This is a genomic window from Nocardia altamirensis NBRC 108246 (genome assembly GCF_001612685.1).
Taxonomy (GTDB): domain Bacteria; phylum Actinomycetota; class Actinomycetes; order Mycobacteriales; family Mycobacteriaceae; genus Nocardia; species Nocardia altamirensis.
Genome location: NZ_BDAY01000097.1, coordinates 1 through 43,153, shown reverse-complemented (window position 1 = coordinate 43,153; position 43,153 = coordinate 1). Strand labels below are relative to the sequence as shown.

Annotated in this window: 43 protein-coding genes; 27 read left to right on the top strand and 16 right to left on the bottom strand. The window is 66.7% G+C overall.

The genetic code is table 11. From position 1 onward, the window contains the following. Positions 1-158: 158 nt before the first annotated feature. Positions 159-815, bottom strand: coding sequence for a TetR/AcrR family transcriptional regulator (locus NA11_RS37710; protein ID WP_245746507.1), 657 nt, complete (start codon positions 813-815; stop codon positions 159-161). Between the two features lie 94 nt (positions 816-909). On the opposite strand from NA11_RS37710, the gene NA11_RS46010 reads away from it, so the two are divergent. Next, a complete protein-coding gene (locus NA11_RS46010; protein ID WP_167837818.1) occupies positions 910-1,065 on the top strand; it encodes a hypothetical protein in 156 nt (51 codons plus the stop codon). 500 nt (positions 1,066-1,565) lie between these two features. Continuing rightward, positions 1,566-2,126 (top strand): hypothetical protein, encoded by a 561-nt coding sequence (locus NA11_RS37705; RefSeq protein ID WP_141718071.1) that lies wholly within the window; start codon positions 1,566-1,568, stop codon positions 2,124-2,126. A 15-nt stretch (positions 2,127-2,141) separates the two neighbouring features. Here the strand turns inward: NA11_RS37705 and NA11_RS37700 are convergent, their stop codons facing one another. Continuing rightward, on the bottom strand, positions 2,142-3,005 hold the full coding sequence (locus NA11_RS37700) for a C1 family peptidase (RefSeq protein ID WP_218023460.1): 864 nt from the start codon (positions 3,003-3,005) through the stop codon (positions 2,142-2,144). A 283-nt stretch (positions 3,006-3,288) separates the two neighbouring features. Between NA11_RS37700 and NA11_RS37695 the strand changes: the two genes are divergently transcribed. Continuing rightward, entirely contained in the window at positions 3,289-3,930 is a 642-nt protein-coding gene (locus NA11_RS37695; RefSeq protein ID WP_084655411.1) for a papain-like cysteine protease family protein, read from the top strand. Continuing rightward, the gene (locus NA11_RS37690) at positions 3,927-4,514 is read left to right on the top strand and encodes a hypothetical protein (RefSeq protein WP_069166872.1); all 588 of its coding nucleotides are present in this window, start codon (positions 3,927-3,929) and stop codon (positions 4,512-4,514) included. The genes NA11_RS37695 and NA11_RS37690 overlap by 4 nt, the downstream gene beginning before the upstream one ends. Before the next feature lie 9 nt (positions 4,515-4,523). Here the strand turns inward: NA11_RS37690 and NA11_RS37685 are convergent, their stop codons facing one another. Then, the gene (locus tag NA11_RS37685; RefSeq protein WP_069166871.1) at positions 4,524-4,904 is read right to left on the bottom strand and encodes a nuclear transport factor 2 family protein; all 381 of its coding nucleotides are present in this window, start codon (positions 4,902-4,904) and stop codon (positions 4,524-4,526) included. Positions 4,905-5,050: 146 nt separating this feature from the next. Here NA11_RS37685 and NA11_RS37680 point away from each other — a divergent pair, with 146 nt between their 5' ends. The 6 genes from NA11_RS37680 to NA11_RS37655 all read left to right on the top strand — a co-directional run bounded on the left by NA11_RS37680 (position 5,051) and on the right by NA11_RS37655 (position 11,339). Beyond that, a complete protein-coding gene (locus tag NA11_RS37680) occupies positions 5,051-6,157 on the top strand; it encodes a DUF6670 family protein (RefSeq protein ID WP_069166870.1) in 1,107 nt (368 codons plus the stop codon). Positions 6,158-6,328: 171 nt separating this feature from the next. Then, complete coding sequence (locus NA11_RS37675) at positions 6,329-6,919, top strand: ArsR/SmtB family transcription factor (protein WP_069166869.1); 591 nt, start codon at positions 6,329-6,331, stop codon at positions 6,917-6,919. A 10-nt stretch (positions 6,920-6,929) separates the two neighbouring features. Then, positions 6,930-8,168 carry an MFS transporter gene (locus NA11_RS37670; RefSeq protein ID WP_069166868.1) on the top strand — a complete coding sequence of 413 codons (1,239 nt, stop codon included), beginning with the start codon at positions 6,930-6,932 and terminating at the stop codon, positions 8,166-8,168. Positions 8,169-8,273: 105 nt separating this feature from the next. Continuing rightward, positions 8,274-9,284 carry a serine hydrolase gene (locus NA11_RS37665; RefSeq protein WP_245746506.1) on the top strand — a complete coding sequence of 337 codons (1,011 nt, stop codon included), beginning with the start codon at positions 8,274-8,276 and terminating at the stop codon, positions 9,282-9,284. Continuing rightward, positions 9,281-9,733, top strand: coding sequence for an ArsR/SmtB family transcription factor (locus NA11_RS37660; RefSeq protein ID WP_069166867.1), 453 nt, complete (start codon positions 9,281-9,283; stop codon positions 9,731-9,733). Before NA11_RS37665 ends, NA11_RS37660 begins: the two co-directional genes overlap by 4 nt. Positions 9,734-9,845: 112 nt before the next feature. Then, positions 9,846-11,339 (top strand): endoglycoceramidase I, encoded by a 1,494-nt coding sequence (locus tag NA11_RS37655; protein WP_069166866.1) that lies wholly within the window; start codon positions 9,846-9,848, stop codon positions 11,337-11,339. 1 nt (position 11,340) lies between these two features. On the opposite strand, the gene NA11_RS37650 is transcribed toward NA11_RS37655, so the two are convergent. From NA11_RS37650 to NA11_RS37630, 5 genes are all read right to left on the bottom strand, one after another. Next, positions 11,341-12,129, bottom strand: a complete 789-nt coding sequence (locus tag NA11_RS37650; RefSeq protein ID WP_069166865.1) for a DUF4344 domain-containing metallopeptidase — start codon at positions 12,127-12,129, stop codon at positions 11,341-11,343. 243 nt (positions 12,130-12,372) lie between these two features. After that, positions 12,373-12,906: a hypothetical protein gene (locus NA11_RS37645; RefSeq protein WP_084655415.1), complete on the bottom strand. Its 534-nt coding sequence runs from the start codon at positions 12,904-12,906 to the stop codon at positions 12,373-12,375. Positions 12,907-12,935: 29 nt separating this feature from the next. Further along, positions 12,936-13,211 carry a hypothetical protein gene (locus tag NA11_RS37640; protein ID WP_069166863.1) on the bottom strand — a complete coding sequence of 92 codons (276 nt, stop codon included), beginning with the start codon at positions 13,209-13,211 and terminating at the stop codon, positions 12,936-12,938. Further along, complete coding sequence (locus tag NA11_RS37635; protein ID WP_141718070.1) at positions 13,205-15,466, bottom strand: hypothetical protein; 2,262 nt, start codon at positions 15,464-15,466, stop codon at positions 13,205-13,207. Before NA11_RS37635 ends, NA11_RS37640 begins: the two co-directional genes overlap by 7 nt. Before the next feature lie 55 nt (positions 15,467-15,521). Further along, on the bottom strand, positions 15,522-15,824 hold the full coding sequence (locus tag NA11_RS37630; RefSeq protein WP_069166861.1) for a hypothetical protein: 303 nt from the start codon (positions 15,822-15,824) through the stop codon (positions 15,522-15,524). Between the two features lie 488 nt (positions 15,825-16,312). On the opposite strand from NA11_RS37630, the gene NA11_RS37625 reads away from it, so the two are divergent. The 5 genes from NA11_RS37625 to hrpB all read left to right on the top strand — a co-directional run bounded on the left by NA11_RS37625 (position 16,313) and on the right by hrpB (position 22,303). Further along, a complete protein-coding gene (locus NA11_RS37625; RefSeq protein ID WP_069166860.1) occupies positions 16,313-17,044 on the top strand; it encodes a TetR/AcrR family transcriptional regulator in 732 nt (243 codons plus the stop codon). A gap of 270 nt (positions 17,045-17,314) precedes the next feature. After that, the gene (locus NA11_RS37620; RefSeq protein ID WP_218023459.1) at positions 17,315-18,139 is read left to right on the top strand and encodes an esterase/lipase family protein; all 825 of its coding nucleotides are present in this window, start codon (positions 17,315-17,317) and stop codon (positions 18,137-18,139) included. Between the two features lie 4 nt (positions 18,140-18,143). Then, entirely contained in the window at positions 18,144-19,334 is a 1,191-nt protein-coding gene (locus NA11_RS37615) for an FG-GAP repeat domain-containing protein (protein ID WP_167837816.1), read from the top strand. Between the two features lie 41 nt (positions 19,335-19,375). Continuing rightward, complete coding sequence (locus tag NA11_RS37610) at positions 19,376-19,810, top strand: VOC family protein (protein ID WP_069166857.1); 435 nt, start codon at positions 19,376-19,378, stop codon at positions 19,808-19,810. A 51-nt stretch (positions 19,811-19,861) separates the two neighbouring features. Then, positions 19,862-22,303 carry an ATP-dependent helicase HrpB gene (gene hrpB, locus NA11_RS37605; protein WP_069166856.1) on the top strand — a complete coding sequence of 814 codons (2,442 nt, stop codon included), beginning with the start codon at positions 19,862-19,864 and terminating at the stop codon, positions 22,301-22,303. A 7-nt stretch (positions 22,304-22,310) separates the two neighbouring features. Here the strand turns inward: hrpB and NA11_RS37600 are convergent, their stop codons facing one another. The 6 genes from NA11_RS37600 to NA11_RS37575 all read right to left on the bottom strand — a co-directional run bounded on the left by NA11_RS37600 (position 22,311) and on the right by NA11_RS37575 (position 28,461). Beyond that, positions 22,311-23,531 carry a cytochrome P450 gene (locus tag NA11_RS37600; RefSeq protein ID WP_084655408.1) on the bottom strand — a complete coding sequence of 407 codons (1,221 nt, stop codon included), beginning with the start codon at positions 23,529-23,531 and terminating at the stop codon, positions 22,311-22,313. A 74-nt stretch (positions 23,532-23,605) separates the two neighbouring features. Continuing rightward, entirely contained in the window at positions 23,606-24,655 is a 1,050-nt protein-coding gene (locus NA11_RS37595; RefSeq protein WP_084655407.1) for a helix-turn-helix transcriptional regulator, read from the bottom strand. A 70-nt stretch (positions 24,656-24,725) separates the two neighbouring features. Then, positions 24,726-24,980 carry a hypothetical protein gene (locus NA11_RS37590; RefSeq protein ID WP_069166854.1) on the bottom strand — a complete coding sequence of 85 codons (255 nt, stop codon included), beginning with the start codon at positions 24,978-24,980 and terminating at the stop codon, positions 24,726-24,728. A 100-nt stretch (positions 24,981-25,080) separates the two neighbouring features. Continuing rightward, positions 25,081-26,103: an ABC transporter substrate-binding protein gene (locus tag NA11_RS37585; protein ID WP_141718068.1), complete on the bottom strand. Its 1,023-nt coding sequence runs from the start codon at positions 26,101-26,103 to the stop codon at positions 25,081-25,083. 59 nt (positions 26,104-26,162) lie between these two features. Next, positions 26,163-27,509 (bottom strand): hypothetical protein, encoded by a 1,347-nt coding sequence (locus NA11_RS37580; protein WP_069166853.1) that lies wholly within the window; start codon positions 27,507-27,509, stop codon positions 26,163-26,165. Positions 27,510-27,543: 34 nt separating this feature from the next. Then, positions 27,544-28,461 (bottom strand): LysR family transcriptional regulator, encoded by a 918-nt coding sequence (locus tag NA11_RS37575; protein ID WP_167837815.1) that lies wholly within the window; start codon positions 28,459-28,461, stop codon positions 27,544-27,546. Positions 28,462-28,558: 97 nt separating this feature from the next. On the opposite strand from NA11_RS37575, the gene NA11_RS37570 reads away from it, so the two are divergent. The 3 genes from NA11_RS37570 to NA11_RS37560 all read left to right on the top strand — a co-directional run bounded on the left by NA11_RS37570 (position 28,559) and on the right by NA11_RS37560 (position 30,991). After that, the gene (locus NA11_RS37570) at positions 28,559-29,059 is read left to right on the top strand and encodes a cupin domain-containing protein (protein ID WP_069166851.1); all 501 of its coding nucleotides are present in this window, start codon (positions 28,559-28,561) and stop codon (positions 29,057-29,059) included. Further along, complete coding sequence (locus NA11_RS37565; protein ID WP_069166850.1) at positions 29,056-29,955, top strand: AfsR/SARP family transcriptional regulator; 900 nt, start codon at positions 29,056-29,058, stop codon at positions 29,953-29,955. Before NA11_RS37570 ends, NA11_RS37565 begins: the two co-directional genes overlap by 4 nt. 139 nt (positions 29,956-30,094) lie before the next feature. Next, a complete protein-coding gene (locus tag NA11_RS37560) occupies positions 30,095-30,991 on the top strand; it encodes a bile acid:sodium symporter family protein (protein ID WP_069166849.1) in 897 nt (298 codons plus the stop codon). A 7-nt stretch (positions 30,992-30,998) separates the two neighbouring features. Here the strand turns inward: NA11_RS37560 and NA11_RS46005 are convergent, their stop codons facing one another. Both NA11_RS46005 and NA11_RS37550 read right to left on the bottom strand, forming a co-directional pair. Continuing rightward, positions 30,999-31,550 carry a helix-turn-helix domain-containing protein gene (locus tag NA11_RS46005; protein ID WP_069166848.1) on the bottom strand — a complete coding sequence of 184 codons (552 nt, stop codon included), beginning with the start codon at positions 31,548-31,550 and terminating at the stop codon, positions 30,999-31,001. Further along, positions 31,547-32,104 carry a helix-turn-helix domain-containing protein gene (locus tag NA11_RS37550; RefSeq protein WP_167837814.1) on the bottom strand — a complete coding sequence of 186 codons (558 nt, stop codon included), beginning with the start codon at positions 32,102-32,104 and terminating at the stop codon, positions 31,547-31,549. Before NA11_RS37550 ends, NA11_RS46005 begins: the two co-directional genes overlap by 4 nt. 511 nt (positions 32,105-32,615) lie before the next feature. On the opposite strand from NA11_RS37550, the gene NA11_RS37545 reads away from it, so the two are divergent. From NA11_RS37545 to NA11_RS37505, 9 genes are all read left to right on the top strand, one after another. After that, positions 32,616-33,128 (top strand): MaoC family dehydratase, encoded by a 513-nt coding sequence (locus NA11_RS37545; protein ID WP_141718067.1) that lies wholly within the window; start codon positions 32,616-32,618, stop codon positions 33,126-33,128. A 123-nt stretch (positions 33,129-33,251) separates the two neighbouring features. Further along, positions 33,252-34,100, top strand: coding sequence for an HpcH/HpaI aldolase/citrate lyase family protein (locus NA11_RS37540; RefSeq protein WP_069166846.1), 849 nt, complete (start codon positions 33,252-33,254; stop codon positions 34,098-34,100). A gap of 44 nt (positions 34,101-34,144) precedes the next feature. Continuing rightward, positions 34,145-35,053, top strand: coding sequence for a hypothetical protein (locus NA11_RS37535; RefSeq protein ID WP_069166876.1), 909 nt, complete (start codon positions 34,145-34,147; stop codon positions 35,051-35,053). 97 nt (positions 35,054-35,150) lie between these two features. Beyond that, positions 35,151-36,407, top strand: coding sequence for an aminotransferase class I/II-fold pyridoxal phosphate-dependent enzyme (locus NA11_RS37530; protein WP_069166845.1), 1,257 nt, complete (start codon positions 35,151-35,153; stop codon positions 36,405-36,407). Then, complete coding sequence (locus tag NA11_RS37525; protein ID WP_069166844.1) at positions 36,404-37,291, top strand: ornithine cyclodeaminase family protein; 888 nt, start codon at positions 36,404-36,406, stop codon at positions 37,289-37,291. The genes NA11_RS37530 and NA11_RS37525 overlap by 4 nt, the downstream gene beginning before the upstream one ends. A 47-nt stretch (positions 37,292-37,338) precedes the next feature. Next, positions 37,339-39,039 carry an amidase gene (locus NA11_RS37520; protein WP_218023458.1) on the top strand — a complete coding sequence of 567 codons (1,701 nt, stop codon included), beginning with the start codon at positions 37,339-37,341 and terminating at the stop codon, positions 39,037-39,039. Then, positions 39,036-40,004: a TIGR03621 family F420-dependent LLM class oxidoreductase gene (locus NA11_RS37515; RefSeq protein ID WP_069166843.1), complete on the top strand. Its 969-nt coding sequence runs from the start codon at positions 39,036-39,038 to the stop codon at positions 40,002-40,004. Before NA11_RS37520 ends, NA11_RS37515 begins: the two co-directional genes overlap by 4 nt. Continuing rightward, positions 40,001-41,278 (top strand): MFS transporter, encoded by a 1,278-nt coding sequence (locus tag NA11_RS37510; RefSeq protein ID WP_069166842.1) that lies wholly within the window; start codon positions 40,001-40,003, stop codon positions 41,276-41,278. Before NA11_RS37515 ends, NA11_RS37510 begins: the two co-directional genes overlap by 4 nt. Positions 41,279-41,551: 273 nt before the next feature. Continuing rightward, on the top strand, positions 41,552-42,868 hold the full coding sequence (locus NA11_RS37505; protein WP_069166841.1) for a dicarboxylate/amino acid:cation symporter: 1,317 nt from the start codon (positions 41,552-41,554) through the stop codon (positions 42,866-42,868). Positions 42,869-43,153: the final 285 nt, after the last annotated feature.

Sequence of the window (43,153 nt, the reverse complement as noted above, 5' to 3'; positions counted from 1 at the left end):
GCGTGTCGCGCGGTGTGTTGCAACCATTTGACTCCCGTCGATGAAGTTGATCAACCATTTCACTCCCGTCGATGGGGCAACAACCATTTCTCTCCCCGTCAACGACGCTCGGTGGCCTGCCGTCGATGGATGTGATCGGTCAGGGGTAGTCGGCGCGGTTATGCGTTTGCCGGGCGGGGTGGTAGCAATCCGTCGACGATGGCTGCGAGTCCTGCTCGGTGGAGGTCGCGGGCGTTGAGTTCGGACCAGCGATCGCCGACCGTTGCGAGGTGGGGGTGGGTGGTGGTGGTGAGGGTGCCGATTACCTGCTCGTGGTAGGCCGGGTTGTCGCTGCGGGCTCGGCGGCGGCCGCTGTTCACTCGGACGATCAGGTTGCCGACGATGTAGAACCACAGTGTCCGGTAGACGAAGACGGCTTCGTCGGGGGCGCAACCGTAGTCGATGGCGGCGCCGATCATCAGGTCGACGATCCAGAGCGCGGACGGTCCGATGAGGTCGTCGCCGGTGAGCACCTCGACGATCCACGGGCGTTCGGCGAGCAGTTCGTACAGCGTGACGGCGGCCGCGACGAGCCGCTCCCGCGGGTCCTCAGGGAAGTCTGGGCGCGGCATGCGTTGGGCGTGCGCCTCGAGTAGGAGCAGCAACAGCTGATCCTTGTCGCGCACATGGTAGTAGAGCGCCATCGGCGCGCTGCCGAGTTCACCGGCCAGCCGTCGCATCGACAGTGTGTCGGGCCCTTCCGCCTCGAGGATGCGGTCGGCGGCGGCGAGGATCGCCTCCAGGGACAAGCGCGGTGGTCGTCCAGCGCTCGGCACGCTACGCACCTCCGGTTCTGCGACCCCTCTCGCGGGCACTGCCAGTAGTTCGCAATCCTAGCGGTCGACGTCCGATCGACTCCGCAGGTGGTGCATGCTGGAAGCCATGATCTCAGAACCGGCTTCGAACCAGCCCGAGGACACCGAGGCCGAGCGTGTGGACGCCGCGCCGGATCCGAAGGAGCAGCCAGCCACCGGCACCGAGGACCAAGCCGAGAACATGGACTTCGAGGGCGACACGCCGAACTAGCTGCCCGTCCCCTGGTTTTAGGGGCGCGGTGGTGAGCGGCCTGGATATACCATCGATTTCTGCTGCACGAACACATGGCCTGTGGACCAACGGCACGCGGTGTGCGGGGAGGTCCACTGTGGGGGTTTGTCGAGTGGGCTGTCGGCGACACGACGAGATGACTTTGGCGAGAACATGGTTGGGGCGGTCATTCCAGCGGCATCGAGGCAGATGCGTGGTGGGCTCGCGGTCACGGAGCCGAGCGCTTGCGAGGCGGAGTCGTGAACGAGTGTCAGCGAGTGAACCGATGTCACAGCGTGCGGCCGCGCGCGACGGAGCCGAGCGCTTGCGAGGCGGAGTCGTGAACGAGTGTCAGCGAGTGAACCGATGTCACAGCGTGCGGCCACGCACGACGGAGCCGAGCGTCAGCGAGGCGCAGTCGTGAACGAGTGTCAGCGAGTGAACCGATGTCACAGCGTGCGGCCACGCACGACGGAGCCGAGCGTCAGCGAGGCGCAGTCGTGAGTGGCACGTCGGAGTTGGATCTCGCTGAATTCGAGGACAGGTCAGCGACCCTCACTAAACTGCTGCTCCTACTCGAGCGCGACCAGCTCGCGCAAACCCAACCGTTCCACTTCCGCCAGAAGAACATCGACATCGAGGCCAGGGACGCCTACGACGCCGGCGATTTCCCCGGCTGGCGACGCGCAAACGGCAAGCTCGACGCGTTGATCCGCGAGGTCGCAGGCATCCCGGTGGTCCGCGACATCCTGTCGGTCGGCAGCTCTCCGGAGGAGTTTCTCGCGTGGATCTCCGAGGAGATCGACACCACCGATCAGCTGATCCACCGCAAATACGAGGACCTGCGGTGTAGTCCGCGCCTCGTCCCCGAGGAGCGGGCACGACTGCCGCAGCAGCGCGACCAGTTCCTCAGCGAACTGCAGATGATCGTGTTGGCGGTGGAAGAGATCGACCTGCGTCACCAGATCGCCCGCGAACTACTGCACGGCATCTACGTGTCCCACATCCAGCCCCTGGAGGCTCGAATCAACCTCTGGGGGCCGGATGTCGGGCTGCACTAGCCGGCCGGCACCCGATCAGGCGGGGACCAGTCGGCCCATCGAATGGATTTCGTTCACATCGTTTCCGCTGATGAAAGACCAGGGGGCGGTGAAGAATCCGTTCTTGCCCCAGTGCGGTCCCCAGGAGTTCTCGATGGTGACACCTTTGGCGTCGTAGGCGACGATGGTTACTTCGTGGCCGCCGAGGATTTTCTCGCCCGGTGCCGGGTTGTAGTTGTCGTTGGTGCTGTCGAGGTTTTCGAAGCTTTCGCGCACCTCGAATCCGATCGGCACGGGTAGGCCGGAGGCGATGGCCTTCTTGATGTTCGCGACGACGTCACCCTTGGTGAGATCTGCGGCGCCGGAGAGCCGGTAGTGCACGGCATTCGCGCGTTCCGCGGCGTCGGGTTGGGTCGTGTAGTCGAAATCGCCTTGCCAATAGTCGGCTTTGGTGTCGATGCCCTGCGACTGTTCCAGCGGCAACGCGACTCCGGCGTAGGTGCCTTGATCATTGCCCTGGGCGATCTGCGAGTAGATGAACATCGGGGCCATCGGTGCGCCGCTGATCTGCTGCTCGTTCATCAGGATTCCGTACCCGGTGTATCCGGTTGCCCAGGTGACGCAGGAGCCGACCTGGCCCTGGTCGCCTGCGGGTAATGCGTACTGCCGCAACGAGTATGCGGCAGGCGCGGCGCCGACCGCACCGACCTGCACCGGGAGCGCGAGCCCAACGGTGGTGTCCCGGCTGAGGCTGTCTTTGGCGGCCGCGCGGTCGAGCCCGAATGCGTGATGCTTGAGGCCGGGGACGGCTGGGTCCGGATCGGCGTTCGCGATGCCTGGCGCGGCGAGGCTGACCCCGACCGCGCATACCAACAAAGCGGACAAACGCGAAAACTGCACGGTTCCTCCTGATCTGGACATGGGGCATCGGCCGCATGCGGGGAGTGAATCTCTATCGATTCCAGACGGAACGATCTGTGAACTGAGGAAGGAGTGTTCCAGAGGTCGGAGAAGGCGACAATGAATAAGTCACCCTGATTTGTTTAAGTGCTCGTTACCCGCGGTGTCCCGCAGGTAAATTCACGCAAGTCGCCCACGCGGTGTTTATTTCTTCTTGACGGTATTGCGGCATAGCGCGGGGATGGGTACCGTCCCAAGGCATTTCCGCCCGGAAGGATGAAACGTGCGGCTGAGATGGAAATTGTTGTGCTGCCCTGCCGCGCTGTGCATTGCGCTCGCATTGCATGGATCCGCCGTCGCCGATCCGGCCGAGGGGACTGCCGGGCATTCCAACGGCTTAGCGGTAACGCCGAATCTGCCACAGGTGCCCGACTTTCGCTCCGGCGTCTTCGGCGCGCAGACCCTCCCTTACCTCCAGCAGGCCCAGGCCGCAGATCAGTGGTGCTGGGCCGCCGACGGTTCGTCCATCGCGACCTATCTGCACAAGCCGATCAGCCAGAACCGATACTGCGCGCTGGTGCACGGTGCAGGCGCCGACGGTGCCTGCCCTGATCAGCAGGCCTCCCTCGAGGAGATCGCGTCGGCGTTCCGGAAGATCGGCCTCGACGCGTCCGTCGGCGCGCCGCTGTCCATGAGCAGGGTCGCCGACGAGATCTCGGCCGGTCGGCCGATCCTCACCGGCATCGCATGGACAGCGGGTGGCGGGCATGCGCAGGTGATCTACGGGTTCGACGCGGACGCAGGCACCATCACCTATGGCGATCCCTGGCCGACGTCGCGGCGCAGCGTCACCCAGTCGATCGACTCCTATACCCGAAACCCGAACTGGATCTGGTTCGGCGAGGACTACGGCATCGGATCATGATGAAGCGACCGGTATTACGACTTCTGATCGGCCTGGTGCTACTCGGCTCGACCGTCGCGGGCTGTGCGAATGACGGTGTGCCAACGGCGAAGTGGGACAGCGAGCCGGATGTCGACGTCGTCGACGAGGCGATCGGCACCCAGGCGGTGCAGCGGCTCGCCCAGCCTTTCCTCCGCTCGCAGCAGGGGGCGAATGCTGGTGGGGCGGAGTCGCTCCGGCGCGTCGGCGCGCCAGTCATGGTGTACGCCACCAATCCGCGGTTTCGCGACGACGTCGCGCCCACCCTCGACTCCGCGGGAACCGCGTCCTATATCGCTGTGCCCGTTCGCATAGCAGGCCGCGCAGGCACCGACACGGTGCAGCTCGCCTCGGCACCGCCCTATCGGCCACAGGCCATGGCGACCGGGGACGAGGAGACGGGCGGTCCACGCGGCGACGCGCGCCTGCTGCTCGACTATCCGACGCACACCTGGTTCGCGTGGACGCGCACGAGCGTCACCGTGCTGTCTTCCGGTGCGAATCCGGGATTGGCAGGCACGGAATTCGACGCCGCGGGGTTCCGCGTCTGGCTGGGCGCCCGCTGAGCGTCCGACCTACACCGTCGGCACGACGGGTCCCATGAACCCGACGATCCGGCGAATGCGCTCGACTCCGTCGAATTCGACGAAGTCGATGCCGTCCGGCAACGCCGTCCCGTCCGCCAGCACCACATGCCAGGCGAAGCGGGCGACGTCGTGGTGGGCGTCGACCTTGCTCGTCCGAATGACGGTGGTGCCTGGCCGCCGCGCGAACACGGTCGCGATATGGGCGAGCAGCTCGTCGGCTCCTGTCGCATGCACCGTCGGATCGGTGTAGGTCGCCCCGTCCGCCCACACTTGGCTCAGCAATGCGCGCCTGCGCTGTGGATCGGCGTCGCTCCATGCCGCGCAGTACGTATCGATCAGCTGCTCGAGGGTCGCATCAACATCGGCCATGTCATGTCCTAGAGGTCATACGGTCTGATCGGACCGCAAGTGCCATCACATCATGGATGGGGGAGCCGATGTTCTCGGACGACGTGCGGAAATTGATGCGACATTCGGTTACGTATACTTCCTTCGGCGGCGTATGATCTGCGCATATGCGACCAAACCTGTTGTGGCGTATGGCGAAACCAGTCGCCTTCCGTGCTGTTCCGTTGGCCTCCGGTGCCGCGATCCGCGCGACAGGCAGGCCGTTCACCCAGCCCGCCATGCTGCGGCCGCATGTGGGCGGGCATCGATACGGGTGGACGCACTACGGCGTGATGATCCCCGATCTGCCGGAACCGCACCGCTATTTCAGCACCATGGTGATCGCCGGATTGCCCGGCGCCACCGCCCTCGACAATGACGCCGGGGTCACCACCAGCCCGCGCGACACCGTCACCGTCTCGGTCTCCACGGCCGCGCCGGAGGCGGCGTTCTATCGGAGCTACTCGATGGCGAACGAGTGTCAGCTGCGGCCGGATGGTTCGCTGCTCGATTTCGGCGGCGACGTCGTCATCGAAGGCGCCTATCCGAACCTTCAGGTGTCGGTTCGGGCCGGTGATTTCACCGCCGAGCTGCGGCTGCGCTGCACCGATCAGGTTGTATGGTTCGCGCGCACACCGGTTTACGACCACATCAGCCTGGCTGTCGAATACGAAGGTTGGGTCGGTGTCGGCAGCGAACGCACCGAGGTGTCCGGCGTCGGCACGTTCGAGTACGCCGCATGTCTCGGTCTGCACGGTGTGCTCGACCGAGGGTTGAGTGACGGCGCCAAGGTGCCCCTCGATTTCTTCACGTACCAGGTGATCGGCATCGACGACCGGACGCACCTGCTGCTCGCCGATGTCCATGTGGTGGGTGAGCCTTTGGTAACCATGGCCTATCACCGATCCCTCGGCGGGCCCACCTGGGCCACCCACCAGAACGTGCGCTTCGAGGTCACCGAGTATGCCGCGGAGACGACCGTCGATCCGTACGGCAACGAGATGCGCTTGCCGGTTCGGTTCACCTGGGCCGCAGGCGAGGACCTCGTCGTGCACGGCGTCGTCGACTCGCCGCCGCGGTTCGGTGTCGGCCGCGGGTACATCGTCGGCTACCGCTGTCAGGGGAGTTTTCAGGGGCAGGCGTTCGATTCCCGCGGGTACATGGAGTACATCGACTGCGAGGCGGCGAACCGGGCGGCACCCGACTTTCGCGTGACGCCTGCCCGAACCGGCTGATCGGGCCTGGTTCACCGCCAACTGGGTGCCGCTTGGGCTTGAAAAGTGGTGCAGTGCAGCATCGTTGATGCCACGCAGGCCAGGGCTGAGTAGATCTCGTCCTTGGCCCGCCGGTTACGCAATTGCGCAACATTTATTGCGCAATTTTTCTTTCGTATCTAATCTCGGAGCATGGCAAGGGAATTCACACCGACCATCACCGATCTCGAGGCGCTGAAGGTCTTTACGCATCCCCTCCGTATCGCGCTGTACCGGGCGCTGTCCACGGCTCGCGCCGCGACTGCCTCGCAGCTCGCCGACCAGGTGGACGAGGCGGTGTCCCTGGTGAGCTATCACCTGCGGAAGCTGGCGGCACACGGCTTCATTGTCGAGGCGCCGGAGCTCGGCACGGATGGGCGCGAGCGGTGGTGGAAGCCGGTGTCGGACAAGGGATGGAGCTTTCGCGGCTCGGACTTCGTCGGCGATCCGGAGGGTGCGGCGGTGGTCGGTCAGGTGACGCGGCAGCTGCTCGCGACGCGCACGCAGCGGTACGGCGCCTTCCTCGATCAGCAGTCGGCGTGGTCGACGGAGTGGACGGACGCCGCGTTCAGCGCCGAGTACGTGCCGCGGCTGACGGCGGCCGAGCTGGCCGAACTGGCCGAGGAGATGGCGGCTGTGGCTCGCCGCTGGCAGCAGCGCGGCCGAGCGGCGGAGGACGCCGGCGACACCGAGGGCCGCGAGCACGTTGCGTTGCACCTCTACGGATTCCCGTACCGACCCTGAGGAGTGTCGCATGACGGCGACAGCCATCCAAACGGCAAGGCCCGCTTACCGAGACGCGAACGTCCTGCGCTGGCTCGGCGCATTCGTTTGCTCACTGCTCGGCGACAACGTGTACTTTCTCGCGCTCTCCTGGGCGGCGATCCAGACTGCCGGCCCGGTGCAAGCAGGGCTGGTGCTGGCCGCGGCTTCGGTGCCGAGGGCGGTGCTGATGCTCGGCGGGGGTGTGCTGGCCGATAGGTTCGGCCCGCGAAAAGTGTTGATCGGCAGCGACTTGGCGCGCTGCGTGGTGATGCTGGTCGCGGCGAGTGTCGTTGCGGTGACGACACCCGGCGTGTGGTTGCTGGTGGTGGTCGGACTGGTCTTCGGCACGGTGGAAGCTCTCTTCTTGCCTGCGGTCGGTGCGCTCCCGCCGCGCATCACCGGGCCGGATCAGCTTGCGCGAGTGCAAGGTTTGCGTGGGCTGGCCACTCGGGCGGCGCTCGTCGGTGGGTCGCCGCTCGGCGGGTTGGCGATGGCATTGGGTGGTCCGGCCGTGGCTTTCGCTGTCGCCGGGGCATTGTTCACGATGTCGCTGCCGCTGCTGATCACGGTGCGGATGACACCGGTCCCGGATCATGGCGACGCCATGAAGCCGGAGGGAAACGCTTGGCAGGACTTGATCGACGGCCTGCGCTACAGCTGCCGCGATCGGATACTCGGGCCGCTGGTCGTTGTCCTGGCGATCTGCGAACTCGGCTTCACCGGACCGTTGAATATCGGGGCACCGCTGCTGGCCAGTGAACGTGGCTGGGGTGCAACGGGTTACGCCTGGCTGCTCGGCGCCTTCGGCGTCGGCGCTGCCGTCTCTTCGCTGCTGCTCACGGTGCGCGGTTGGCTCCCGCGCGCCGGCCTGGTGCAGCAGGCGTGCCTGGTCCTCGCCGCCGCGGCGATCGGTGCGATCGCCTTCATGCCGACGTTGTCCGCGGCTGTCGGCGCCGCCGTCATCTTCGGGATCACCGCAGGCCTCAGTAGCGCGCTGGGTGCGGCGCTGCTGCAGACGTCCGCCGACCCGGCTTACCTCGGCCGCGTCACCGCCGTGCTCAGCCTCTTGCAAGTCGGCCTGGCCCCGCTGACCTACCCGGTGACCGGCGCGGCCATCGCCGCATGGGGAACGCGCCCGGTGTTCATGGCGAGCGCTGCCCTGATAGCGCTCGGCCCCGTCGTCGGACTATGCGCTCGCGCGCTACGCAGCGCCGAACTGCCCCGCTGAACGGAGCATCCGGCCCGCACTCGACGTCCGCTTCGGGTGGAGGTACGGTGGCGATTGTTCGTTATTACGGAATTGCGGAATTACGGAGGGGCAATGCTTCATCGGATGGCAGCAGTGGTGGCGCTGGCCGTGGCGCTGGTCGTGGGTTGGTCGGGCAAAGGGCACGCCGAAGTGTGCGGGCAGGCACCCAAGGCGGGGGTCGGGTCGGCGAACGAGTGGCTGGGGCGGATTCACGAAGAGCCGGACAATATTTCGGTTCTCGTCGACAACGGGCTCGGGGGAGTCGCGGAGCGACGAGGGGACGAGCAGCAGCCGATCGCATCGGCGGTAAAGGTGGTGCACCTGGCGGCTTATGCGCGGGCGGTTGCGGCGGGCACGCTGGATCCGCAGGAGCGGGTGCCGGTCGCCGAGTGGGAGCGGTGGTACCTACCCGGTACCGATGGTGGGGCGCATGAGCAGGCACGGAGTCGGCTGCCCGGAGACAGTGTGACCGTTGCGGAGATGGTCAGCGCGATGATCAGGGAGAGCGACAACGCTACGCCGGACTACCTGCGGAACCGGCTCGGTGATCAGGCGCTGATCGATGCGGCTGCTGCGGGCGGATGGCATGGGTTTGTGCCGCCTTCGCTGCTCGGCATGATGATTCGGTTGTCGGAGCCGGGAGTGGATGCGTGGGCGGCGGCGCAGCGGTATGCGAATGATCCGCTGTATCGGATTGCGGTGCAGTCGAGACCGATTCCCTCGTTCGACGCCCAGTTGGCCTGGGTGGAGACCACGCATACGGCGTCGGCCCGTCAGCTGACGGCGCTGCACCGGTCGCTCGCGACGGGCGCCTTCGGCGCGGGCGCGGATATCGCTCGCGCGCAATTGGAGTGGCAGCAACCGCCTGCGGGTTTTGCGGCGATCGGGTTCAAAGGCGGTTCATTAGCGGGTGTTTTGACGGATGCGATCTACCTGCGGCGCACCGACGGGACTGTGGCGACCGCGGTACTGCTCAACCGGCGGATGCCAGGGGAGCTGTGGGTCGCGGCGATGAAAGAGCTGCGCCAGCAGGAGCTGTTGTTCAAGGCCATGGTGGAGCCTCCCGCACTGGCACAGTTAACCTGCGCACTATGACCGATGTCGACGCCAAGCTCGCCGAACTGGAAGCGCGGATCGCTGCGCTGGAATCGCAGCGTCCCGCCGAGGACGACGCTCGCGGGTTCATCCGGTACGGCGGCAGCGTCGACCTCGGCGGCCAGATCGACTGGACGATCCAGTACAGCGCAGGTGCGGTGCGCCAGCTGCCCGCGCATGCGCGGGTCGAAGTGCTTGCCGCGCTGGGGCACTCGGTGCGGCAAGCGCTGGTGGAGGTGTTGCTCGACGGTCCGCGGACCGGCGTCGAACTCGCCGAGGCCGTCGGGCTGAGCTCGGCGGGCCAGCTGCATCACCATCTGCGTGCGCTCACCTCGGCGCGCATCGTCGAACAGCAAGGCCGCGGTGTGTATCACATTCCGCCGGCGAAAGTGGTGCCCGTGCTGGTGCTGATGACCGCTGCCGCCGATATCGCCGAGGTCCTGCGTTAGCGGTTCTGCTGCTGTCGAAAAGTCGGGAAAACCGAACGCGGTGGGACGCTGTCGCACAAACTGGACGTGTGACCATTAAGTCTTGTGACTCGCGATCGGACACGAAATGGCAATGCGCACAAAGTATTTGAAACAATGTTTCGCCGGGCGGCGGTGGCTGGCCGGTGTCGCTGTACTCGCCTTCGGGTGGTCGCTGGTGGTTGCGTCTCCGGCGCAATCCGCACCTGCCGAACCGGCGATCAGCCGGATTCAGGCCGCGGGCAGGCATCTCGTCGACGCCAGCGGGCGCACCGTCCTGCTGCATGGTGTGAACAACGTCGACAAGGACGCGCCCTACCTCGAACCCGGCGACGGCTTCACGGTCACCGAGAAGGACGCGGCACTCCTTGCAGGGCACGGGTTCAACACGGTGCGGCTCGGTGTGAACTTCGCCGGGCTGATGCCGACCCGCGGCGTCCTCGATACCGCCTACCTGGACCGGATAGTGCGAACTGTCGACACGCTTGCGGCGCAAGGCATCTACACGTTGCTCGACCATCACCAGGACGGACTGTCGAAGATCTGGGGCGGCAACGGCTTTCCGGAATGGTCGCTGCGATCACGGCCCGGCGCCCTCGAACCGAATCCGGGCTTCCCGCTGTACTACCTGATGCCGAGCATGAACCGAGGCTGGGACGAGGTGTGGGACAACAGCAACGGGGTGCTGAACTATCTTGGCGATGCGCTGGCCGCCTTGGCCGCGAAGGTGAAGGGTCGTGCGGGCGTGCTCGGCATCGAGCTGATGAACGAACCATGGCCCGGTTCCCCATTTTTGAGCTGTTTCCCCAACGGCTGCCCACGGTTCGACGCCAAATATCAAGCGGCGATGCAGAAACTGACCGATGCCGTGCGCGCCCGCAACGCCGACATCCCGGTCTTCTGGGAGCCGAATGTGACCTGGAACGAGACCATGCCGACGAACCTGGGCAAGAACCCGCCGATCACCTCACCCGACATCGTCTTCGCCCCGCACGACTATTGCATCCCCAGCCAGCTGGCGATCTACCTCGGCCTGCCCGAGGAACTGCGCGGCGTGTGCCCGGTGCAGCAGGACAAGACCTGGGGCAACATCGACGCGTTCACCCGCAGAACCGGAATCCCCACGCTCGTCACCGAATTCGGCGATGGTGACGCAACGGTGCTGCGCAACACGTTGGCGCGCGCCGACGAACGCTTCATCGGCTGGCAATACTGGCACTACGCCTCGAGTTTCGGCCCGAACGGCCCCAAACCGGACCCGTTCCTCGGCGCCATCGGCCGCGACCTGGTGCGCACCTATCCGCGAGCCACCGCGGGCACCCCCGACCGGATGTTCTTCGATCCTGCCAACGGCGACTTCGCCTACCGATACGTCCCTCGCGCCTCGTCCGCGCCGACCGAGATCTACGTCTCCGACCTGCACTACCCGAACGGTTACCAGGTCCGAGTCGAGGGCGGCACCGTGACCTCGCCACCGGGCGCCCGCGTGGTCACCGTGGCCGGAAACGGCACCGGCACCGTCACGGTGTACATCAACCGCCCAGGTTCCGCAGGAGCCACGGTGCCGACGGATCCGCCTCGTGCCTGACCTATTTGAGGTGGTCGGAGAGGAGGACTGACCACGCGTTCTGCATATCGTCGAATTCCTTGGGGCACCGCTCGGCGCGCGCCTCGGGCAGTTGACCATTGCTGATCATGGATGCGTACTTGTCCGGGTTGGAGCCGTACGCCCAGCACATGAAGTTGTATTCGCGCTGCGCGTTGAGCGAGTGCTCGTCGGCGAAGGTGTCCGCGTCCAGCTCCTTGTCGTCGGCTGCCATACGACGCCATGCGTCGGCGATGGTGAGGATCATCTGCTGCATTTCCTCGGGTCCACTCGACAGGATGACCACGGAGAGTTGATCGACGGCATCCTCTTCCCGGCCGGTGACGGGCAGTTGGTAGGTCGAGATGACCGCATGGCCGAGCTCGTGGTAGTAAACGGCGGTCATCGCGCCGATGACTTCCTTGTCGACGGGCTGTGCCTGGTCCCTGTCCTTGGCGAACGCACGCTGCAGCATGTCGGCGTACTCGTAGCACATCGTGATGGTCTGGTCGTCCGGCGTCCAGAAGGCGTTCGGCACACCACACGATTTGCCGACTACGGAAATGTCCGACGGTAGTTTGAGCAGGCCGTTCGAGTCCTCGGCGACGGTTTCGAGCAGTTTTGCGTTCTGCAGCATCTGCTGAATCGGCCGCAAATCGCCTTCGGCAGCCTCGTACCGTGCGACGAACTGTCCTTTGTCCGCGTCACCGCTCGCTGCCGCTGCATCGGACGACGCAGTCGAACTATCTTTTCCGCAGGCAGTGAGCGTGACCGCCGCGATGGCAACGAGCACGGCGATAATTCTGGCAATTCTCAACTGTTCCTCCGTAGTGTGAAAGTGGATCACAGGAGCGGGAGCGGGAAGAATGCTGGTTACAGCGGCACCACGAACAGAAAAGACGCGAGCGGATCGACTATATCGCACGCCAGGACGTTCTGCCGTCAGCGTGAATACCGCGCTGTTCGCCTCGGATTTTCGACCGTATTAATCGGCAGCAATGGGTTGCGGCAATTCCGCAACCCATTGCTGCCGTTATTAATTCACCCCTCCGATCGCGGCGCGCCACGGTGCCATCAGCTCGTCGTGGACCGCCCTGACGAAGCGGCCACGGCCGACGAGGTCCTGCAGAATCGTCGCGGTGGCTGCCTGCCGCACCACGGCGAGACGGCCGACGGAACCGAACGACTGCAGCAGCGTGGTCAGGTCGGTCGTGTCCGTTTCCGGCGAAACAACTTGGCCGACAACAAGTCCGGCGGTCTGTACGTTGCGCAGACGGCCGTAGTCCTTGGCGGTCTGCACCGCGATCTCCAGGGCGGTGCCGCCCTGGCGGCCCGCATTCGACAGCAGCCGAGTCAGGCCACCGCTGCCGAAGCCGGTCAATGCGGCGATCTCGGCATTCATTTCACGCGCGGCCGCGTCGATGCGGTCGCGCTCCTCGGCCATCAGCTGTGCGGCGCGTTCGATCAGCACCACGACGGCAGGCCACTGCGGTCCATACAGGTATTCCACGTGGAAGTCGGCATGGGGCGATTCCGAAGCGGCGCCGAAGCCGTTCGAAGAGCTGTTCACGGCGAACCTTTCGAGATGGTCATCGTTGTTCATGTCAGGTGGGGCACCATCGACAGCAAGGCGTCCTGCGCGGCAGGCAGCAGCCCGATGTTGACCGTCATGGCGAGTCCGACGCCGAGGCGTAGCCCGCGGTGCCGGTTCCACCAGCCGGTCGGCCCGGAGCGGGCGCGCCGGCGATCTCGGGTGAATGCGTCTACGGCGCTGACGTTTTCGGTGTAGTACCCGTACCCGATCGATGCGGTGCGCAGGTCGAGCAGTCCTGCGTCGACGTCGAGGACGCTCGACGGCGACGCGGTGTTCAGCACGGCATGCCTTCCCCGTCCGCGAGCGCGAACGCGAGCACGCGGCGGGTGTCGGTGCCGTAGATCCTGGCATCGGCGGCGGCGGGCGCGACGAACGGGACGCGGGCGTGGGTGGCACCCGATCGCGGTGGCTTTGCCTGATTCGGCGCCGAGGCCGGTGACTTCGTCAGCGACGCGATGACCTTGTCCAGATCGGCGTCGTCGGGGATGAGGTCGTCGAGGAACTGTGTCCGGTTCGGTGCGACCCCGCTGGTCTCGCCGGATCGGGGGCTGAGGGCGTCGAGCGCGGATCGCACGATGGAGATGAGATAGGACCGGAACTGCCTGCTCAACAGCAGTGCCGCCACGAACGCGACCGCTGCGGCCACGGCGACGGCCAGCGCCACTGCTCCGGCGCCGGTGGCCGCGCCGAGCGCGAAGCCGAGGAGGAAGCCGAGCGTCCCAACGATTTTCGCCGTTTCCAGGGCAACCAGGAAGGCGAGGATCGGTCCGCCGATCAACGCCGTGGCCAATGCTCCGAGCCCGAACGCCAGCGGCGTGACGATGGCCGCGGTGATCAGCGCGATCACGCTCGCGCCGATACCGAGCGCGAGCAGCGTGCCGAGGACGGCGAGTCCGCCGACCAGCAGCAGGGGCAGGAACCCGGCGGCGAGCAAGGCACCACCGACCGCCATGAGGGTCAACGCCGTGCCGATCTCGAACAGCTTGAAGAGCACGAGACCACCGAAGGCCAGCAGCGGCAGGCCGAAGACCAGCGCACCGATCGCCAGCAGCGGCCAAGTGAGCGGGCACAGCGCAAGGAACACCACCAGTGCGACGCCTCCGAGCACCGGCCAGGTCAGCGGGCAAAGCAGCAAGCCGACCAGCAGGAGTCCACCAATCGCGAGCACCGGCAGGCCGAGTGCAAGGCCGAGCAACACTGGCCAAGTCAGCGGACACAGCAGCAGGCCGACCAGCAACAGTGCGCCAACTGCAAGCACCGGCACACCAAGTGCAAGGCCAAGCAGCACTGGCCAGGTCAGCGGGCACAGCAACAGGCCGACCAGCAGCAGTGCGCCAATCGCGAGCACGGGCAAGCCGATTGCGAGGCCGAGCAGCACTGGCCAGGTCAGCGGGCACAGCAGCAGACCGATCAGCAGTAGCCCGCCAACCGCCAGAACAAGACCACCGATAAGCAGAATCGGGAGCGCGAACACGGCGAGCAGCACGCCACCGATGATCAGCACCGGCAGGGCCAGGAGTAGACCGCCGATCACCAAGGCGCCGAGGACGAACGGTGCGGCGATCAGCAGCGCGGGCAGCAGGGCGACCGCACCGGCGAGCAGCAGCGGCAGCACCGGGCCGCCGACGAACAAGAAGCCGCCCGCGAACAGGAAGGCCTGGTGGATGCCGAGCGGCCCGTCGCCCGCGATCAAGCCACGCACGACATGCAACAGCGAATCCGGAGCACGGCCATCGAGCAGATCGACCACAGGGGAGAGATAGTCGAGCAGTTCGGCCGGACCGCTTGTCGGCGCGGTCAATCCGTGCACCAGATTCCGCAGCGCTGCGCTGACGTCGACGTCACCCTTCGGGAAGTCGAACACGACGCGCGCCTGCTCGATCACATCGTCGATGCGCACGGCCGAGTCGCGCCGCCGGGATCCGGCCGCCTCGGTGGCCGCGGCGGCGAAGTTCAGCAGATCCTGGACGGGTCCGCGCAGCGGCCCGGTGGGGAAGGTGCGGTTGGCCCAGTCCGCGAGGCGACCGACATCGGTGCGCGATCTGCCGATCTGAGCGGCGAGGGCGGCCACATTGGCGAGCGGGTCGCCGGCGGGCGCCGCAGTGTCCCGGATCGGAAGGCTGTCGCCGCGCCACCCGCCAGGATTGGGTGCCGAGCGCAGGCTGTCGGTGAACGACTGCAAGGTGTCGCGCACCGGATTGCCGACATTGGCCTGCGGGGGCAGCGCCGTGTCGAGCGCGCCCTGGGCGATGCCCGCCACGTCGACACCGGGTGCCACCGCGCCGATCGCCGCGCCGACGGCAGGGAGTTGGTCCTGGGCGCCGCCGACGACGGCACCGACCGGGTCGGTGGGGATGGGGAGGCCGAAGATATCGGCGTTGGCGTTACCGGCCGCGGACATCACGACCGTGCTCAGCGACGCGAATGCCGCTGCGGCACAGAGCCCGCGCCAGGCGGGCGTGCGTTCCACCCGGTCACGGCCCGCACGGCTCGAGGCGAATTCAGCGGTGGTGGAACGCTTCCAGACAGTAGACATCGAAATCCTTCCAATCATGCTTCGGGCGCGAGCGCAGGTGAGGGCTGAAAAGGGTTCAGGCAGGGCCGGTTTCGTCGGTCGCGCACACCGCGCGCGACGCTCCGCCGTCCGGGCCGATGGGAATGCCGATGCGGGTGTGCGCCACGCCGCCGAGGTCCCGGCACCGGATGAACGCGTGGGTGCCGCTCCCGGCGCCAGGCCCGCAATTCACCGTCACTTCATTTGCGACTGAATAATCCGCCGTGCAGCCGTTCGGAATGGGTTCCGACGACGCATTCGGGGCGAACAGAAGGGATGTAGCTGCGAATCCGATCGCGAATGCGATAGCAACCGCAAGGTTGCGCGGTTTTCTGGTCATAGAGAAATAGTCGGAGCGAATTTATAGAGCGTCAATTGGATATAGATCACATATAGCAAACATGTGGCGATCATCTCAAGAAGGCTGAATCATGCTTGTGTGAAGGATGTTTCGTGCGACATGGTGTCAGAGATATCCATCCTTGAAAAGGCATGGCAATCAGATAGCAAATACACAGCACAACATGGCGCTCGCGCTCGAGTTCATGCCTTCTAAGCGAAGCGCCAACCCTTCGGGGAGCTGGCTACCGAGCCGTTGTAATTCGGTCGGAGATGCCATTGTTCCCGCATCGATCGCTGCCCATGTTTCGCATGACATCCCTTCGATGGCTCCGATTGTCCGTGCCCGCTACCAGGGCCGCGCTGTGCACGGGGCCGCCGAGCCGGTTCAGTGGCTCCTCATCACCCTAAGTAGAACGCTATTCTAAGAATAGACTTCCATGATGATCATCACATGGGTCTATGATGTCGAAACGCTATGATGGCCAAATGTCCGAATCCGTCGCGAGACGCCCGAATCGTCACGATCGTCGTCGCGCCGAGACCCGTCGTCGCATCCTCGCGGCGGCCGACGAGGTGTTGGTCACGCACGGAGACTCGGCAACCATCGACCGGATCGCCGACGTCGCCGATGTCGCGGTCGCCACGATCTACCAGCACTTCTCCGGCAAGGACGAGCTCTACCTAGCTCTGGTCGACGAAGCCCTCGAACGGAACGAGCAGCACATGGTGACGGTCTACAGCGCGCCGAACGGGCCGGTCGAACGGTTGATCGACGCGGCGGCGGCCTACCTGCACTTCTATCTGGAGTCACCGCGGCAGTACGCCATGATCGAATCCGCGGGCGCGTATCAGACGGGTCCTGGTACCGAAGCGGCGCGGGCGCTGATCGGCGAACGCGTCGCACGGATGAACGGCGCGCTGGAGTCGATCGTCGCCGCGGCCGTCGAGTCCGGCGAACTGCGGCCACTGCCGCCGGGGCCGATGACCAACTTCCTGCGCGGCACCCTCAACGGGGTCTTTGCCTTGTCGTCTCGGCCGGATGCCTTGCGCATCGGACACGACCAGATGCGGGAGGCCTTGCGGGTCGGCGTGGAGCTGCTCCTCGAAGCCTCGGTCGCCGACACCCTGCGGGGCGCCGACGGCCGTCTCGATCCGGCGCTGTGCCGCCGGCTACACGAGGCGCTCGCCGACGACCCGGCCCCCGTCTCGGACGCATAACCGCTGCCTGAAACAAATTGGCTGTGCAATGTGACAATTCGGATAATGCGCAATCATGGAATGGCGTTCTTAATAATTCCTGAACTGTGATTGGCACCATACGGGCAGCGATGCATGTCGTTGTTGACTAGGCTCATGCCTCAGAAACCTTCGGCATCCAGGTGATGAGGTATCGGGATGCAACGTGATCGGAGACCGCGAATGCCTAGTCCTAGGCGTAAGATTTTCACGAGTAAGTCCCTGCTCGTTATTTTGTTTCTGATTTTCGCCATGGCCGTCCCGCCCGTCGCATTTGCCGATTCCGGGCCTGGAGATCTGGACCTCATCCCGCCGCCGCCAGGCGCGAACAACTGGTCCTGCCGGCCCAGCGCCGCACATCCGCGCCCAGTTGTCTTGGCGCACGGCACTTTCGAGAACCGCTTGGACAACTGGCTGCTGATGTCGCCCGCGCTGGCCAAGGCAGGCTATTGCGTCTTTGCGCTCGATTACGGCAAAGTCGCGGGCGGCACGCTGTCCGGCATCGGCCCGATGGCCAAGTCCGCGCGGGAGATCTCCGATTTCATCGATCGGGTGCTGTCCGCGACCGGCGCAAAGAAAGTGGACATCGTCGGCCATTCCCAGGGCGGCATGCTGCCGCGGTATTACCTGAAGAACCTCGGCGGCACCACCAAGGTCAACACACTTGTCGGTCTGGCCCCGGACAATCACGGAACCGAGTGGGGCGTGATCAATCTCCCGATCACCATCGTGCCGCCGGTGACCGCCGCAGTGTGCCCGTCCTGCATCGAACAGCTGCCGACATCCGACTTCATCCGGGACCTCAACAGCGGTGGTGAAACGCTTCCCGGGATCAAGTACACCGTTGTCGCCTCGCGCACCGATGAATTCGCCACGCCGTACACGACGGGATTCCTGACCCCCGGGCCCAACGTCACCAACATTCTGCTGCAGGACGTCTGCCCCGGCGACCTCAGCGAGCACATGCTGCTGACATCCGATCCGGTCGCAATTCGCTTGGTGCAGAACGCACTCGACCCCGAACATGCGGTGCCGCCGACCTGTGCCGCAGTGCAAGTCGGACCGGCGGGGATCTGAAAACGTGCGCATCACACGCTGGTTCGCCGCCGCCGTGCTCGTCGCGGGGTCAGCAGGCTCCGTGGCGAGTGCGGCGCCACCGACCGGTTCGTGGTCCGATCCGGGCCAGGCGCCGATCTTCCGTGAGTCCGTGCAGTACCCGGTCGGGAGCGCGGGCCAAGGCCTCGGGTCCCAGACCATCGCCGCGGGCGACTTCGATCACGATGGCAACGCCGACGTCGCCGCCGTCGACACCGCAGGTGGCGTTGCCATCTCGCGCGGGGACGGCGACGGGCAACTGCGCCGCACCCAGTATGTCGCCACCGACATCGGCGCCAACGCGGTGCAGGCCGCCGACCTGCGCGGCACCGGAAACCTGGATCTGGTCGTCACCAATCTGGCCAGCATCAGCGTCTTGTTCAACGACGGCAACGGCAACTTCGCCGTCGACCACACCTATGCCACCGACCCCAACGCCACCGTGACCACCCGCCCCGGCGGGCTGCCCTTCGGGGTGGCGATCGCGGACTTCAACCACACCGGGCATCCCGGCTTGGCCATCAACAACGTGCTTCCGGTCCCCGGCGGCGTCGGCATCATGGACAACGACGGCAACGGTCACTTCGCGCCGCCGCGCTGGTTCGGCGCCGGCTTGCTGAAACTCGGCATCCAGGCAGGCGACCTCACCGGTGACGGGTGGCCGTCGCTGGTCGTCGAGGATCGCGCCACCTCAGGGGCCTGGGTCATGCTCAACGACCATCACGGCGGCTTCCTGCCGCCGCGCTGGCACCTGCTGTTGCTGCCCGACGAGGACATCAAGCTCTCCGACGTCGACGGCAACGGCACCCTCGATCTCGTCACCGCCAACATCGCGGCCTTCAGCTTCTCCGTGCACTACGGCAACGGCGACGGCACCTTCGGCCCACCGACACCCACCTTCGGCCCCGTCGGTCCCTGCGCCGTCGAGCCCGGCGACTACACCGGCCACCACAACGGCCTCCAGGACATCGCCGTCGTCCAATTCGTGCCCTCGGTCGTCCAAATCTGGCGCAACAACGGCGATCACACCTTCAGCTACGTAGAACAACACACCATTGGCCTCGGCGGCCAGGCCGCACACGCCGTCCCCTTGAACCGCAATCGCCTACCCGACCTGGTCACCGCAAGCACCTTCTCCGCCGACGTCGCCGTGCTGGTCAACAACACCCCGGCGTAATCCTGTGGAGCCGACGAAGATCGCGGCTCTATGGTTGACCAATGGCATCGGTCAGGCAGGTTCAGGTCACCTTCGATTGCGCGGATCCCGAGCGGGTTGCGCGGTTTTGGTGCGAGGTGTTGGGGTACGTCGTGCCGCCACCACCGAAGGGGTTCGCGTCGTGGGAAGAGTTCGATCGCGCGTTGCCGCCGGAGCAGCAGGGGTCGGCGTTTGCCTGTGTTGATCCGACCGGTGTTGGACCGCGGCTGTTCTTTCAGCGCGTGCCCGAAGGGAAGGTTGTCAAGAATCGGGTGCATCTCGATGTCCGGGTCGGCACCGGACTCGTGGGAGACGAGCGCCTGGCGACACTCGAGGCCGAATGCGCACGGCTGGTCGAGCTCGGCGCGGTGCGCTTCCAGCTGCTGGCCGCCGACGGTATCAACGAGTCGTGCATCGTGATGCAGGACGTCGAGGGCAACGAGTTCTGTCTCGACTGAGGGCGGACACCGGCGAGGTCGATACCGCCGCGGCGGGCAGACTGTTCGGTGATGAAGCTCCCTGAACTCCCTGATCTGCCGGTTCGCGGCGTGCTCGACCATATCGTCGGCACGCTGGCCGAGCGCGGCACCGCCGTGCTCGTCGCACCGCCTGGCACCGGAAAGACGACGTTGGTGCCGTTGGCGTTGGCGGCGGCGACTACGGGTCGCGTGCTGGTGGCCGAGCCGCGCCGGTTGGCGGCGCGGGCGGCCGCGGCTCGGATGGCGGCGTTGCTGGGTGAGCAGGTGGGGGAGCAGGTCGGGTATTCGGTCCGTGGGGATCGCCGGGTCGGCGCACGGACCCGCGTCGAGGTGGTGACGTCCGGCCTGCTCGTGCGGCGATTGCAAGGCGATCCCGAACTCGACGGCACGGATGTGGTCGTGCTCGACGAATGCCACGAACGGCATTTGGACGCGGATCTGCTGTTGGCGTTGCTGCTCGACGCCCGGGCCGGTCTTCGCCCGGATATCAAGGTGCTCGCCACGTCGGCAACGGTTGCCGCAGGCCGACTTTCGGCACTCCTCGGCGGGGACCAGGATGCCCCTGTCGTCGAAGTGCATGGGCGCGCCTACCCGGTGGACATGACGTATGTCCCGCCGCTGCCACGGGAGCAGGTGGCAGCGCACGTAGCGCGCGCCACCCGTTCCGCGCTCGCGAGCACTGCGGGTGATGTGCTGGTCTTCCTGCCTGGCGCGGCTGAAATCCGTTGGACTGCAGAGCTGTTGGCGAACGAGCCGGACGTGGATCTGGTCCCGTTGCACGGGCGGCTTTCCGCGGCGAGCCAGGACACGGCGTTGCGCCGAGGGGCGCGGCGGCGCGTTGTGCTGTCGACGGCGGTCGCCGAATCCAGCTTGACGGTGCCTGGGGTGCGGGCCGTGGTGGATTCGGGGCTGGCACGGGTGCCGCGTATCGATCGGGGCCGCGGATTGTCCGGCCTTGCGACAGTACGTGTTTCGGCGGCGGTGGCAGAACAGCGCGCCGGGCGCGCAGGCCGCGAGGCGCCGGGGCACACTTGGCGATGCTGGCCGGAGTATGAACACAGCACGTTGCCCGCCTATCCCGAGCCGGAGATCCGAACCGCCGATCTGACGCGACTGGCATTGGAACTCGCGTGCTGGGGCACCCCCGACGGCACCGGCCTCGCCTGGTGGGATGCCCCGCCGCACGGCGGATTGTCCGCGGGCCGTGCGGTTTTGCGCGCCCTGGGCGCAGTGGCCGCAGACGGCGCGGTGACCGAGCGCGGCCGGCGCATCGCCCAGCTCGGACTCCACCCTCGACTGGCGCGGGCCTTGCTCGACGGCGCCGCCGACGTCGGCGCCCGCGCGGCGGCGGAAGTGGTCACGGTCCTCGACGACGACACCCACACGCCAGCAGTCGATCTCGTGGCGGGCCTGCGGACACTGCGGCGGGACCGCCCACCCCGCTGGCTGCGTGAGGTCGACCGCCTGTCCCGTCTGGTGGCCGCATCGGACGGCGTCGACGATCCGGCTTTGGTTGTCGCCCTTGCACATCCGGAGCGACTGGCGCGACGTCGTGGCCCGGGATCAACGAGCTACCTGATGGTCGGCGGCACCGCAGCCACCCTGCCGCCTGGCTCCGGATTGGCCGACGCGGAGTGGCTGGCGGTCGCGTCGGCCACCCGCGATCCCGGTCGGTCCGACGCTCGGATTCGATTGGCCGCCGTCGCCGATGAGCAGCTGGCCCGCCGGGCGGCGGCGAATCTGCTGGTGACCGAGGAACAGGTGGCGTGGCTCGACGGCGACGTCGTTGCCCGCCGCGTGGAGCGACTCGGCGCGATCGTGCTGTCGGAGCAGGCTCTTCGTGACCCCGATCGCCAATTGCTCAGCGCGGCACTACTGCACGGCCTGACCTCGACCGGCCTCGGCCTGCTCCGGTGGGACGAGGATGCCGTCTCCCTCAGGCAGCGCCTCGGCTTCCTGCACCGTACGCTCGGCGCACCATGGCCACCGGTCGATGACGAGTCACTGCTCGCCGCCGCCGACACCTGGCTCGGACCGGAACTCGCCACCGCCCGCCGCCGCGCCGACCTGGGCCGCATCGACGCAGGCCAAGCCCTGCGCCGCCTACTGCCGTGGCCTGAGGCAACCCGTTTGGACGAGCTTGCCCCCGAACGGTTGCCGGTCCCTTCCGGAAGCCGCCCGCGGCTCGACTATTCGACCGACCCACCGGTGCTCGCGGTGAAGGTCCAGGAAGTCTTCGGCTGGACCGACGCACCTCGTCTCGCCGATGGTCGAGTATCGATCCTGCTGCACCTGCTCTCGCCCGCCCAACGCCCCGTGGCCGTCACCGCCGACCTGGCTTCCTTCTGGCGCACCGGCTGGCCACAGGTCCGCGCCGACCTTCGCGGCCGCTATCCCAAACACGCCTGGCCAGAGGATCCCACCACCGTCGCCGCCCATCGAGGCACCGCCCGCAACGCTCCTCGCACCTAGCATCTCGTCACACAATCGACGACGCTCCGTATCGGATCGGAAGCGTGCGCGGTCCGACGGGGCCGAGGGTGAGGCCTGGCTCGGCCGGTCCTGCCGCAGCGAGGTGCGGAAAGCTGCGCGCGAGAATGGGCAGCGCCTCGGCGATCTCGGCGCGGGCGAGTGGCGCGCCGAGGCAGTAGTGGATGCCGCCGCCGAAGGTGAGTTGCGCCGCGGATCGCGGTGCAGTGATGTCGAATTCGGCGGCGCCGAAGGCGGCGGGATCGGTGTGCGCGGCGTCGAGCAGGATATTGAGGAAGCTGCCTGCCGGAATAGTGAGACCTTCGAAATCGATCGTCTGGTCGACGACTCGCCAGATGGTGTTGACCCCCGGCGCAACCCGCATGACCTCTTCGACCGCGCGTGGCGCAAGGGTCGGATCTTCGGCGAGCATCCGCCACTCCCGCGGGTGCTCGAGGAAGACCTGCACCGCGCGGCCGAGCTGCTGGCGCGTCGTGTCTTGCCCGGCGAACAGCAGAGCGCTGACCATCGTGCGTAATTCAGTGGGGGAGAGCCGATCTCCGGCCTCCTCGGCGGCGATCAAGTCGGTGATCAGATCGGGACCCGGCGTGGTTCTGCGCTGCTCGATCAGCTCGTCGATGGCGTCGTGCAGTGCGGCGAGTGCCGCCTCGATGCGGGGCAGGTGCTCGGTCGCCGCAACGCTGAAGATGAGGCCGATCTCGTTCGGCAGCCGATGAAAATCCGCGCGCCGTTCGGGCGGTACGCCCAACAGTTCACTGAGGATCCTGGCGGGATACCGGTCCGCGAAGTCGGCCATGAACTCGCATTCCCCGGCCGCGACGAGCGGTGCAACCAGTTCTTCGGTGACTGAGCGCATGACCGGCCGCAGCCGGTCCACCGCGGCACGGTTGAATGCCTGGCTCACCAGCCCACGCAACCGCGCGTGGTCGGCCCCTTCGACACTCGGCAGCACTGACCCGATCCACTCGACCGCGGGTCCCGAGGTGATGCCTTGCGCGGCAAGGGAGTCCACCCCGCCCCAGCGCACTCTGCGGTCCGCGAGCAGTGCCGCCGCCTCCCGGTGCCGCAACACCGCGAAGCCGATCGGCGTGCGGGCATACCAGTGCTCGGCGCGTGCGGCGAGCACCTGCGCGGAGTCCGGCCGGAATGCCGGATCGAGCACGTTCAGCACGGTGACGCTGCCGTCCCCGGTGTGTTCGATGATCGTCACGAAGTCGTCCTTCCCACCCGGCAGCCCCTCGGTGGGGCTACCCGCAGAACGCTACGGACGAGCGCTGACCAGGCCTATCCCAGAAATGTCGTATTTCCGGCGCCGGCATCGCCGCGCAGCAGCACCGCGAGCTTGCGCCGACTGCGAATGCCGGTCTTGGTGAAGACGGCGGTGAGATGGGCCTGCACGGTGAGCGGCGAGATGAAGAGTTGTTCGGCGATCTCGCCGGTGCTGCACCCCGCCACCACCAGATCGGCGATTTCTCGTTCGCGTGCCGTGAGCCCGAACGCCGCGTACAGCAACGGCGTGATCGTGCTCGGATTCGCCTGCTGGAGAACGAAGGACACCTGCGCGCCGGTCGCGGACGCGTGCAACGACACCCAGCGGCCGCTCTCCGCGCGCACCCTGGTCGCGACGTCGCCATCGGTTCTGGCCCGCTCGGCCAGGGCCAGCATGGCGAACGGCAACGCGTCGTGCTCGGGCGCCTCGGGCGCGCCGAGGTCGGCGAGCCAGGCCCGCGCCGGCGCGGAGATCGTCGTGACCTGGCCGTTCGCGTCCAGCACCAGCACGCCGGGCCAGCGCACCTGGCTGTCTGCGGCGGATCGGGCGCGTACCCCTGCCGTGCGCAAGCCGCGGCCGAGCACCCCGGCCAGATCGTGCGCGAAGTCCCGGTCGTCGGCGGTGAAGTCGTGTGGCGCGGCCCTGAACAGCGAGATGTTCCCCCAGCAGGCCCCGTCGATGACCAGTGCGGTCCGCAGCTCGCCTTGCATATTGTTGGGCCGCAACAACTCTCGATAACGAACACTGCGATCCAGTCGGCCGCCGGTGACTTCGCTGAGCACGCCGCTGTGCCGCGCGCCCGCCGCGAGCGTGGTGAACGAATTGAAGTCCTGCGGCAGATATGCGAACCGGGCGACCCCGGCATCCGGCGGCGGCATGTCGTAGGCCCGGAACCCGGTCTCGATCAGGCTGTCGGGATCGGTGGTGTGCCAGCACGCGGAGTCGTACGGAATCGCGGCGGCGAGCAGCTCGGCGGCCTCGTCGATCAGCTCGGCGGTGCCGAGATCGGCCGAGGTGAGGCGGAGCATGCGGGTGAAAGTTCGCTCGCGAAGGCGACTGCTCATCGACTCAGTCTCCCTCCGAACCGCCGCCCGCGGTACCCCTCGCGATCAGGCCGAGGTCACCCGCATGCGGTCAGCGGCGGGTGGTCGGTGCCGGTTTCGCGGTGGTCGGCTTGGGCTTGGTGCTGGTCTTGGGCTTCTTCGCCGGCTTGTCGCTGTCGGGTTCCCACTCGTAGCCCGGGGTGTTGTTCAGGCAGAAGCTGTCCTCGACGACGGTGTCGGTGGCGTCGAACTCGCACCAGCGGGTCGTGGTGCTGCGGCTGCACGCGACCGTGAGGGAGAGCGCCATCGCGACGATGGCGAGGGCCGCAAAGATGCGTCGGCGCATGGGGTTTCCGTTCGTTACGCGGTGGGAGTCTCGAACCGATATGCCTCCCCGACGGCAGGATGTTAACAGAATCGGCAGATCGGCTGCGGCGATATGCCTCTCAGCTGACCTTGGTGGCGCGGCGAATGGCGGCCGCCAGATCGTCGAGCAGCGGCGCCACTCCCGCATGCGAGAACCGGTACACCGGTTGCCAACTGGCGACCTGGTCGGCGCGCACCGCGGGCAGGCCGCGCCACACCGGGTTGGCGGCCAGCGCTTCCGGCGTCAGCGCGAGCGTCCGGCGATCCAGCAGGATCAGGTCGGCCCGGTACTTGTCGGTGTGCTCCCAGCTCAGGTTCTCGAAGAAGCCGTCGCTGCCGACCTGCTCCGGAATCACCATGTCCACCCCCAACTCCGCGAGATAGCTGAGGTCGGCGGAGGCTCTCGGATCCGACACGTAGAAGACGCCTGGCGCGGCCGAGGCGGCCATGACCCGCAGGCCGGGCCGCTGCGCCACCGCATTGCGGATCGCTTGGGTTGCGGCGTCGAATCGCGCGGTGGCTTGGATCACCTTGGGCGCGTTCAGGTCTGCGCCGAGCGCCCCGGCGAGCTCGCGATAGCGAGCGATGATGGCAGGCAACGTTCGGTGCGCTACTTTTTGCGCGAGGACATTCGGATTGATCTGCAAAATCTTGTCTTTGCTCGCATCCGGCACGTACCAGAGTTGGTCGCCCACATACGTATCGGTGAGCAGCAGGTCGGGTTCGAGCCCCGCGTACTTCTCGATGTCGAACTCGCCCCAGTTGTTGCCGAGCACGGTCACCTTGCCGAGGTCGAGGTCTCCGGTCAGCAGGCCCGGTTCCCCTGTCGCCGTGCGTGTTTCGCCGAAGACCCCAACGACGCGCTGCTGTAAGCCGAAGTCGGCGAGCAGCCCGGCGGTACCCGCGAACGCGACGATCCGACTCGGCACTTCCTTGCTCCGGACCGTGCTGCCCCGATCATCGGTGAACGTCCACCCACCCGGTCCGGTATACGGCTCGTCCTCAGCGGACCGGCCGCATCCGGTGACGGCGGCACCGAGCCCGGCCGCGCACAGGGTCGTGAAGAGACGGCGCGATAGCTGGATTGTGTCCATGGCTGCCATTGCCACCACCGTACGGTAATTAGGCAAGCCTTACCAAATGCAGTCGCGCTCGTGCGCTCTCATCCTTGGTGCCAGACACGTTGGTGGTCGCGGTGGGTGGACAGCACCGCGGTGTCGGTGAGCACGGTGTCGTAGAACTCCAGATCGATATGCTGGGCCTGCAGGTAGTTCATGATCCAGACCGTCGGCACCGTGCCGGGGAACTTGCCGAACGTCTCGTCGATGTAGGTGGCCTGCAGGGCGAGGAACTCGCGGAATCGCGTGTCCCACGGCGCTGCTGCCCCGCGCACCATTGCGTTGTCGGCGAACGGGCCTGGGGTGTCGGGGTGATAGGGCCCACCGGGGCCGAACTTTCGTTCGGCCAGTGCCTCCACGGCATCGGCCATCGAGGCATAGTGCGGTCGGCAGTACGCCTCGAAGACTCCGGGCAGCCCGGTCGGATTCGACAGCGCCCAACGGGAATCGGTGTCGTAGCGGAAGCCGAGGCCGGGGATGTCCGGGTCGCCGCTGGCGCCGAGCATCGTCAGCCGGTCGATCCCGTCGAACGTCCAGCCGCCCAATCCCATGGCGCCGAGCAACAAATGGCCGTTGTGCACCGCCGCCATCAACTCCGCGGTCGCCTCGGTCAACGAGTACTGCTCGACGAACGACAGCGGCATGGGTTCGGTGAAACGCAAAAGGTCACTGTAGTTTTCGACGCCGGGAATGGGCCGCTGGTGCACATCGTCGTAGAGGGCGAAACCGTTCTGTGCGAAGAACGCGATGTTCGCGAGCATCTGCTGGGCGATGTCGGCCACCGGGATCACCAGCAGCGACCCGGGATGGTTGGCGATCCAGGTGTTGTGGCCCTCCAGATACGGTTCCGTGCGCGGCAGGTGGACGCGCCGGTCGGACAGCCGCACCACGCGCGACAGCACCCGACCGAGCTGGGCTTCGGTCGCGCCAGCGCCCTCGGCATACACGCCGTCCGGCGCGGCATCCCTGGTCGGCAGGAAATAGGTGCCCGAATCGTCGGTGAAAAAGAACTCGCTGGTGTGGAATCCGGCCGCCGACCCGAAGGTGCGCCCGGTGGCGGAGCCGCTGTAGTTCGGCGCGGCGGGCGCATACCCGGGATGGTGGCTGATGCCGAAATGCCAACCGGTCCAGCCCGCAACGGTATTCAGCACCACCGCGCGTTCGAGATCGCTCAGCGATTGTGGTGGTTTGCCGCTGGTGAAGGCGAGCGGTCCGGCGGGAATGGCACCGCCCACCGGAAAGCGCCGGGATCGGCGACCGTAGATCGCATCGAGCAGCGGATAGCGCGCGAGGTCGGACAGCGCGGCGCGCTCGGCCTCGGTCAGCTCCAGCGGGTCGAGCCCGGTCCCGCTTGCGCGCGCGGCGGCCTGGTCGTCGGCGAAAGCGGGCATCAACGCTCCTTCACCTGCGAGGGGTTCGTCCAGGTTACGCCGGTGTCGAACCTTCGCCTTCCGCGACAAGTTCCGCCGCCGCCTTGGCTGCCGTGCGCACGAACGCCGCGACCAGCGGCCGCTCGTCGTCCGCGCGGCAGGCGACCGCGAGCACCGCGGGCGGAACATCGCGCAGCGGGCGGGTGACCACACCCGCCCACGGGAAGAACCGGGACACCGAGGCGACCGAGACCGCGACCGCCTGACCGCTGCCCACCGCGGCGAGCAGATCCTCCAGCGTCGCCACCTCGGCGCCGATGGTCGCCGGGCCCTCGCGATAGTCCGCCAACGTCATGAAGTCGCGCGCCATGAGATCCCGGTTGTCGGTCCACCAGGCGAACGGCTGCACAGCCAATTCCGCTGGGGGAACCGCAGTTTCGGCGGTCAGCGGGTGATCGGCCGGTAACAGGGCGATCCGCTCCTCGGCCAGCAGCGGAGTCACCGCAAGCCCCTCGGGCGCGGGTAGCCAGATGAGCCCGACATCGGTGGATCCGGCCAGCACGCCCGCGCTCGCGTCGTCGAACCCGACCTTGCCGACGGTCACCACGACCTGCGGATACTCTGCCGCGAAGGTGCGCAGCACCCGGGGTGTGATGTCCAGGCCGGTCACCCCGCGGATGCCGATGATCAACTCGGTGCGCTCGCCGGACTCCGTCTCGCGGGTGTCGGCGATCGCGGCGCCGACCGTGTCGAGAATGTCGGGCACCCGCTGCAGCAGCGTCCGCCCGGCGTCGGTGAGCGTCACCTGCCTGGTGCTGCGCTGGAAAAGCGTGGCGCCGATGCGGGTTTCGAGTTGCTTGATCTGGTTGCTCAGCGCCTGCTGGGTCATGTGCAGCCGTGCCGCCGCCTTGGTGAAATTCAGCTCGGTCGCCAGCACGTGAAAAGCGCGCAGGTGCCGCAGTTCCACATCCACAAGTGTGGATTGTAGATCCGACAGCCGATCGGTGTTTCCCTTCTCGATCGCGCGCATCGAGCATTGAGGGCGTCGGGATGTCAATCGAGGAGCCAGCGTGCCGGAACGACGCCATGAACTCGGGCAATATCAGCCGATCGCCGAATGGGCGTTCGGCTGCCTGGTGATCTGGCATCAGCTCGCCGAGACCACCGGTGGCGTGCTGTCCACCGCCGAGGTCGTGGTGCCGAGGGGCGCCGAACCCCCGGTGCACGTGCATTCGAGGGAGGACGAAATGTGCTTCGTGCTCGAAGGTGAGCTCACCGTGCACCGTGGACTGGATCGGGTGGCGGCCCGGCCGGGCACCTCGGTGTGGTTGCCGCGCGGCATCCCACACGGCTTCGCGGTGCGCACGGCGACGGCGCGGGTGCTGCACCACTACACGCCCGCGGGAATCGAGAAGGCGCACCGGGCTTTCGGCACCGCGGCCACCGGAACGGTGCTGCCGCCCGCCGATGTCCGCCGGCCGTCGGACGCGGAGGTCGAGGCCGAGTTCGCGCGCTACGGCGTCACGCTCGTCGGGCCGTCGCCGGCGAACGGTCCTGCGGGGCGATCATGACGGCGCCGCACTGGATCGCCGCATCGGCCTACGCGGGCTACGCGCAGGTGCGGATCCTCGGGCCGGTGTCGGTGGTCGATGGTGATCGGGTGATCGGTGTCGATCGTCCGCTGGAACGGGCGGTGCTGGTCCGGCTGGCACTCGCCGGTGGTGTGCCCGTTCCTGATCGGCGACTTGCCGCCGATCTGTGGGGTGACGGTCAGCTGTCGCGACCGGTCGAGCGGTTGCGGGTGGTGGTGTCGCGGCTGCGGGCGGCCTTGGGCGTGCACGGCGCTGCGGTGCTGCGCACGCCTGCGGGCTATCGGACCACGATGGTGGCGGGCGATCTGCTCGCGGCCGAATCCATCGCCGATCGGCTGCACGCGGCGGCGCGTGCCGGGCGCCACGGTGAGGTCAGGGCGGCCGCCGAGGAAGCGCTGCGGCTCTGGCGCGGACCGGCGCTCGCGGATCTGCAGTGGGCGCCGTACGCGGCGGTGGAGGCGGCCAGGCTGGACGAGTGGCGGCTCGAATTGACCGTCACCGGACTGGATGCCGCGCTTCGGCTCGACTTCGGCCCCGAGTACCTCAGGGAGATGGCCATTCTGGCGGGCGAGCACCCGATGCACGAGCCGCTGGCCCGACTGCACGCGCTGGCCCTGTACCGGGTGGGCAGGCAGGTCGACGCGCTGGATCGCTTGCGCGCTCTGCGCCGTGACCTGGCCACCGAGTTCGGCGCGGCGCCGAGCCCGGAGACGGTCGAGCTGGAAGTGTGCATCCTGCGCCACGATCCGACATTGCATCCGGTGCTTGCCGCCGGAAAGTTCGCGGGCCGAGCACCTTCGGTCCATCGGATCTCCAGTAAGCGCGACCTCGTGACGTTCGGCCACCGCTTCCGGCACCTGCAGCCGGGCTGCTGATCCTGCGCCCACCTCGCGCGGAAAGCGTATGTCCGCGCCCGCCGGGTATTACAGTCGCATCATTCGCGGTCGCTTGCCGACGGTGTGCTGCAGGCTCTGCTGCCGTCTCGACGGGGCGGACGAATGATGAAGGAACAGGATGAATTCTCCGCTCGTCTCGGTCGCGCTGCCGGTGGCCTTGGCCATCATCATGTTCGGGCTCGGCTTGTCGCTCACGGTCGCGGACTTCACCCGCATCGCCCGTTCCCCGAAGACCGTCGCGCTCGCGCTGCTGTGCCAGCTGGTGTTGTTGCCGCTGATCGCCTTCGGTCTGGTGCTGCTCTTCGATCTGCCGCCGCTGCTCGCGGTCGGGATGATGGTGCTCGCCGCCTCGCCGGGCGGCACGACGGCAAACCTGTTCAGCCACTTGTTCCGTGGTGACGTCGCGCTGAATGTGTCACTGACCGCGGTGAATTCGGTCATCGCCGCGGCCACGCTTCCGCTGTTGACCAACTTCGCCATCGACTACTTCGAGCCGACGGAGGGCTTCGGCACGGTGGGTTTGCAGTTCGGCAAGGTGCTTCAGGTGTTCGCGATCGTGCTGATTCCGGTCGCGATCGGCATGGCCGTTCGCCGGTTCTCGCCCGCGTTCGCCGACCGGATGGACCGCCCGGTGCGCATCGGATCCGCGCTGGTGCTGCTGCTGGTCATCATTGGCACGATGGTCGCCGAGCGCGACAACGTCACCGGCTACCTGGTCGACGTCGGCGTGGTCACCACGGTGTTCTGCGTGCTGAGCCTGACCACCGGATACTTCGTCCCGCGCTGGCTCGGCGTCGAGTTCCGGCAGGCGATCGCCTGCTCGATGGAGATCGGCATCCACAACAGCACCATCGCCATCACGATCGCCATCAGCGTGCTCGGCAGCACCGAAATGGCCATTCCCGCAGCGGTTTACGGCGTGCTGATGTTCCCCCTTGCCGCCGGTGTCGGCTGGCTGCTCACCAGGGGCCGGGTCGGGATCGCCGCCGCGGACCCGGCCGAGCAAACCGGCTGACCCCGGCTCACGGCCAGGGACGCACCGGAGAAGCAGCCCAGAGGACCGTCGACGAGGTCGAGCTGTGCCAGCTCACCTGCTGCGGCCGGGCTGCGTCGAGCGCGTCGCCCACCGCCAGGTCGTAGGCGGCGCCGTTGACGGTGACGGCCAGCGTGCCGACGACGACGTAGAGGAACAGGTCGTGGTCGTCCAGGTCGAGCGGGCAGGCGCCGCGTTCGCCTGCCCGTGCGGAGACGATGCAGCCGCGCAATGCGAGCCGCTGGTGGGCGATCTCGACGGTGCCGGGGGTGCGTTCGGGCAGTCTGGCCCGCCGGATCGGTGCCTGCTGCTCGTCGACGACCACCTCGAGGATGCTGACGCCGAGTGCCTCGGTGATCGCCGCCAACCGGTGCAGCGAGGGCTGATTGGTGCCCTTCTCGACCGCGGACAGGTAGGACACCGATACCCCGCACGAGCGCGAGAGTGCGGCGAGGGTGAGCCCGCGATCGGCGCGGATCTGGCGCAGGCGGGCGCCGACGCGGCGGGCGAGCGCGCTGTTGTCGATGTCGAGCGTGCTCATAGTGCTTGCGGGCGCACAATCCACAGAATGACCGCAGGCTCGGCCGAGGTGATCTCCAACTGATGCTCGGAATGTGCTGTGTAGTGCAGGGTTTCGCCGGGGCCGAGGCGGTGGCTGACGGCGCCGATGCGCATCTCCAGCTTGCCTTCGAGGACGAGCAGTAGTCGTTCGCCCGCCGGCGGAAACGACGGCCGGTGTTCCGATCGAGCGATCCGGCTGAGCAGGCCGGTGCAACTCGGCGTCGCCGCTGAGTCGGTCAGGATGGTGTGCATCTCGGTGTCGCCGTTGCGCACCTGGACGTGGCGCTGCCCGTTCGCGCGATGGACGTGCACGGTGGACCGCGCGGCGGACGGGAAGAACGCCGACATGTCGCTGTCGAGTGCCGCGGCGAGGGTCGCGAGGGTGCCGAGGGTCGGCACCGTGACGCCGTTCTCCACATTGGAGAGATAGCCGTCGGTGAGTCCGGTTCGATCGGCAAGTACGGCCAACGTCAAATTTCGGGCGCGGCGCAGTTGTCGGAGTCCTCTGCTCACTCCTTGTGCGACCGCATCCATGTTTACTCCTCGCGTGGTGTGCCCGGTGAAGTTACCGGGTGCACCCCGGCGTTGCCAGGGGCGCGTGTCCGTCAGTGTCGCAGGTGGGAAAGGTGATTGGTGGTGTGCGACGCGCGGGCAGTTCAGATTGGTCGACGAGTTCTCCCAATAGTTGCCAGCAGGGTGAATTCGGGCGTGTCGAGCGTCCGAAATCAAGATCATTTATTGCTGCGCGAATGCCGTTGCGAGGGAAAGCACCTAATTCCTGGGGCACCCAATTGCCTTGACGCCCTACAGCTCGCCGGAGTACGTTCCTGTATTAGTAAGAAAAACATCCCATGACAGGAATTCGGGGGGCGGGGGGAATCCTTGCCAACCACAGTGGTCGCTGCTGGGGACTTGCTCATTCATCGCATCTCCGCGTGACAGCCTTCCGATTCGAAGTTGCCGGTTATCGCGCTGTGCCGCTTCGGGTCCGGACACAGAACCAGCGGGCCTGTGCCGTATCGGCCGGGCCGTGGGAGGGAGCCATATGAACGATCCGATGTTGTCCGCATACACCGAGCTGGAGCCGGGACGGTTTCGTGAGGAAAACGGCCTGCGCTATGAGGATTACGTCGTCGGCCACGTCTACGAGCACCGTCCTGGCCGCACGATCACCACGACGGACAACATCTGGAGCTCGCTGCTGTGCCTCAATCTGCACCCGCTGCACATCGACGCGGTGTACGCGTCGGAGACACCGTTCAAGCAGCTCCTGGTCTCGAGCCTGGTGACGTTCGGGATCGTGAACGGAATGACGGTCAAGACCATCAGCCAGCAGGCCGTCGCCAATCTCGGCTGGGACAGGGTGCGGCTGAATGCGCCTGTGTACGTGGGGGACACGTTGTACGCCGAGACCGCGATCGTCGACAAACGACCGTCGGCGTCGCGACCGGGTGAAGGCATCGTCACCGTGCACACGACAGGCCGCAACCAGGACGGAGTGCAGGTGATCGAGTTCGATCGCACCCTGCTCGCGTCCATGCGCAACCCCGCGGCCTGAGTGGTCGTCGATCCGAGTGGTCACAGCCCGGCTGCTCGGCCATGAGGGAGGAAATCTGATGATTGCGTTGGCGGTGCTCGGCCACGACCAGGTGGCCGCGTACCTCGGGCGGAAGGCCCGATCATGAATGTCGACCCCTGCCTGTTCTTCGTGCCGGCCTCCCGGGTCGACACCCTGTTGAAAAACGTGCCACGGCACTCGATTTCGCTGGTGCTCGACCTCGAGGATTCGGTGCCGAAGCGTGCGAAGCCAACGGCCCGTGCACGACTCGCGGATGTCGACCTGACCGGAACCGGACTGCCCGGAGTGTCGTTGCGTATCAACAGCATCGAGACGCCGGACGGACTGCTCGACATCCAGGCCGTCCTCGCGCTCGGCGGCGAGGTCGGCGGGTTGCCGGTGCAGACCGTACTGGTGCCGAAGATCGTCACCGGACGCGACGTCGCCATCTATCGGTCGCTGCTGGCCGAGCTGCCGGATCCGCCCGAAATCTGCAGCATCATCGAGACAGTCGATGCGGTGGAGAACGTCTTCGACATCGCGGCGGTGAGCGACGGCCTCATCTTCGGGCCGTCGGATCTGGTCGCGGAGATGTGGGCGCCGGACGAGTCCTACCTGGCGCACGCACGAGCCCGAATGTGCATCGCCGCATCCCGTTTCGGCTTGCCGGTCATCGACGGGAACTCCTTCGAACTGTGGGACACCGAGGTGATCCTGCAGCAGTGCGAGGTCGCGAAGCAGTGTGGTTGCACCGGCAAGGCGGCCATCCACCCGAGGCAGGTCGGTCCGATCGTCGAGACGTTCTCGGTCGACCCGGCGGAACTGGACCGTTACCGCCAAACCATCAAGGACTACGAAGCCGACGACGCAGGCTTCGCGGTCACCAAGGAACGGGTGCTCGCGCCGCCCTTCGTGTCGAAGGCACGGCGGATGCTCGCGCTGTACGACGGGAACCCGCGCCCGGTCCGCTGAAACACCAACCGATGAAGTCGAACAACGAAATCGTGGAGGAAATCATGAGCACCTCGATGACGGACGTCGTGCAGCAGGCGATGGTCGATGTCTCCGACTACGACGTGGCACTGAGCGACGGCCGATTCGGGCCGGTACCAACAGAATTGACCGAACGACTGGTGTCGCTGGTCGCCGACGGCGCCGGGCTCGGCGTCTGCGGCGGTGCGCGTGCCCTGCTGGCGAAGCACGGCATGAGCGTGCACCGCGAGGCCGATGCCACCGCCGTGCGCGACTACTTTCAGGCGATCTTCAGCGCTTTCGTTGCGGCGGTCGACCTCTCGAAACACACGCCGGTGGTGATGAACTACCAGAAGGTGTCCGGGGTCGATCTGGACGGATTCAACAAGAACGTCGGCTTCACGGTGAACGCCGAACACACCCAATCGCGAGAGTTCTTGAGCACCAAATGTGTTCACTTCGACTCCGCCACCACGTTCATCGGCAACGTCTACGGGCCGAACACCAACATCACCGGCGGCCTGCCGATCATCTGCGACACCCGTGCGTACTGCCGAGCGAAGGGGCTCGATCCGGCCGACCTGGTCGAGCTCATGCCGCACAGCTACAACGTCGCGGTCAAGCAGGAGTTCGCCGAGGAGATCATCGCCGAACACGCGGCAACGGTGGACGTCGACCTGGTCGACGACATGATCATGGTGGTGCTGGACAACGAAGTCGCCGACGGGCTTGCGCACGCAGGTTCCGCGCCGCGGCTGACGGACCCGAGCAAGCCGGGCAAGCGGCCGCTGCGGCACATCGAATTGCAGTTCGACGACGACGAGAACCTGAAGAACTGGTTCAGCCACTACCGGCTCGCCTTGCCTGAGGTGAAGGTGACCGCGCCGGAGGAGCATACGCCCGACCACGACCGCTATCACGTGGGTGTGGAAACCCTGGTGCCCGGACGGTAATTGCCGGGCACTTTCACCAGGACAGCCAAAAGCCCTGCGGCGCCGTAGGTATCGGCCTCGGCGACGCCGGGTACTGGCGCGCGCAAAAGGGGAACGGATGCACGTCAGAGACCGGGTGGCCGACAACGGCGCCGGAGAAATCATGGGACCGCATCGGTTCCGCAACAACCAGCGGATGGTGCCTGCCAGCGAAGCGGCCTGGCAGGTGGTCGCCGACAACGGCATGCTCGACATCCGCGTCGACGCCACCAACGGCCAGAACCGGCTGCGCGATGTGCACACCGGGCACGAATTCTGCAACCTGTCGTCGTGTTCCTACCTGGGATTGAACAGCCATCCGCTGGTCATCGATGCGGGCATTGCGGCGCTGCGTGCGGAGAACATCAGCGGTCTCGCCATGGCGGAGTGCCGAATTCGCTTGGCGGCCGCGGAGGAACTGGAAGCGGACCTCTCGGCGCTGTTCGGCGCGCGGGTGTTGCCGTCGATCTCGTGCGGCGTGCTGAGTGCCGCGGTGCTGCCGCTGCTCGCCTCGGGGCATCTCACCGACACGGCGCCGCTGGTTGTCGTGTTCGACAAGTTCGCCCACTTCTCGATGAACTTCGTCAAACCGATCGTCGCCGACGAAACGCTGGTGCTGACCTGCCCGCACAACGACATGGAGTTCCTGGCGGACCTCTGCAAGCGGTATCCGCGAGTGGCCTATGTGTGCGAGGGGGTGTATTCCACCGGCGGGCGCGCGGATCTGGTTGGCATCAGGGCGTTGCAGGAGCGGTATGGGATGTACGTGTACATGGACGACTCGCACGGGTTGTCCACCGAGGGGGCGCATGGTGTCGGCTACGCGCGGTCGGTGTTCGGCGAGCTCGACGACCGGACCATGATCGTGGCCTCGCTCGCCAAGGCGTTCGGCAGCACCGGGGGCATCGCGATGATCGGTGCGTCCGGGAAGTTCGACTTTCTGTATCGGAGCGGGCCGATGGGGTGGTCACAGGGACTGCGCACGGCGGCCATCGGGACGACACGGGGGAGCATCGCGGTCCATCGCTCGCCGGAACTCGGTGCGCGCCAACGCCAATTGGCCGAGAACATCGGCATCTTCGATCGGCGGATGCAAGGGCGGGACGTGCGCGGCGCGGGATCGCACATCAAGTTCGTCACGGTCGGCGACAACGATCGGGCGGTGCGATTGTCCAACGAGTTGTATCGGCGCGGCTACTACTGCTCGGCGATGTTCTTTCCGATCGTCGCTCGCGGGCAGGCCGGGGTGCGAATGATGTTGCGCGGGGACATGACCGGCGCGATGACGGAGGACTTCGTCGCTGTCCTCGAAGACGTGCTTGACGAGTTCGCATGACGGCGGCCGACGCTCTCGCCGTTTCGCCGGTTCAGCATGTCCGCTCGCTGGCCGCATCGATGCGTGACGGCCTGCGTAGTGGAGCCGTCGGTCGGATGTCGGTGCCGCCACGCGAGACCGTCTCCGATGCGGCGGGCACGAAATTCATTTCGATGCCCGCGGTGTCGCCCGACTACGACCTCTACATCAACAAGGTCGCGACGATCGCCGGGGCGGCCGGGCGCGGCGCCACCGTGACCTCGGTCGTGCCGATGTTCTCCGTCGCCACCGGGCGGTTTCTCGGTGCGCTCGACGGCGCGACGGTCACCAATCTGAAATGCGCTGCGGTGACGGCGCTGGTGACGGATCTGTGTGCGGCGCCGGACAGCCGGGTACTCGGGATTCTCGGGTCCGGTGTGCAGGCGCGACAGCAGTTTCTCGGTGTTGCGGCCGTTCGCGAGCTTGCCGAGGTGCGTATCTGGTCGCGGAATACGGAGCATGCTGCCGCATTCGCCCGCGAGATCGCGGCGACGGTCCCGGTGACCGTGTGTGCCTCTGCCGAGGAGGCGAGCCGCGGTGTCGACGTGCTGTCGACCGCGACCACTTCGGTACGGCCGCTGGCGATCTCGGCGGAGTTGCCGGTGCATGTGCACATCAACTGCATGGGTGCACACACTGCCGAGTCGCGGGAACTGCCGGTCGAGTTGCTTCGGTCGAGTCTGGTCATCGTCGAGGATGTGCGCACGGCGATCGCGGAGGCGGGCGAAAGCCATTCCGGTGCGGTCGAAATCGCCGCGGTACTGGCCGATATGGCTGGCACGCTTGCGGACCGGCGGACCATCTTCGCGTCTACCGGCTGCGCCTATCTGGATCTGATCACCTGTGCCTATCTGGCTGAGCGGTAGGGGACCGCTCGCAACCAGCACGCAGACCCGCTGAGGAGGAGTAAGCAGTGGACAAAATCCAACACGACGAGATCCTTTCCCACGGTGCATCACCCGCCGACGCCCCGTCCGGAGCGGCGCTCGAGGCGGAGTTCGACGTGTTCACCACTCGGCTGCACATGGAGGTGCCCGCGGATCTCAAAGGTGGTGTGCTGCGGGGCTATCAAGGTTTGCGGGAGATGGCGTCGCGGTTGCGTGAGGTGCCGGTCCAGGACGTTCCTCGGGCGCCGTCCCGCGCTACGGCGGGGCCGGAGGTCGTGGCGGTGCCGTCCTCCGTGGAGCCACCCGCCGACGCCATGCACGAGCTTTCCGTACGCCAAGCAGGAGCGTTGTTGCGTGCGGGCGAGCTCAGCTCGGTCGAACTCACCCGGCACGCGCTCGATCGGATTGCCCGGCTCGACCCCGCGCTGCATGCCTTCATCCTGGTCACCGAACAGACTGCGTTGGCACGGGCGGAGGCCGCCGATCGGGACCTGCGCTCGGGGATCGATCACGGTCCGATGCACGGGATTCCGTACGCGCTGAAGGACATCTTCGATGCCGAGGGTGTGCCGACCACCAATGCCTCGTGGCTGTGTATGGACAACGTGGCCGACGCGGACAGCACGGTCGAGGGTCGGCTGCGGGCCGGTGGCGGGGTCGGGCTCGGCAAACTGACCACGTTCGAATTCGCGCTTGGTGGACCGAGTTTCGAGTTGCCGGTGCCGCCGGCCAAGAACCCGTGGAGCGATGACCATGTGCCGAGCGGGTCCTCGTCGGGTGCGGGCACGGCGGTGGCCGCCGGACTGGTCCGGGTTGCGGTCGCCTCCGACACCACCGGATCCATTCGCGGCCCAGCGTTCCATTGCGGTGTGGTCGGGCTCAAGCCGACCTTCGGCCGGGTGTCGGGACATGGGGCGCAACCACTCTCGCGGACGCTGGATCACTTCGGCACGCTCAGCTGGTCGGTCGATGACACGGCCGCGCTGCTCCAGGTCATTGCGGGGCCGGATCCTGCCGATCCGCGTACCACGGGCGGCCCGCGTTCGGATTACCTGACCTCGCTCGACAGTGGGGTCGCTGGGCTGCGCATTGCCAGCGCGCCAGGGTGGTACGCGGAGGATCCAACGACCATCCCCGAGATCCTGGACGGCATCACGCACGCTCTCGGCGTGCTCGACGGACTCGGCGCGACCGTCGACGAGGTCGCCTTGCCGCCCTACGACATGTTCAACGGTTGCGGCCGAATCCTTTTCGCGGCAGAGGCGTTCGCCGCGTACGAGGACACATTGCGCAGGCACGCAAAGACGCTCGCGCGCTTCACCTATCAGCGGATGATGCCAGGAGCCGGGGTCGCGGCGGCCGACCTGCTGCGGGCGCACGAGGTGCGGCGCTGGTTGACGCACCAGGTCGACGAGAGCGTGTTCGACCGGCACGATGTGCTGGTCATGGCCTCCGGGCAGACCACAGCCGCGCGGTGGAGCGAGTTCCCCTTGAACTGGCCACCGCCCAAGATGGTCAACGACATGCTGGCGATTCCGTTCAACGTGACCGGTCATCCGGCGCTGTCGCTGCCGATCGGGCTCGCCGGGAACGGATTACCGATCGGCCTGCACATCATCGGGCGACACTTCGACGAGGCGACGGTGTTTCGGGTCGCTGCCGCGTTGGAGCGCGCCCTAGCGGAGCGGCGCCGTCGGCCGCCGGAACCTGAAAAGGTGGTCTCATGAAGCCATTTCGTTTCGCCACCACCGCAACCACCGGTCTCGTGAGTCTGTCGCAGATGCAGGAGACTGCGCGTTTCGCGGAGTCGGTCGGGTTCAGCACCTTGGTGTATGCCGACCATCTCGACGGCCAATACGCGCCCATCCCACTGCTCACGGCAGCGGCGCTGGCGACCGAGCGCATCCAGGTCTGTCCCTACGTGCTGAACGTGGACTTCCGGCATCCCGCGGTCCTGGCGCAAGAACTGGCAACGCTGGACCGGCTGTCGGAGGGACGACTCGCCATCGGGCTCGGCGCAGGCTGGAGCCGGGGCGAATACCTGGCGACCGGAATACCTTTCGATCCGGTCGGCGAGCGCGTCTCGCGGGTGCGCGAGGCGATCGCCGTCCTCGAAGGCTGCTTCGGGGACAAACCGTTCACCTATGCCGGAAAGCATTACGCCATCACCGATTACGACGGTCAGCCGAAGCCGTGGGAGCACCGGCCACCCTTCCTGCTCGGCGGGGGTGGCCGGAAGATGCTCGGCTTGGCGGCGCAAGTGGCCGACATCATCGGCCTCGCGCCGCGAGTGCCGCCCTCTCGTCCCGGTGGGGTGTTCTTCGATCCCGCCAGCATCACCGTCGCGGCCACCGAGGAGAAGATCGACTGGATCCGCGCCGCGGCAGCGGAGCGCTTCGACGACATCGAATTGTCCACGTACGCTTCGGCAACCGCGGGCTACGGCCCGCCGGTCATCGTCACCGACAACGCGCTCGCCACCGCGCGCACCCACATCGACGACATCAACGCCCGCACCGGAGCCACCCTGACCGTCGACGACTACCTGGACTCGCCCCACGTCTGGATCGGCACGATCGACCAACTGGTCGAGAAGTGCCGATCCCTGCGCGAGCGGTTCGGCATCAGCCATTTCATGCTCAGCCCGCCCGACGTCTGCGCCGAGTTGGTCGAGCGCTTGGCAGGCCAGTGAGCGTCCTTCGCGACGTCGATCGGAAGCCGCGCCTGGACAAGCGGAGATCGAGTGCAGGGCTGCAATGCGCGGTCCTGTATCTCCTCTTCTTCGTCATGGGCACCGAGGGCTACCTGATGCCCCCGATCCTTCCGACCATCGCCGCCGACCTGCACGTCTCGGTACCGCTGGCCGCTGCGGCGGCCACCGCGTTCGTGCTGGCCTACGCGATCTTCGGCCCACCGCTCGGCGTGCTGTCGGACATCCTCCCGAAACGCACTCCGGTTCTGGTCGGCATGGCGCTGTTCGCGCTGACCAACATCGCCGTCGGCCTGGCTCAGAACCTGCCGCAGCTGATCATCGCTCGCGTGTTGATGGGCCTCAGTGCTGCGATTGCGACCCCCGCGGCCTGGTCCCATCTCGCGGATGTCTGCCCGCCCGGTCACCGCGGTCGCGCGATCGCCCGCGGGTTCGCCGCCTACGGTCTGGGTCAGGTGGTGGGCGTTCCTCTCGGTGCATTCGGCACCCAGGTCTTCGGCTGGCGCCTGCCCTACATCGCCATCGGCGTCGGCTTCTTCTTGGTCCTGCTCTGGGCCTTCCGAACCCTCGACACCATTCACCCGCGTGACCGCACTCTACGGTGGAACCTGTTCCGCCCCTTGCTGTCTCCCATCATCCTGCTGACCTTGGCTGCCACCTTCACCGTGATGGCAGGCCGACTCGGCGCTTTCACGTACCTGGGTGCCCTCCTCGAAATGCGTTTCGCCTTCGACGTGGCTGCCAACGGTCTGGTCGGCCTCCTCGTCGGCGTCACTGTCATCGGAGGTTCCCTGCTGAGCGGCGCGCTCACCGACCGTCAACGTGGCAGAGCCCGTCCCGAGAACTGGATAATGGTCACCACCGCAGTGCTTTTCGCCGCGGCCGTCGCCATCACCGCCACCGCCACCGCGCTGGGGATCTTCCTGGCGGCCTTGGTCGTCTGGTGCCTCGCGGGGAGCATCTTCTACTCGGCCCAGCAGTCCTATCTGGCGAACATCCCCTCACCGGCGCGCACGACGCTCGTGGCCTGGCACAGCACGATCATGAGCCTCGGAAACGCCACGGGCAATACAGTTCTCGGCGCCGTACCGCTGGGCAGTCCTGCGTTTGCTGTCCTCGCCGCGATCTTGGGTCTGCTCGGTGCAGCCCTTGCCGGTGCCGTCATGCTTGTCCCCGCTCGCACCGGGGCTACGACCGGATTGAGCGAGATCCGCGATCTCGAAGCCCCTGCTGAAGTACACCAACCGTCTCGGTAAGCCTGGATGCCGGCTCGCGACATTGCCGCGCCGAGCTGGCGATCGTTGTCCTCCGCGACTTGGGTTGTGACAGAGGCCATACCGGGATCCGGGGTGAGTGGTCAGATTGGTCGGATGAATCGCCTAGGATCTAGGACGTTGTGAATCTCTCTATGACAGTCGTGCATCTGGTGGCCAGGTTGCACGTGGATTTCGGGCGGCTGGCGGCACACCTGTGTCGATGACGCTGCGCGTCTCACACTCGAATCCTTTTCACTGTCTTGGAGTTTCTTCATGTCCGTACCCAGTTGGCGTAGCCGTGTGCTCAATCCGGTGCGCTGGTCGTTCGGTGTTCAGATCCTGCTCGGATTGGTGGTCGGCGTCGTTGCGGGCTTCATAGCGCGCGAGACCGAGGCGGCCTGGCTGACGAGCACGCTGACCCAGGTCGGCACCATTTTCGTGCAGCTGCTGAAGCTTGCGGTGCCGCCGCTGGTGTTCACCGCGGTGCTGGTGAGCATCGCCGGGTTGCGGCACGTCACGAACGCGGCCCGGTTGGCCGGACGGACGCTGCTGTGGTTCATGGGGACCTCGGTGATCGCCGTCGTCGTCGGGATCGTGCTCGGTCTCGTCACCAACCCTGGGCGCGGCGTCGACCTGACGCTGACCGGGGCGAAGGCGCCGGAAAAGTCGGGCGGGTGGACAGACTTTCTGACCGGCATCATCCCGACCAACATCGTCGGCGCCTTCACCAACGGCAACGTGCTGCAGTTGGTGTTCCTGGGCGCGGTACTCGGCGTGGCAGCTCTGAAGCTCGGCGACGTCGCCAAACCCTTTGTCACGCTGGCTGAATCGGTTTTGCAGCTGGTGCAGAAAGCGCTGTGGTGGGTGATCCGGTTGGCGCCGATCGGGACCGCAGGCCTCATCGGTAAGGCCATCGCCAGCTACGGGTGGAATCTGCTGCAGCCGTTGGCGACCTTCGCGGTCGCGGTGTACGCCGGGTGCCTCATCGTGATGGTCGTCGTGTACCCGGTCCTGCTGCGCACGGTAGGCGGCGTGAACCCGATTCGGTTCTACGCGAAGGCCTGGCCCGCGATCGAGCTCGCTTTCGTGTCGCGTTCATCGATCGGCACGATGCCGCTGACGCAACGGATGGTGACCGAGCGGCTCGGCGTCCCCCGCGAATACGCCTCATTCGCCGTGCCTTTCGGCGCGACCACGAAGATGGACGGTTGCGCCGCGGTCTACCCGGCGCTGGCGGCGATCTTCGTCGCCCAGCTCACCGGCGTCGAACTGGGCTTCCGCGACTATCTCCTCATCGCCTTCGTCTCCGTCGTCGGCTCCGCCGCCACGGCCGGTCTCACCGGCGCGATCGTCATGCTCACCCTCACCCTGTCCACCCTCGGCCTACCCCTCGCCGGCGCCGGACTACTCCTCGCGATCGACCCGATCCTCGACATGATCCGCACCGCAACAAATGTCGCAGGCCAAATGGTCGTCCCGATCCTGGTAGCCCGCCGCGAAGGAACCCTCGACAAGGAAGCCTTCGACCAGCCATCCACCCCTCTGACTTCAGCCACCCCGACTCGGGACCCGCTACTCGTCGCCGCCTGACCTCCGCGCGGGTGGTGCGCGACAACCACTTCCGCCCACCCGCGCACTTCACACCAATTCGACACCACCGCATGGCATGCGCCGCCTCCAAGCACGCAATGCAATTCGGCCACCCGCGCCAAACAATGCGTGTTCACCGGAGCACAAAGCCCCGAGTCGACGGGAGCGGAGCAGCGGCGCCCACGCCGACGTGAGAGAAGTGGTTGCCGCCCGCGTTGGCGTGAGAGAAGTGGTTGCCGAACCTCGTTGACCGGAGAGAAATGGTTGTTGCCCCGTTGAGCGGAG

Excerpts from the sequence above, each read along its gene's own strand:
- NA11_RS37630 (WP_069166861.1), bottom strand. The coding sequence starts at position 15,824 with ATGACCAGAAAACCGCGCAACCTTGCGGTTGCTATCGCATTCGCGATC.
- NA11_RS46010 (WP_167837818.1), top strand. The coding sequence starts at position 910 with ATGCTGGAAGCCATGATCTCAGAACCGGCTTCGAACCAGCCCGAGGAC.
- NA11_RS37635 (WP_141718070.1), bottom strand. The coding sequence starts at position 15,466 with ATGTCTACTGTCTGGAAGCGTTCCACCACCGCTGAATTCGCCTCGAGC.
- NA11_RS37665 (WP_245746506.1), top strand. The coding sequence starts at position 8,274 with ATGGCAGCAGTGGTGGCGCTGGCCGTGGCGCTGGTCGTGGGTTGGTCG.
- NA11_RS37565 (WP_069166850.1), top strand. The coding sequence starts at position 29,056 with ATGACGGCGCCGCACTGGATCGCCGCATCGGCCTACGCGGGCTACGCG.
- NA11_RS37545 (WP_141718067.1), top strand. The coding sequence starts at position 32,616 with ATGAACGATCCGATGTTGTCCGCATACACCGAGCTGGAGCCGGGACGG.
- NA11_RS37540 (WP_069166846.1), top strand. The coding sequence starts at position 33,252 with ATGAATGTCGACCCCTGCCTGTTCTTCGTGCCGGCCTCCCGGGTCGAC.
- NA11_RS46005 (WP_069166848.1), bottom strand. The coding sequence starts at position 31,550 with ATGAGCACGCTCGACATCGACAACAGCGCGCTCGCCCGCCGCGTCGGC.
- NA11_RS37655 (WP_069166866.1), top strand. The coding sequence starts at position 9,846 with ATGCGCACAAAGTATTTGAAACAATGTTTCGCCGGGCGGCGGTGGCTG.
- NA11_RS37620 (WP_218023459.1), top strand. The coding sequence starts at position 17,315 with ATGGCCGTCCCGCCCGTCGCATTTGCCGATTCCGGGCCTGGAGATCTG.
- NA11_RS37585 (WP_141718068.1), bottom strand. The coding sequence starts at position 26,103 with ATGGCAGCCATGGACACAATCCAGCTATCGCGCCGTCTCTTCACGACC.
- NA11_RS37590 (WP_069166854.1), bottom strand. The coding sequence starts at position 24,980 with ATGCGCCGACGCATCTTTGCGGCCCTCGCCATCGTCGCGATGGCGCTC.
- NA11_RS37550 (WP_167837814.1), bottom strand. The coding sequence starts at position 32,104 with ATGGATGCGGTCGCACAAGGAGTGAGCAGAGGACTCCGACAACTGCGC.
- NA11_RS37660 (WP_069166867.1), top strand. The coding sequence starts at position 9,281 with ATGACCGATGTCGACGCCAAGCTCGCCGAACTGGAAGCGCGGATCGCT.
- hrpB (WP_069166856.1), top strand. The coding sequence starts at position 19,862 with ATGAAGCTCCCTGAACTCCCTGATCTGCCGGTTCGCGGCGTGCTCGAC.
- NA11_RS37685 (WP_069166871.1), bottom strand. The coding sequence starts at position 4,904 with ATGGCCGATGTTGATGCGACCCTCGAGCAGCTGATCGATACGTACTGC.
- NA11_RS37580 (WP_069166853.1), bottom strand. The coding sequence starts at position 27,509 with ATGCCCGCTTTCGCCGACGACCAGGCCGCCGCGCGCGCAAGCGGGACC.
- NA11_RS37675 (WP_069166869.1), top strand. The coding sequence starts at position 6,329 with ATGGCAAGGGAATTCACACCGACCATCACCGATCTCGAGGCGCTGAAG.
- NA11_RS37535 (WP_069166876.1), top strand. The coding sequence starts at position 34,145 with ATGAGCACCTCGATGACGGACGTCGTGCAGCAGGCGATGGTCGATGTC.
- NA11_RS37610 (WP_069166857.1), top strand. The coding sequence starts at position 19,376 with ATGGCATCGGTCAGGCAGGTTCAGGTCACCTTCGATTGCGCGGATCCC.
- NA11_RS37595 (WP_084655407.1), bottom strand. The coding sequence starts at position 24,655 with ATGAGCAGTCGCCTTCGCGAGCGAACTTTCACCCGCATGCTCCGCCTC.
- NA11_RS37690 (WP_069166872.1), top strand. The coding sequence starts at position 3,927 with ATGATGAAGCGACCGGTATTACGACTTCTGATCGGCCTGGTGCTACTC.
- NA11_RS37530 (WP_069166845.1), top strand. The coding sequence starts at position 35,151 with ATGCACGTCAGAGACCGGGTGGCCGACAACGGCGCCGGAGAAATCATG.
- NA11_RS37515 (WP_069166843.1), top strand. The coding sequence starts at position 39,036 with ATGAAGCCATTTCGTTTCGCCACCACCGCAACCACCGGTCTCGTGAGT.
- NA11_RS37525 (WP_069166844.1), top strand. The coding sequence starts at position 36,404 with ATGACGGCGGCCGACGCTCTCGCCGTTTCGCCGGTTCAGCATGTCCGC.
- NA11_RS37680 (WP_069166870.1), top strand. The coding sequence starts at position 5,051 with ATGCGACCAAACCTGTTGTGGCGTATGGCGAAACCAGTCGCCTTCCGT.
- NA11_RS37560 (WP_069166849.1), top strand. The coding sequence starts at position 30,095 with ATGAATTCTCCGCTCGTCTCGGTCGCGCTGCCGGTGGCCTTGGCCATC.
- NA11_RS37625 (WP_069166860.1), top strand. The coding sequence starts at position 16,313 with ATGTCCGAATCCGTCGCGAGACGCCCGAATCGTCACGATCGTCGTCGC.
- NA11_RS37505 (WP_069166841.1), top strand. The coding sequence starts at position 41,552 with ATGTCCGTACCCAGTTGGCGTAGCCGTGTGCTCAATCCGGTGCGCTGG.
- NA11_RS37670 (WP_069166868.1), top strand. The coding sequence starts at position 6,930 with ATGACGGCGACAGCCATCCAAACGGCAAGGCCCGCTTACCGAGACGCG.